Genomic DNA, 57,671 nt, shown 5'->3' with positions numbered 1-57,671 from the left:
AGTAAAGAAGCTCTTTTTTCTAAAACTTCTTCAGTAATTGCTCCGCGAGTCACTATAGCTCTAAGACGAAGTTGACTTCCTTTACCAGTAATCGTCATTAATTCTCTTGCAACCAAACGCCCGATTCTTCCAAATCCATATAATACTACATTCTTAGGAGAAATGGGTTTGAATGTTTTGGCATCTTTCAATTTTTCCTGTACAAAACGATTTACAGAACCAAATTCATCACTTGCCAGATGGTACTCATAAGTTAGTTTACCAATATCTAATTTAGAAGGTGGTAAATCCATCAATTTGATCGCTTGGGCAATCTCTACCGAATCAAAAATAGAAATAGGCTTTTGCACAAACTCTCCAGCATATTCATGTAGATTGATGATTTCGCTTACGTTTTTGTCTATCAATTGGTTTCTAAACAATACCAATTCGATAGAGTTGTCGTACCATAAATCACTCACAGTCTTGATAAACGCTACTGTTGCTCGCCGTCTGTCTGCTTGGAAGGCAAGTTCTTTTTCATAAACTTCGTTAGAACTCATAATTTTGTTGTGTTTTTTACAGTCTTGAAATTTCGTGCAAAAGTATATATTTCAAACGTTTTCGTAAAACCTTTTTTAATAAAAAACTCCCATTACTTTTTGATTGCAATGGGAGCCTTTATTTTATAAGGGTTTTATGTCTGTTTTATTGAAAAACAAACTCTCTTTTTTCTCCATCTCTGTCTATCAAACTGATGGTTAAGTCTTCATCTTCATACTTGCTGTCGATAATTTCTTTAACCTCCATAACATTTTTGACTTTTTTACCATCAATCTCACTGATGATTAAGCCCTTTAGGTTATACCGTTGCATTCTTGCACTTAGTGCTTTTGAGATGACTACACCATGATCAGTGTTAAAGCTTTTAAGATAATCTTTTGGGGGATTAGCAACTTCTACACCTACATCCTGTAAAATATACTGTTGGATAACGTATTTGCTTAACCGAACAGGTTTTATAAGTTCGTTATTATCTCTAACAATTTTTACATTAATCACATCATTCGGGCTCTTACTGCTTACATATCCTGTCAGGTCAGCGAATTTTCTAATACGTAATCCATCAATTTCTTTAATTAAATCTCCTTCTTGTAAACCTGCCTTTGCAGCTCCACTATTTTCTTCGATACCTGCAATGATTACTCCTTGAGATTCGGTAATCTTATATTTCTCTTTGTAATCCTCTGTGAATGGAGCTGCATTTATACCAATAATGGCTTTTTGCACATCTCCGAACTCCAAAATATCTTCTACAATTTTTTTTGCATTGTTAGAAGGCACGGCGAAGGCATATCCTACATAGCTTCCCGTTTGTGAGGTAATCGCAGTGTTGATTCCAATCAATTCTCCACGGGTATTTACCAAAGCACCACCGCTATTACCAGGATTGATAGCTGCATCTGTTTGTATAAATGATTGGAAATTTCGGTCCAACTCGTTTAAATCTCTTGATTTAGCACTGATAATACCAGCGGTTACTGTAGAAGTAAGGTTGAAAGGGTTTCCTACCGCTAATACCCATTCTCCAATTTTGGCGTTATTTGAGTTGCCAAATGGGATATAGGATAATTTTTCTTGTGGATCGATCTTAATTAATGCGATATCGGATTGTGGAGAAGTCCCTACAACTGTAGCTTTGTATGATTTATTATTGTTTAGGGTTACTTCCAAATCTGTAGCTCCATCGATCACGTGATTATTGGTTACAATATATCCATCTTCGGTGATGATGACTCCAGATCCTGCACCTTGAATACGTCTTTCTTCTTCACCGCCGTTTCTGAAAAATTCCATTAAATTTCGTGGAGCTCGTGTAACTCCATATTGTTTAACGTGCACAACAGCATTTACTGTTTTTTCTGCGGCAATGGTAAAATCTGCCCCAACTTCTGCAGCGGCATTTAATTTTGTGTTAGCTACGGTATAAGCCGTGGGGATCGTGCTAGTCTTGGATTCACTTTGAGTGATTACTACTTTGTCTGGTTCTGGTTCTAAAAAGGCTTTGTAAGCACCCAGGGTAAGCACTCCTGCTAGAATTGCCACCGCCAATAAACTCAAAAATCTTTTCATATGCTTAACTTTTTATATTTTACTTTGACTAATTATTACTTGAATAGACTATCAATAACTATTAAAATTACAACTATAGTATACTTTTTTTATGATTTTTAACTCACAATTAACAGCACTATTATGTAATCATTCTTTGTACCTTTGCCTTTTACAAATAAAGAATAATGATCCTTACATTTTATAAATATCAGGGTACGGGAAACGATTTTGTAATTATTGATAATCGTGACGGTATAGTGTCCAAAAATAATACCAAATTGTTTGCGAGACTTTGTGACAGGAAATTTGGAATAGGGGCAGATGGTTTAATGTTATTGGAACAGCCTCAAAATGATGGAGATGACTTTGTTATGGTGTATTTCAATGCCGATGGAAATGAAAGTTCGATGTGTGGTAATGGAGGTAGATGCCTTGTTGCTTTTGCGGCTTTTTTGGGTATTGTGGAAGATAAAGCAACGTTTACCGCAATTGACGGGAAACACTATGCAGAGATTAAGGATGGTCTTGTTCGTTTGCAAATGCAAGATGTACAAGAGATTGAAAAATACAAATCTCACCTTTTTTTAGACACAGGGTCGCCACATCATGTAACCATGGTAGAGCGGCTGGCAGAGTTTGATGTTCAAAATATAGGTAGATCCATTAGGAATGGAGCACCCTATTTTGAATCTGGTAGTAATGTGAACTTCGTCGAAAAAAAGAATGGTAATTTGTTTGCTGTAAGGACTTATGAAAGAGGTGTAGAGGATGAAACACTTTCTTGCGGTACGGGAGTAACAGCAGTAGCACTTTCGATGCATGCTACTCAACAAGTGGATCAGGAAGAAGTGGATATAGATACTCCTGGGGGAGCGTTGAAGGTAACTTTTAAACCTACGCCTGAAGGATACAAGGATATTTTTCTGATCGGCCCTGCCGAACAAGTTTTTAAGGGAGAAATTGAATGTTAACATTAAAAGGAGAACATATTTATTTAAGGGCACTTGAGCCTGAAGATCTTGATTTTGTTTATGTTATTGAAAACGATGAACAAATTTGGGAAATGAGTTCTACACAAACCCCATATTCACGATTTTTAATCAAACAATATCTTGAAAATGCGCATCAAGATATTTACGAAGTCAAGCAGTTGAGATTAGTGATTTGCACCGCAGACGATGCTTCGATAGGACTAATTGATTTATTTGATTATAATCCAACTCATAATAGGGCAGGAGTTGGGATTATTATTGCAGAAAAGGAACATAGAGGGAAAGGATATGGAGCTGAGGCCCTACAATTAATCATACAATACGGTTTTACCCATCTTAGATTACATCAGTTATACGCTAATATTTCTGAGGATAATTTAACCAGTATTAAGTTATTCGAGAGTCGAGGTTTTCAAAAAATTGGAGTAAAAAAGGGTTGGAATCTTATCAATAATACTTACAAAGACGAACTTTTATATCAATTGTTATATGTACATTAAAAAAATATTATTAGCAATAGCTCTTATGGGGTTAATAGGAGGAGGGATTTTTGCTTACAATGTGTATCAGGCGGTTTTTTCTCCAAACACCAACTTTGAGGAAGATTCGGTTATCATACACATCCCAACAGATACTACCTATACAGAGTTAATTGAAATAATTTCACCATCAATTAAGGATATTTACAGTTTTGATAGGATTGCTAGTAGAAAAGGGTATTCAAAAAATATAAAGGCCGGTAGATACATTATTAAAAAAGGACTAAATAATAATGATATCGTCAATATATTGAGAAGTAAAAACGCACCAATTAATATTACTTTCAATAATCAGGAACGATTAGAGAATCTTGCTGGACGTATAGCGCAACAAATAGAAGCTGATAGTACATCTTTAATTACTGCTTTTAAAGATGAAACTTTTATACAGGAGCGTGGTTTCTCCTTAGAGTCTGCTTTGTCGATGTACATTCCTAACAAATATGAATTTTTCTGGAATACTTCTGCAAAACAATTCAGAGATAGGATGTTCAAAGAGTATACCCGTTTTTGGGAGGGTAAGCGTACTGCTAAAGCAAAAAAAATAGGGTTAACACCTACTCAGGTAATTACTGTTGCATCTATAGTACAAAAAGAAACCGCCAAGGTGGATGAACGGCCAAGAGTAGCTGGAGTGTATATGAATCGATATAATAATGGATGGAAACTAGATGCGGACCCAACCGTTATTTATGCGATTAAGAAACACAGAAATGATTGGCAAACAGTTATTAAAAGAGTTTTGTATAAAGATCTTGAATTAGATAGTCCTTACAACACTTATAAGTATGCAGAATTACCTCCAGGGCCTATTACAATGCCAGATATTTCTGCAATCGATGCTGTTCTTAATTATGAGAAGCATGAGTATTACTTTTTTGTTGCTAATGTAGAAAATATGGGTTACCATAAATTTGCGAAAAGTATAGAGCAGCATAATCGCAATAAAAAGCAGTATATCGATTGGATAAATAAGCAAGGAATTAGACGATAATTTCACTTCGCCAAAAAAAGGCTAAACAAGCTTTTCTACTTCATTTTACGGTTTTAAAAACAAAATTTATTCACAAAAAGTCATTTTTTTTGTGAATAAACTCGTGAATTGCGTAATCAATTTTTATCGATGAAGTAACTTCATTTGACGTTTAAGTGTCTTGTTTTGGTGTTTTTGATGCTTTTTTTAAGCTTTTTTTAGGTATTTTTAAAGCTAACTATTTGATTTACAACATTATAATTTATTTAACACTTTGTAATTTGTTTGTAATAAAAAAGCTGTATCTTTGCACGGCAAAAATTTAAGTAGAAGGGGAACACTTTTAGGGTGTCTACTTAGAAATTTTTTATATGATAAAGAAGATAACAGGATTATCTATTTTGCTTACAATTGGGGGTTTATTTCTACTGAGCTTTAGGGCTGAGGAAAAGGTAGATTTAAGTTCATACAGCACTGCAGATTTGGACTTGTTTTATGTGGCTCCAAATTTTAACGAAATAGAAGAAGAGGAGGGAAGTATAGTTGTTTCTCCTAAACTGGGGAAATCTTATATCGGTTTTAAGGAAGCGATCGCTTTTAAAGAATCTAGGGGAGATTACGGTGTAGTGAACCAGTTTGGATACATGGGGAAATATCAATTTGGAAAAGGAACTCTGGCTCTTATTGGGCTTAAAAAGATTAATAGAGAGGAGTTTTTGACAAATCCAGCACTTCAGGAAAAAGCATTTTACGCTAATCTTTCACGAAACAAATGGGTGCTACGAAGAGATATCAAATGGTTTGAAGGAAAAAGGATGAATGGGGTAATGGTCTCCGAATCTGGTATTTTGGCTGCAGCACATTTGGCAGGTCCTAAAGCAGTAAAACGTTACTTGCGTAGTGGTGGTGTCGAAGGCTTTGCGGATGCATTTGGTACTACTATTCGCTATTATATGAAGCGATTTGAAGGCTATGATACTTCGTTTGTAGAAATGAATCGGTATGCAAAGGTAGAAAGAGAGTTGCTTTAGTGGTCTCTTTGTATGATGTAGATAGCAGGTCTTTTGTGTAAATCAACTTCTTCTGGGTTCCATTCTTCAACACGTTTGGTGGCTATATATTCTGTAGTCAGTGTAATATCACAAGCGACGCACAATCGGGTGTTTGGGTGCAGTATTGCTTTAAGATCGGCTAGCATTTTATCATTTCGGTATGGGGTTTCGATAAAAATCTGCGCCTGATTTTTTTCTAATGATATTCTTTCCAGCTGCTTGATGGTTGATTTGCGTTCTGCCTTGTCAATAGGTAAATAACCGTTAAATGTAAAGCTTTGTCCATTCATACCACTACTCATCATTGCCAGTAGTATAGATGATGGTCCTACAAGAGGTGTGACCTGGATTCCCTTTTCGTGTGCAATCTTAATAACTTCGGCTCCAGGATCTGCAATTCCTGGGCATCCGGCATCAGACATAAGTCCGATAGATTCACCATTTAAACAAGGAGTTAAATAGCTTGGGATTTCAGCAGTATCGGTGTATTTATTTACGGTATGAATCACTAACGAACGCTGAGATTTACTTGGGCTTACTTTTTTAATAAATCGCCTGGCAGGTTTCTCGTTCTCTACAATGTAGTGATTGATTTGTTCTAAAACCTTTTTTATAGAGATAGGTAGTACTTCTAAAGGGACATCGTCTCCTAAGCGAGTAGGAATCAAATATAATTTTCCTTTGGGATCTAGGGGTTTAAACTCCATAGGGTTGTTAATGGATTATTTTAGGTTTATTGATTTGTGTTGCAATTTGCAGGGTGTTGGTTGTGTCACATCCTTATTTATAGCTAAATATACGAAAACTTTGGGTCTGGAAAAGTTAATTGGTGCTTTCTAAGTTTGAAGCGATGATGTTGCAAGCTTGGTCTAGCATTTCAAAAACTTCTTCAAATCCTCTTTCGCCTCCATAGTAAGGGTCTGGAACATCTAGGCTCTCGCTGAGTTGTAACTCGTCCAAAATTAGTTTTACCTTCGATTGATCCTCGGTATTACGAGCTAACTTTATAATATTTTGGTAATTAGAATGATCCATTGCATAGATAGTGTGGTATTGATCAAAATGACTGATGTTAAATTGAGCGGCTCTTTGATTAGTTATGTCTATATGGTGTTCTTTTGCAATTTTAATGGATCTTGTATCGGGTTTGCTTCCGATATGATAACTGCTTGTTCCGCAAGAGTCGACCTGATATTTTTCTGGATCTAGTTTGGATTTTAATATACCTTCAGCCAAAGGAGATCTACAGATATTGCCAAGGCATACCATCAAAATCTTAGTTTTCATATTGCTAAAGGTTATGTTATAATGTAAGTTTCTTGCCCAGATCTTCTACGTACTTTCTGAATTGTTTATCGGTAGAGGATAAGTTGTCTACTGTTTTACAAGCGTGAAGCACTGTGGCGTGATCTCTTTTTCCTATTTGTGTACCAATACTCGCCAAAGAAGCTTTGGTTAATTTTTTTGCGAAAAACATAGCTAATTGTCTAGCTTGAACAATATGTCTTTTTCTTGTTTTGGATTGCAGGGTTTCTACATCCATTTGGAAATAATCGCTTACAACTTTCTGTATGTAATCTATAGAGACTTCGCGTTTTGTGTTTTTTACATAATTGTCTACAATCGCTTTGGCTAAATCAATGGTAATATCCTTTTTGTTGAAGGATGAGTGTGCGATCAAGGAAATTATGGCGCCTTCCAGCTCTCTAATGTTAGTTTTGATATTGTTGGCCAAGAACTCAACAATCTCTTCTGGCATTTCTACACCGTCTCGATACAATTTGTTTTTGATAATAGAAACTCTTGTTTCGAAGTCTGGTTGATGTAACTCCGCAGATAATCCCCATTTAAAACGAGAAAGTAATCGCTGCTCGATATCCTGCATATCTACAGGTGCCTTGTCGCTAGTAAGAATTACTTGCTTTCCGTTTTGGTGTAAATGATTGAATATATGGAAAAATACATCTTGAGTTCCTGCCTTACCGGATAATAATTGAATATCATCAACAATAAGAACATCTATGATTTGATAGAAATGAATAAAGTCATTTCTGTTATTCTTTTTTACTGACTCTATATATTGTTGTGTAAACTTTTCTGCAGAAATGTATAAAACCGTTTTTTCTGGATAGTTGTCTTTGATATTTACACCTATAGCATGTGCTAAGTGTGTTTTTCCTAGTCCTACTCCTCCAAAAATCAATAATGGATTAAAAGATGTTCCTCCAGGCTTGTTGGCTACAGCCATACCAGCAGATCGTGCTAATCTGTTAGAATCCCCTTCAAGGAAATTATCAAAATTATAACTCGGATTAAGTTGTGACTCAATTTTTACGTTTCTAATCCCAGGAATTACAAAAGGATTTTTTAATTCTGGATTTTTACTTTTGATAGGAACGTCTACTTCTTGGGTGTTCACCGGAGTGCGATTTGCACTAGGAATCTTTTCGGTAAACGGCTTTTTGTTTCCGTAGGTGTTTTCCATTTTAATTACATAAACCAATTTTGCACTTTCTCCCAATTCACGAGTTAAAGATACTTTTAAAAGGTTAACATAATGTTCTTCTAGCCATTCATAGAAAAATTTACTAGGCACCTGAATACTCAAAGCACTATCTGTAAGTTTTACAGCTTTAATTGGTTCGAACCAAGTTTTAAAAGCTTGAGGTGTAATGTTGTCCTCTATAAAAGACAGACAGTTATCCCAAACAGATTGCGCAGTTACATTCATTCGAGTGGCCGGATTTACTATTTTTATTAGGTTATTAAAAGAAATTGTTGAAAAACTCCTTACTATTTTTGCATGACAAATATGTGAACAAAAAATGTAAAAAAAAAACGATTTAGGGGTTGAATTTTAATTATTTTTTTCGCATAATTTGATAGTGTTTCTATTAAAAATGTTAATAATCATTTCAAAAGATATATGCTAATCACTTCAGAAACAGGGCTCAAAGTACGTTATTCCGAAACAGACCAAATGGGGATTGTCCATCATGGAAATTATGCACAGTACCTAGAGCTGGCACGAATTGACTGGCTATCCCGATTGGGGATTTCTTATAAGTCTATGGAAGAAAATGGTATAATGCTTCCTGTGTTTACTTTAGACTTTAAATTTAAGAAATCTGCTTTCTTTGACGACGAATTGATTGTTAAAACTCATTTAAGGAAAATTCCTACAGTTAAGATTATTTTCGATTACGAAATATATAATCAACATCAAGAATTGTTAACAACAGCTTCTTCTACATTGGTATTTGTTGATGCTTCAACTAGAAAACCGATCCCTTGCCCTTCTTTTTTATTAGAAAAAATAAAAGCGGTTAGTCATCCAGCTTCTTAATTTCTATTTCATACAACGGGGAAAAAACCTCATTTATTTTACGGGTTATTTTTTTTCTTGCCGAAATGTAAATTTTACAACTTAATTCTAACTCTTGCTTGGTTATTTTTAGGTTGTGTTCCTTGATTATGCGCATTACTTTGTTCATGTCTTTATACTCGAAGTTGATGACATAATCAATATTAATCGTTTTTTCAACAATAACTGAATTTTGTAACGCTAACTGTGCACTGGTTTTATAGGCGTTTATCAATCCGCCAACCCCAAGTTTTGTTCCGCCAAAATATCGAACGACCACCACAAGAATATTAGTAACATCAAATGATTGGATTTGTCCGTATATAGGCTGGCCGGCAGAGTTCGATGGTTCTCCATCATCATTGACCCGATGTCTTGTTTTTTCGGTTCCTATTTGCCAGGCATAGCACCAATGTCTGGCACTGTGATGTTGTTTTTTAAGATCGTCAAGTAGATGTTTGGCTTCCTCCTCTGATGCGATAGGGAAAGCATATCCGAAAAACTTACTGTTTCTGTCCTTGAAAAGAGTTTCATCTCCTGGTTTTTCAAGCGTATTATATGTGTCTTTGGTATCCAATTTACGCTATTGAAAGAGCTACTAATATAATACTAATTACCGCCAGGATGATTCCGATCCAGTTTTTGGGGAGTAATTTCTCTTTGAAAAAGAAGATCCCGGCTAATGTTGAAACTAACAAGATAGAAACATTATTGATAGTGAACACCGTAGAGCTATCCATTACATCATGTCGTAGGGCTTTTATCAAAAAGTAAATAGAGAAATAGTTGGGAACACCTAGTCCAATTCCTGCAATGATATTTTTGACAGAGATTTGTAAGGATTGTGTAAACGATTTATAGAGGAGTGTGAGTATGCCTATAGAAGCTGCAAATCCAAAAATTGTAGCCGAAAAGATAGAAACATCGTTTTTCGCAACATAATTGGTTTCCATGTATTTTAGGCTCGTATCTATGATTCCACTACCTATAAATACAAGTAATGGAAAGATAAGATTTCTTTTGGTAAGAGAGGATCCTTCTTCGTTTTTCATCGAAGTCAAATACACCGCAATAAGTGCAATGACAATTCCAATAATTTTGACTACTCCAGTACTTTCTTTATATACAATGATCCCAAAAATAATAGGTATGGCCAAGCTCATTTTTGTGGCCACTGCAGCCACAGAAAGTCCATTTTTTTGAGTGGTTATGGCCATGAGATTAAAAACGGATATAAATACAACTCCCAATATCATCGCTCCATAAAACCAGTCCTGTTTTGTTACATACGTAATGCTAACGGTATTTCCCTGTGCGATAACTCCAGAAATACAAGCAACTACATAATTTACGATTATAGCTTGTAGTGTGTTTACGTTGTATTTGGCAAAAAGCTTGAAGATTACAAAGATCAAGCTTGAGGATAAAATGCTTAAAATAAGGTATATCAAAATAAATCAGATTTTGAGGTAAATAAATCAATAACATCGTCTGCTTTTGGATTGTTATTCCATACGTGAACACCTAATTTCTGAGCAGCATCCGTGTTTTCTTTGGTATCATCCACAAATAGTGTTTCAGAGGGTTGAATTTGGTGCTCTTGGAGCACAAATTCAAAAATGTCAGAGTTTGGTTTTCTATATTGAATCTCGTGTGATAGATAAAATGAATTAAAACAAGATTTAAACTCTTCATAAAAAGAAATGTGTTGCTTGATCCAGTTGATGTGCAATTCGTTGGTGTTACTCAAAAGAATTAATTTGTAGTCTCCTGTAGCAGCAAGATGTTTTACGAAATCTAGTCGGTATTTTGGGAAATCCAAAAGAATTGCATTCCAAGCTTCAATAAGTTGTTGTTCTGTTGCTTGCGGTAAGAGGTTGTGATAGCTTTGAATAAATTCTTTGGTAGTTATTTTGCCTACTTCATACTGGTTGTTAAGATCTTGTATCGAATCGTTGAATTGAAAATCGCCTAGTTGTGATAATTCTCTTAAGGTTGCGGGTTTGTCTAAGTTGATGAATACATCTCCAAAGTCAAAAATTATAGTCTTGATCATTTTGGTATATGCTAAGAGTATCTTTTTCTATTTTTTTTGTCAAAGGTAATCTTTTAGTAAAATCCGGAGCTAAGATTCCCTTTTCAAAGATGAGGTTGCCTTCAAAAACACGAGCTTCATCCCATAGATTTTCATCTATAAAAGATTGAAGCGTGGTGGTTCCCCCTTCAATAATAACGGATTGGATATCGTGTTTGTATAAAATGGCGCATATTTCTTGAGCAATATTTTTTTGGTTACTTACTTCTTCGTAAATCAAAGATTCAGTGCTTTCTTTTAGATGTTGCTTCGATGTGAGGACAATAGTTTTGATCGAATTGTCTGTTACAAAAGAATCTTTAGGTGATTTATTAGATCTGTCGATTACAATTCGAATAGGATTTTGACCATGCCAATCTCTTGCATTTAATCTAGGATTGTCTTTGACAACGGTTTGGTTTCCTACCAATATAGCTTGTTCCTCTGTTCTCCATTGATGAACTAGTTGTCTAGAATAAGGATTAGTGATCCAAACTGGTGTTCTCTGATTCTTAGTATCTGGAGCAATATATCCATTGCTGGTTTGGGCCCATTTTAGAATGATGTAAGGGCGTTTTTTCTTGTGAAATGTAAAAAATCGTTTGTTGAGCTCGTTGCATTCTTTTTCCAATACTCCAACGGTAACGTCGCAACCTGCATTCATTAGCTTTTTTATACCGGCTCCAGAAACCTTTGCAAAAGGGTCTATGGTACCAATCACTACTTTTTTAATGCCTTTGCTGATGATCAAGTCACTGCAAGGAGGTGTTTTGCCAAAGTGACTACAAGGTTCTAGGCTTACATAGATAGTGGAACTTTCTAAGAGAGAGGCGTCTTTTACCGAATTAACAGCATTTACTTCGGCATGAGCTTCTCCGGATTTGTAATGCCATCCTTCACCAATAATTTTTCCATTATGAACAATTACGCAACCCACCAAAGGGTTAGGGTAGGTGGTGCCTAATCCATTTTTAGCGAGTTGGATACAACGTGCTATGTAATTCTCGTGAGTATTCATATTTATTTGGATACCGCAATTTTTTGAGTTTTTTCTATCTCATAGGGGTAAGAAAAATTTCCCAGATGATATCTCAAAACTCCTTTATATTCTATTTGTAAAGAATCTGTTTGAATTACTTTTAATACACTTCCCAATAAACTTTGTTTGTGTTGTTCGTAAATTTTAGAAAGTGAGAAGGTTCCTTGTAACGGAATAGAAAATTCATCCTTGGCAGGAACTTTAAATTCTCTGGCAGAGATGGTTCCCACTGCTATGTTATCAACAAAAACCTGAACATCTTCTATAGATAAGGTTCCGCCTAGGTAGTTAGGATTGTCAAAAACAGCATCTGCATGTAGTGTTATATCCCGAAGACTTACGTTTTTAACCTCTAAATTATCAATATGCTTTAATTGTGGTTTTTTGGAGAATGAGCAGCCAGAAAACAAGGTGATTATTGTTAATAACAATAGAATTTTCGTCATTGATTCCTGTGCGGATTTGGCGTATATTTCAGTATTCATACTCTGTCCTTTTAGAACAACGCAAAAGTAGTATTAAAAAGTAATGGATGCTATAAAAATTAGAACAATTGAAAAGAAAGATAATGAATTCATCGCCAGTATTATAAGAGAGGTATTGGTAGAAATGGGGGTTCCAAAGGTGGGAACCGCTTATGAAGATGAATCTTTGGATAAAATGTTTGAGACGTATAATCAGCCCAAAAGTGTGTATTATGTGGTAGAGGAAAATGGTGTGATTTTGGGCGGCGGCGGTATTGCACCTCTGGAAAATACGGACGAAAATATTTGCGAGCTTCAGAAAATGTATTTCTTACCAAGTCTTAGAGGTAAAGGGATCGGGAAGAAAGTAATTCAACAATGTTTGGATTTTGCAAAAGCCTCAAAATACTCAAAATGTTATTTGGAAACCATGCCGTATATGAAAGCAGCACGGGCACTTTATGAAAAAGTAGGCTTTTCAAATTTGGAACAACCGGTTGGAGATACAGGACATTATAGTTGTCAGGCTTGGATGATAAAGGAACTCTAATGATCATAAAAACATCAATTTGAAGATAAAAGATTTACGTACTCATTTCAAGAATGCGCTGTCAAAAGCATATGATGCCGAAGAAGTGATGTCATTTTTTTATTTGCTTACAGAAAAAAAACTAGGTTTACGTCGGGTAGATATTGCGCTACAATTGGAAAGGGAACTTTCTGAGGATGCACTAGCATTTTTTAAGAAAGCCGAAGGCAGGTTGTTAGACTTTGAGCCTGTACAATATATTATTGGAGATACAGAGTTTTTTGGTTTGTCTTTTTTGGTCGATGAGAATGTATTAATCCCCCGGCCAGAGACCGAAGAATTAGTAGATTGGGTCCTGAAGGATCATTTAAGTGTAGGGGATGAGTTAAGGGTGTTAGATATCGGTACTGGGAGTGGTTGCATAGCCATTACCTTGGCAAAAAATCTTCCTAATGCAAAAGTATATGCGATTGATGTTTCTGAAAAAGCGTTAGCCCTAGCCAAACAAAATGCGGATAGAAATCAGGTGGAAATTGAGTTTATTCAGCTAGATGTTTTGAAAGAAGAGATCGATGAAGCCAACTTTGATATTGTGGTATCGAACCCTCCGTATGTTAGAGAGCTTGAAAAAACAGAAATGAAAACAAATGTGTTGGAGAACGAACCTGCTCTAGCGCTTTTTGTATCGAATGATGACCCTCTTATTTTTTACAGAAGAATTAGCGTGTTGGCTAAACAATTGTTGACAGAGCATGGGAGGTTGTATTTTGAAATCAATCAGTATTTGGGGACAGAAACTAAAGAGCTTATAGACAAGTTACAATTCAATACTGTAACTTTACGTAAAGATATTTATCAAAATGACCGTATGATACGGGCCGATTTAAATTGATTAAAATATGAATGTATTAAATTCGATTTGTATTTTTTGCGGAAGCAGCGAAGGAAATCACGAGGAAGTTATATCACAAGCTATTCTGCTCGGAGAAAAGCTGGCTGAGCAAGAGATTACCTTGGTATACGGAGCAGCCAAAATCGGGATCATGGGACATGTGGCCAAAGGAGCATTAGATCATAATGGTAAAGTGATTGGCGTTATCCCAGAATTCTTAAAACTCAAAGAAGTAGTGCATCAGGGGCTGAGTGAATTGATCACAACAGAAAATATGCACCAAAGAAAAATGAAAATGCATGACCTAAGTGATGGGTTTATCACATTGCCAGGAGGATTTGGTACCTTAGAAGAGTTGTTCGAAATTATTACCTGGTCACAACTGGGTTTACATCAAAAACCGATAGGTCTACTCAATGTGGGAGGGTTTTATGATCATTTATTAGGGTTGTTAGAGAATATGGTGAGGAGGGGATTCCTGAAAATGGAAAACTTCGAATTGTTATTGGTCGATGACAATATTGATGGTTTGTTGGAAAAAATGAGAGCTTTTAAACCAGCTCAGGTTCCAAAATGGTTAAAACCCAGTAGGACATAATAAGGATAAAAAACGCAATTAATAATCAAAGTTTGCAATAGCAAACAAGGTGTTTAATAGAAATGAATACAGAAGAACAAATTAATCAATTAAGGGAAGAACTACGTCAACATAATCACAATTACTACATTTTGGATGCACCTACCATCAGTGATTATGAATTTGATATGAAATTAAAAGAGCTTCAAGCTTTAGAAGATAAACACCCAGAATATTACGATGCTAATTCTCCCACCTTAAGAGTAGGCGGAGGGGTTACCAAGAATTTTGAAACCGTGGTTCATGAAGAGCGGATGTATTCCTTGGATAACTCCTATTCTAAAGAGGATTTGTTGGATTGGGAAAAGCGGATCAAAAAAATCGTTGATGGAGAAGTAAATTATACTTGCGAACTTAAATACGATGGAGCTTCTATTAACCTCACCTACGAAAATGGAGCGCTAGTTAGTGCAGTGACCAGAGGAGATGGTATACAAGGGGATAACGTAACCACCAATGTAAAGACTATAAAATCTGTTCCGCTTAAGTTAAAAGGGGATTATCCGCCAAAATTTAACATCCGTGGAGAGATTGTGTTGCCTTATGATGGTTTTGCAAAGATGAATCAAGAAAGAATTGCGGCTGGAGAAGAGCCTTATGCTAACCCTCGTAATACGGCTTCAGGAAGTTTAAAACTTCAGGATAGTAGTGAGGTGGCAAAACGTCCTTTGGATTGTTTACTGTATAGTATCAAAGGAGATCGATTGGGGATTAAAACGCAATTCGAAAATTTGGACAAAGCAAGACAATGGGGATTTAAAGTTCCTGTAGAGTCAAAGTTGGTAAAAAATATCGATGAGGTACTGGAGTTTGTGAATTACTGGGATGAGCATCGTCATGATTTACCCTATGAGACGGATGGAGTGGTGATCAAAGTAAACGATTTACAGCAACAGGATGAACTTGGATTTACGGCCAAAGCACCCAGGTGGGCAATGGCTTATAAATTTAAGGCAGAGCAGGTTGCTACTGTGTTAAATGAGATTACGTATCAGGTAGGGAGAACTGGGGCTATAACACCAGTAGCAAACCTCGATCCGGTTTTGTTGGCGGGGACTACCGTAAAAAGAGCTTCCTTGCATAATGCAGATCAAATTGAAAAGCTGGATATTCGAGAAGGAGATACTGTTTTTGTAGAGAAAGGAGGAGAAATCATTCCTAAAATTGTTGGGGTAGATTTTCAGAAAAGAAGTCAGGATTCTCAACCCACTCAATATATAACGCATTGCCCCGAGTGTAATACCGAGTTGATTAGAAAAGAAGGAGAAGCACAGCACTACTGTCCTAATGATAAAGGGTGTCCTCCGCAGATTATTGGTCGTATCCAACATTACATCTCTAGAAAAGCCATGGATATTGAAGGTCTGGGTGGAGAAACAGTGGCATTGTTGGTGAATGAAGGACTGATTACCAATTACGCGGATCTTTACGATTTAAGGAAAGAACAGGTTATTCCTTTAGAAAGAATGGCTGAGAAAAGTGCCGAAAACCTGGTAAGTGGGATAGAAAAGTCCAAAGAAATTCCTTTTGAACGGGTATTGTTTGCTTTGGGAATACGATATGTAGGAGAAACCGTGGCAAAAAAGTTGGTTAAGCATTATAAAACCATAGATGCTATTGTGAATGCTACCGAGGAAGAATTGGTGAATGTAGATGAAATTGGTATTAAAATAGCACAAAGTGTTAAAGAGTTTTTTGCTTCAGAAGAGAATAGAATCTTGGTAAAACGCCTTGAAGAATATGGGGTTCAATTAGAGATGTCGGCAGAAAAGCTGGCAAATCAAACGGATACACTTAGTGGACAAACTTTTGTAGTGTCTGGTGTTTTTGAAAAAGTGTCTCGAAATGAGCTTAAAAAATTGATAGAAGATAATGGAGGCAAGGTTTCAAGTTCTATATCTTCCAAAACATCCTATGTTGTTGCGGGAGCTAATATGGGGCCAAGTAAACTCGAAAAAGCAAACAAATTAGAAGTGCCTATAATAAGTGAGGACGATTTTCTTGATATGGTTAAATGAAAATAAGAACGCTGATTAAAATATTGCTTTTAATTGCAGGGGCACTTTGTGTTCTTAGCACAGCGTTTCAGTGGCCAATGATAGAATTGTATGCAAAACCGACAACGGTTCCTCTTTTTTTTATGTTATACTGGTTTCAGGTAAAAAAAGTAGATGGACTTTTTTTGGTGATATTGTTCTTGTGCTTTTTGGGGGATATCTTTCTGCTTATTGATGTGCAGAGCAGTTTTATGTTTGTGCTACTAAGTTATACCATTTGCTATCTCATCTTATTTTACTATTTGTACAAAAACTTTAAACCTATTGACTATGGGGTTACAGATATCATATATTTGATTGTTTTCTTTGTAGCGTGGACATTTATTGTATACGAGATTTATGATGTGACCGAAAAAGAAATGGGAGAAATAAGGCCGTACGGAGTGGGATATATTATTATACTTTATCTACTACTTATCGGTGCTGTTTTTCAATATGCTAATGTGAGATCTTCAAAATCTTTATGGTTTTTGATAGCGGTTTTGAATTTTGTGATTAGCGATTCTTGTTTTGCGCTTAATAAATTTTATATTCCTTCTATAGAATTTGAAATTATAAATTCTATATACCAGTTGTTGGCGGTATTCTTCTTGGTGCAGTTCAAAATATCGAGTCCAACACCATTAAAGTTAAAGGATATCCAGGGCTAAATTTCTGAAAGTCATTTATTTGTTAAATTTTAGTATATTGTTAATTCATTTCTCACAATATATTAATGGGCCGTACTTGTGATATAAAGCTATAAGCTTTGGGTGCAAAAAAAGTTTAATGGATGGCAAAAAAATACTAAAGTTTTTAATTTCTTTTTTGATCATTATACAGGTGTTGACTTTTGTGTTTAAAATTGAACTTTTATACACAATTTCAAAAATCACACTTTCTATATCCATCCCTATTTTTTATTGTATCAGAACGGTAAGAATTAAAATATATCATCTGTCTGTAATAATGTTATTTGCTATGGGAGATTTGATTGTTTTAACAGGTTTCAAAAATACCATACGATACGATATGGTTATTCATATCGTGGGTTATGTGCTATTATTTTACTTCTTGTACTATAACCATAGGTCTTTTGAGTATAACAGTCGAGATGTTTTTACACTAGTACTAGGCAGCTTGTTATATACGGTGATTTTTGTTTTGACATATACTGTGCTTAAAACTCCAATGGGCGATATGAATGTATTGGGCTTTTTGTTGTTGTTATTGTTGTATGCGTTGTTGATTGTGGCTGCAATGCATTATATCAATACAAGATCAGAAAAGTCGCTTTGGTTTTTCCTGGCGATTTTAAACTTTGCGTTTAGTGATTTTATGTTATTGCTTAATACTTTTTATGTGCAATCGTATGAGTTGCAAGTTTTGATGTTGTTGTGTGCTCCAATGGCCTGGGTCTTTTTGGTGAATTATATGGTTACTAAGCCTCTGAAATTAAAAGTAGAAGAATTTGATGCGTATTAAAAAGAATTGATTTTTTGAAAACAGAAAAATTAGCATATCAGTCATTTTACATCACTAGCTTTGCTTTTGTAGTAATTTCTATTTTTGCGCAACATCTGTCCGTTTTCTTTAAGCCTCCGGTAATTCTTACTTTGTGTTTTATTTATCTAATCAAGTCCCAGGATAAGAAGATTTTAGTGCTATTGGCAATGTTGGTCATTTTGATTGCAGAGGTACTCACCATGAAGGATTTTATAGGCTATTTTAGATTGTTGAATGTATTACTCTCGGTATACTATCTACTGAATATCATTTTGCTTTGGGAGAGTCTGAAAAAAATAAAGATCAAACGGAATAAAGTGTTTACAGTACAACTCCTGATCACAATGGGATTGATTACCTATGTGCTATCTTCGGTGGCAGGGTTAATATTGCCAAGTGTGCGAGAAGATCGAGTATTTCTATTCGTTCTTATTTTGTTTTTTGCCTCCTTTGTTGGGATTTGTTACTATATCTATTTAAATAGTAAAACTGTCATTAGTTCTTCGCTAATGGTGGCAGCTTCGTGTTTTTTGATTGTAAATATTATAACCGCCTTGTATAAGCTGTATGTGTTTCTAGAAGTCTTTGTAATTATTGCAAATTTATTGCAGGTGTTTGGACAGTTTTTTCTTATCAAATTCTTTATAGAACAACAGGAATTAACACCAAATGGTGAAGATTTTTTTTAAAAATTAGTATCGATTTAAATGCTCTAAGTATCTTTAGTTACCATTTGAGAGTCTTTGAAAAGTGCTAACATTACATATGCGTTATTTTACATTTCCTTTTTGACAGTTCTTGCAGTTGCTGTTTTTTTGGAAAAGAAATATCTTTTATATGTAAAACCTTTCGCTACAATTTCCTTGATTATACTGTATCTGGATCACGCGAAAACTAAAAATGTTTTTGTGATTATAAGTTTGTTGGTGATTATAGCGACCGACACATTTACCTACATTGATTTTGAAGGATATTTTGAAAGAATAGCATCGTTGATAACAGTTTTTTATTCTTTTTGCGTTTTGGCATTACGAGGGTATCTCTCAGAAGAAGAGGTGAACCCGGCAAAGTTGGTTTCTGTACCTGTGATTATTAGTGCTATTCTGATTTCATATCTCATATATACTATTACCGAGATGGTGTTCCCTAAAATAGAGGATTCGATAGTTTTTGTGGTAATGATTGTGATTAGTTTGGTAACGTTTTTTTTGATCTGCTTTTTTATCTATGTGGCCGATAGATTCGAAAAGTCAATATTTCTTTTTGTAGCAGGATGTTGTACGATGTTTGTCGATGCGCTTTTGGCGGTAAATGAATTGTATTATTATACTACGGTTTTTACGGTGCTGATCAACTTTGCTGAAATACTGGGGCTTTACTTTTTTATACGTTTTTTTATACAAGCAAAGCCCAAAGATATGCAGTCTTTGACTAAAGAATACTTTTGAAGATGCTGATTTACAGGCTTTTTCTTTTTCTTGAGAAAGACTGGATGATTTTAAACTGTAAAATAGCTACATTTGTGGCTTCTTAATCTTTTGGATAAATGATTTTAAAGGGTCTTAAAAGGAATGCAATAAAGAAGAATATTGAATCTCATATCGAGAAAAGAAATTCTTCTTCACCAAGTATTTCCAGTCTTAATACTCTTGCTATTCTTATAGATGCAACAGAACCCGTGAACGTCGTGACTTTGGTTAAACTAGCTAACGAACTTGGGGTGAAATCTGAAAACTTAAAAGTAATTGGCTATAAGGAGGATAAAGATATTATTGATGAAAAAGGAGCGTCATATTATAACGACAAAAGTTTTGGGATGAATGGTTTGATCAAAAACCAAATGTTACAGGACTTTATCCGTAAGGATTTTGATGTTTTGATTAGTTTTTATACCGAAGATAAGATAGAATTACAATACGTGGCTGCTGCTTCCAAGGCAAAACTGAAAGTAGGCTTTGCAGAAGTGGATCACAGAATAAATGATCTGATAATAGGGTCGACTATGAACAATGCAAATCTTTTTATAGTCGAACTAAAAAAGTATTTAAAAATATTACAAGTAATATGAGTAGTTTTCTGAGAGGAACAGGTGTAGCCTTGGCAACACCATTTAATGCAGATGGTACGATAGATTTTGAAGGAGTTACAGCTTTAGTGAATTTTTGTATTGAAGGAGGTATAGATTACTTAGTGGTTTTGGGAACCACTGCAGAATCGGTAACTCTATCCAAAGAAGAGAAGAAAGAGTTGGTAGCGCATATTGTTTCTGTAAATAATAAAAAACTTCCTTTGGTTTTAGGAATAGGAGGGAACAATACAAGAGCTATTTTGGATGAAATAGCACAAACAGATCTATCAAATTTTGCAGCAGTACTCTCTGTAGTGCCTATGTATAATAAACCTACTCAAGAAGGGATATACCAACATTATTTGGCAATCAATAATGCAAGTCCTATTGCTGTATTGTTGTATAATGTTCCTTCTCGTACAGGAACGAATATGACCGCAGAAACTACATTGCGATTAGCGCAATTGGATAAAATAATTGGGATCAAAGAAGCAGTTGGAGATTTTACACAAGTGCTAAGCATATTAAAAGACAGACCAAAAGACTTTTTGGTGATATCGGGAGATGATACTCTGGCTTTACCTTTGGTTGCTGCTGGTGGTGATGGAGTTATTAGTGTTATTGGGCAAGGTTTTCCTGAAGAATTTTCTAAAATGATACGTTTAGGGTTAGAAGGAAGCACAGAACAAGCGTTTCAGATTTTGTATCAATTGTTGCCGGTGATCGATTATGCTTTTGAAGAAGGAAACCCTGCTGGGATCAAAAACATTCTAAAAGTAAAAGGAGTGTGTAAAGATCATGTTCGTTTGCCTTTGGTTGCTGCTTCTTCGGCTTTAGAGGGTAAAATTGAAAATTTTATTGAGAACCTGTAGTGTATAAAGATGGCTAAGAAAATAAAAGATCCTGGAATCGGAAGGTCTTCTAACCAAAATGCAAGGCGTTTCATCAATCCTGATGGTTCTTTTAACATTAAGCACATCAACCGACCGAATTCGGTTTCTGAAAGTTATGATTACCTGATCAATATTACCTGGACCAAGTTCTTTATGTGGGTGTTGTTAGGGTATGCTCTTATCAACATAGTTTTTGCTCTGATCTATACACTTTTAGGGATTTCTAGTATTACCGAGCCTTCAGGTAGTTTTTTTCGTGATTTTTTAAATGCTTTCTTTTTTTCAGCGCAAACGGTTACTACCGTAGGATATGGGGCTATGGCGCCCAAGGGATTACTTTTTGGGATTATTTCTTCTTTTGAAGCTTTAGTCGGTTTATTGAGTTTCTCTTTTGTTACCGGACTATTGTATGGGCGATTTTCTAAACCAAGAGCTAACATTCAGTTTAGTAAAAATATGGTGCTCAGAAAACATAATGGAGAAGATTGCATTATGTTTAGACTAATGAGTCGTAGCGTAAATGTGATGATTAGACCGAGAATAGAAGCTACATTGTCGTTGTCATTAAAAAACAAGGATGGCAAATTTGTCAACAGTTTTTATAACCTGAAATTAGAACGTAATTCAATTACCTATCTTCCTACGACCTGGACCGTAGTGCATCCTATCAAAGATACCAGTCCTTTGTTTGAATTTGATAGTGATAAAATAAAAAAGCTAAATGGAGAGGTTCTGATTCTGGTAAGTTATTATGATGAATCTTTTTCTCAAGAGGTACATCAGGTGCATTCTTATGTGCTTAAAAATTTAAAAATGAGAGAACGATTTGTTCCTGCTTTTTATTATGATGACGATGGGTACACGGTCTTGGATCACGATAAGTTGAACAAGACAATGCCTGCAAACGAGGACTAGTTTTTACAAATTTCTTATTTCCTTATCGTTTTCTGCAACAAAAGAGATAGCGTATAGTTATTAAATTGAGTATGCGTAGTAAGATGATTAGCTATCTGGAAGCTGTTTTTTGATAAGATCTATCAAGCCCAGCAGAGCTAAGGATGCATCGTGATGATTTGATTGTTTAAAGTTTTTGTAATACGGCAGAAATATCTATTTTTGCCAGATGTTTTTTTACCTATGAAAAGATTACTGTATTTATTAATTTTTATTTTATTCTTAGGCTCTTGTAGCGAGTACCAAAAGGTAGTAAGAGAAGATGATGTGGCTGCCAAGTATAAAATGGCAGAGGAGCTTTATAAAGAGGGTAGATACAAAAAGGCATTGCGACTTTTTGAGCAAATCGTTCCTCAATACAGAGGGAAGCCTCAGGCAGAAAGAATAATGTATTATTATGCCGATACTTACTATCAGTTAGAAGATTATTATTTGTCGGGCTATCAATTCGATAGATTTACAAAATCATACCCTAGAAGTGATAAAAAGGAAGAGGCAGCTTTTAAAGGAGCTCGCAGTTATTATTTTTTATCTCCTAGGTCTAGTTTGGATCAGGAAGAAACTACGCAAGCTATAGAAAAGCTTCAAACGTATATTAATGCATATCCGGAGAGCGAAAACTTGAAAGAAGCTAACGCAATGGTGGCAGAGCTTAGAGAGAAGAAGGAGAAGAAAGCATACGAAATTGCAAAACAATACCATCATAGAAGAGACTACAAAGTTGCTATTTCAGCTTTTGATAACTACCTTGTGGATTATCCTGGATCGATTTTTAGAGAAAAGGTATTGTATTATAAATTAGAATCAGAGTATCTTTTGGCGATCGGAAGTTATGAGAGTTTAGTAAAAGAGCGCCTGGAAACGGCTCAAGGTTTTTATAGTAACTACAAAAAATACTATAAAGAAGGAGAGTATACCCAAAAAGCAGAAGAAATTGCTGAAGATATTAAAGTGAGATTAGAACAAATTAACTAGAAAACACGTAGAAGATGGATTTGAAAAAAAGTAATGCGCCGGTAAATACGACTACTATCGATAAAAATTTAGTAGATCAACCTACAAATAATATTTATGAGGCGATTTCTATAATTTCTAAAAGAGCTACACAGATTAATACTGATATTAAAAAAGAGCTGTTAGAAAAGTTAGATGAATTTGCTACCTACAATGATAGTCTAGAAGAAATCTTTGAAAATAAGGAGCAAATTGAAGTGTCTAAATTCTATGAAAGATTACCTAAACCACATGCGTTAGCAGTGCAAGAATGGTTGGAGGGTAGAATCTACCATAGAAACACAAAGACAGACTCAGAATCACTATAAGTCTATGTCAATTTTAAGCGGTAAAAAGGTTTTATTAGGAATTACCGCTGGTATTGCTGCTTACAAAACAGCTTCTTTGGTACGCTTATTTATCAAAGCAGGTGCAGAAGTGCAAGTGGTGATGACACCAGCGGCCAAGGATTTTGTAACTCCGCTTACCTTATCCACATTATCCAAAAATCCAGTTCATTCCTCTTTTTTTGATGAAGAAGATGAGAACGCGGTTTGGAATAATCATGTGGACTTAGGGCTGTGGGCTGATTTCATGATAGTAGCCCCGGCAACGGCTAATACGCTTTCAAAAATGGCTAGTGGGAATAGCGATAATTTGCTATTGGCTACCTATTTGTCGGCAAAATGTCCGGTGTACTTTGCTCCGGCTATGGACTTGGATATGTACAAGCATCCATCTACTCACGAAACTTTTGATAAACTGATATCTTTTGGTAATGTTATGATCCCTGCAGAGGCGGGAGAACTAGCAAGTGGTTTGGTGGGACAAGGTAGAATGGCAGAGCCAGAACATATTATAGATTTCTTAAAAAAAGACCTATTGAGTAAATTACCTTTGAAAGGAGAGAAAGTATTAATTACTGCCGGTCCAACGTACGAAGCCATTGACCCTGTTCGATTTATCGGAAATCATTCTAGCGGTAAAATGGGAATAGAGTTAGCGCTAGCTGCTGCTAATCTTGGAGCCCAGGTGAATTTAGTTTTGGGACCATCTTCCCTAAAAATAGATCATGGCTTGGTCAATGTTATTAATGTGGTAAGTGCAGAAGATATGTATCAGGCTGTCGTGTCATTGTATGATAGTTGTACTATAGCTATAGCTTCGGCAGCAGTTGCAGATTATAGACCCAAACAAGTAGCTTCACAGAAAATCAAAAAGTCAGATTCCGAATTTTCAATAGAACTGGAACGCACCAAAGACATCCTAAAATGGATGGGTGAGCAGAAGAAGCTTCAGTTTTTGGTTGGATTTGCATTGGAGACCGAAAACGAAGAAGAAAACGCGAAAAACAAACTCATCAAGAAAAATCTGGATTTGATTGTTTTGAACTCACTTAATGATAAAGGGGCAGGTTTTAAGGGAGCTACAAATAAAGTAACCTTGATCAATCATAAATTTGAAAGTAAAGCGTTTGAACTAAAAACGAAAGCTGAGGTTGCCAAAGATATTTTTGATGAAATTGATCAAATGAAGCGTGTGGCAGATTTGGCTACCAACGGATAGCGTTGTATAGTTATTCGTTATTTTTTAGGCGAGGGGGCAAATGCACATAAATCGAATACTCAAAAATTTAAACTCGAAAAAATGAACAGAATCTTTCTTATTGTACTTCTTGTATTTGGATGTAATGTTTATGCTCAAGAGTTTAATGCAACGGTTGTGGTAAATGCAGAGCAAACCGGAAACCCTAACTTACAAGTGTTTAAAACCTTGGAGCGGTCGTTAACTGAGTTTATTAATAATACCGTTTGGACCAATATAGATTACCGTACCGAGGAGCGAATTGATTGTAGTTTTTTTATCACCGTAGTTGGGTTTGATAATGATGCGTTTACAGCAACGCTACAAGTACAAGCTTCTAGACCTGTTTATGGTTCTAATTACAGTACAACTATTTTGAATGTAAATGACCGACAGTTCAATTTTAATTATCTAGAGTTTCAGCCTCTAAATTACAATCCCAATAATTTCGAATCGAATCTCATTTCCGTTGTATCCTTTTATTTATATATGATTCTAGGGGTTGATGCAGATAGTTTTGCGCTCAATAGTGGTACCGATTTTTATCAAGAAGCCAAAAATATAGTAGGTAATGCACAAAGTAGTAATGCTTTGGGGTGGAATCCTGCGGATGGACTACAGTCAAGATTTAGGTTTAATGATGATCTATTGTCTGGAACCTTTGATGGATATCGTGAAACGATGTACACCTATCATCGCGAAGGTTTGGATCAAATGCACAATAATGTAAAACAAGGGAAACAAACCATTCTAAAAGCAATGAAATCCCTGGAGAAATTGCATAGTGTCCGTCCAAACTCTTTTATAATGAGGGTATTTTTTGATTCAAAGGCAGGAGAAATTTCTAGCATACTTTCTGGAGGACCTTCTGTAAACATAGCCGAGACAGTAGGGATCTTGAATAAGATAGCACCAACCTATGCAGATAATTGGAAAGATATCAAATTTTAAAAAACTTTGGCTGTTGAAAAGCAGGTGAAAAAGTTTTATTTTTTCATTGATAATCGCACATAATCTTCTGAAATCTATAGTATATTTACAAGCTAGAACGACTAAATATTTTATCCTTTGCTTGGAGCTCTTTCTATAAAAAATTTCGCGTTAATAGAACAATTACAGGTTTCCTTTGATGCTGGTTTGATTACTATTACTGGAGAAACCGGGGCCGGTAAATCTCTCTTGTTGGGAGCCTTGGGGTTGTTGCTGGGTAAAAGAGCAGATTTAAATAGCGTAAAAGACAATTCTCAAAAATGTGTTATTGAGGGAGTTTTTAGGATTGCAAAGTATGATCTGGAAGCATTCTTTGATGAACAGGAACTGGATTATGAAGAAGAGACCATCATTAGAAGAGAAATCCTTCCTTCAGGTAAATCCAGAGCTTTTATTAATGATACTCCGGTTACCTTACAGGCATTATCCGGTTTGGGAGCTAGGTTGATCGATATCCATAGTCAACATCAAACTTTGGAGGTAACCACCAATGATTTTCAGTTCGAGGTACTCGATGCATTGGCACAAGTAGATCGTGAAGTGAAATCCTATCAAAGGGGGTTGAAGTTATTGAAAGAAAAGCAAAAAAAAGTTGATCTCCTGATAGCCAGTAAAGATAGTTTTACCAAAGAATATGAGTATAATTCGTTTCTGTTAAAAGAATTAGATGAGACTAAATTAAAGCCTGGCGAGTTGCAAGAGTTAGAAGAAATGCATGACCGCCTCAATAATATAGAGGAAATTCAGGAGCGACTTTCTGGTGCGATCGCAATTATAACTTCAGAAGAAGTTGGGGTTGGAGATCAGTTGAACACCATAAAAGGAAATCTCTCTAAAATAGCTTCGTATTCTGGTTCTTTGCATGACCTGTCAGAGAGGATCCAGAGTTTGTATATAGAGTTAGATGATGTTCAGGAATCTTTGCTTAACGAATTAGAAAAATTAGAAGCAGATCCAGAACAGCTGGAGAAAGCGAGTCAGCGATTGCAGTTACTTCACAACCTTCAGACAAAACATAATGTAGCCAGTGTTGAAGAATTGGTGATCATACAGGGGGAACTTCAGCAGAAAGTGTCTCAAACAGAATCGCTTTCAGGAGATATTGAAGCACTTCAAAATGAAATTGACACCATAAAAGATCAATTGGACGAAGTTGCAAAAAAGATTCATGAAAAGAGAAATAAAGCTTTACCAGGATTAATTGAAGAGTTGGAAGAAATACTAAACGCTTTAGGAATGCCTAATGCGAGTTTTAAAACATCTTTGACATTACAGGATGCTTACTTCTCTAACGGTAAAGAAAATCTGGAATTTCTATTTTGTGCTAACAAAGGAGGAAGCTATGGAGAGCTCAAAAAAGTAGCTTCAGGAGGAGAATTATCGAGGATAATGCTGGCAATAAAAGCAATTCTTTCTAGGTATGCACAACTACCTACGATCATTTTTGATGAGATAGATACGGGAGTATCCGGAGAGATTGCACACAAAATGGCAGATTTGATGCTGAATATGAGTGAGAATTTGCAAGTATTTAGTATCACGCATTTGCCTCAGATAGCGGCCAATGGACAAAGCCAGTACAAGGTGTTTAAGCAAGATATCAATGATACAACGGTTACGCAACTCAAATTATTAAATCAGGAAGAACGAATTACTGAAATTGCTGAAATGATCGGAGGGAAGAGTATTTCGGAGTCTGCGCTATCGCATGCCAAATCTTTGCTGCTTAATTGAGCTAAAATTACACGGAAATAGTATCAGTTTGGGCTGTTTTGTTATCTTTACAGCTTGTATAACGATCTTTAATTTACAACTAATGTCACACAATTTATTAAAAGGCAAAAGAGGAATTATTTTTGGAGCACTTGATGAGAGTTCAATTGCTTGGAAAACAGCCGAAAAAGTTTTTGAACAAGGAGGGAGTTTTGTGTTAACTAATGCTCCGGTAGCTATGAGAATGGGAGCAATCAATACCCTTGCAGAGAAAACAAATGCTCAGGTAATACCTGCAGATGCTACATCTATTGAAGATCTTGAGAATCTTGTAGAAAAATCGATGGAGATTTTAGGCGGTAAGCTGGATTTTGTATTGCATTCTATAGGAATGTCTGTCAATGTTCGAAAAGGTCGTCATTATACAGATTTGAATTACAGTTTTAGTGAAAAAGGATGGGATGTGTCGGCACTATCTTTCCACAAAACCATGCAGACTTTGTACAAAAAGGATGCAATGAACGAGTGGGGAAGTATTGTGGCGTTAACCTATATGGCTGCGCAACGTGTGTTCCCTGATTATAATGATATGGCGGATAACAAAGCGTATTTAGAATCTATAGGGCGTAGTTTTGGATATTTCTTCGGAAGAGATAAAAAAGTACGTGTGAATACGATTTCACAATCTCCTACACCTACCACAGCAGGAAAAGGAGTAAAAGGTTTTGATGGCTTTATTGAATATGCCGATAAAATGTCTCCTCTTGGAAATGCGACAGCAGACGAGTGTGCGGACTATACGATAACTTTGTTTTCGGATTTAACCAAAAAAGTTACACTACAAAACTTATATCACGATGGTGGATTCTCAAATATGGGAGTTAGTCAAATGGTGATGGATAAGTTTGTAGAAGAACAATAAATACTGATAAATAATGTAATAATAAAATCCCATTACCTGAGAGTAGATGGGATTTTTCTTTGATACATCTCGCTTTATGCAATTTGATTTTTCTTTTATTATACCAGTATATAATCGACCCAATGAGATTGATGAGCTTTTGGAAAGCATGTTGGCCATGCAGTATTCCAAGCCTTATGAAATCGTTATTGTAGAAGATGGTTCTTCGGATACGGCGGAACGGGTAATAGAAGGATATAGTGATAAGTTAAAGATAAGCTATTATCAGAAAGAAAATACAGGTCCTGGTGACTCTCGTAACTACGGAATGCGAAAAGCAAAGGGGAATTACTTTATTATTTTGGATAGCGACGTGTTAATACCACCGGATTATCTGGAAAAAGTAGATGCATTTTTATCAAAGAACTTTGTGCATTGTTTTGGAGGACCAGACGATGCTCATCAAAGCTTTACAGATCTGCAAAAGGCGATAAGTTATAGTATGACCTCTTACCTGACTACAGGAGGAATTCGAGGGCGAAAAAAAGTAGTAGGCAAATTTCAGCCGCGTAGTTTTAATATGGGGTTGTCTAAGGAAGCTTTTGAGGCTTCCAAGGGTTTTGGTAATATTCATCCGGGAGAAGACCCTGATTTAACGATACGACTTTGGAATTTGGGGTATGATACTGCTTTGATACCGGATGCGAAGGTGTTTCATAAACGAAGAATCTCTTGGAAAAAGTTTTACATACAGGTGAATAAATTTGGATTAGTACGCCCAATTCTTAATAAATGGCATCCAGAGACGGCAAAAATCACCTATTGGTTTCCTACCTTATTTCTGTGTTTTATTGCGTTCTCCTTGGTAACTGCATTATTTGGATGGTGGTATTTCCTTGGATTGTTAGGGCTGTATTTTGTGTTTATATTTTTTGGAGCTATCGTTGCTTACAAAAAACTTTCTATTGCATTGAAGGCGATTCTGGCGGTTTTGATACAATTTTATGGGTACGGAAAAGGATTCCTGAAATCTTATTATTATATTCATCTACTCAATAGGGTCCCACAAAAGCAATTTAAGAAGTTGTTTTTTGAAAAGTAATAGCATATGTCAAACCGAAAAAAGAAGACTTTTTTATTCAAAAGAAGTAGTGTAAAAACTTTTCTGTTTTTTTTAGGTTTCACTTCTCTTTTATGGTTATTCATTCAATTTTCTAAAAATTATACAAAGGAAGTAGAGGTAGGTATTCGGTATACCAACTTGCCTGAGGGTAAAATCTTTAATGAAACTAGTGATCAAACCTTAAGAATGACTTTGAATGGTAATGGTTTTCGTTTGATCAATCATAATTGGCAAAAACCTATTCTAGAATTTAATGCCGAAGACGCTGTGTCCAAAAATGAAGATCATTTTTTGTTTTTTGTGGATAAAGAATCTTCAATTTTACAAAGTAAACTAGATTTTAAGGGACGGGTGTTGGCCATACAAAAAGATACACTTACTTTGAGACTGGATATTAACCTTGAGAAAAAGGTTCCCATAGCGATTCTTCAGGATATACAATATGCCAATGGGTATGGGAGCGATAAGGGTTTGGTGATTACTCCGGATTCGGTGATGGTCAGTGGTCCTTCGGCTATGATAGATACCTTGCAACAGGTACAGACAATACCATTAAGTTTAGAAGGGCTTAATGTAGATTACTCCTCAGAATTAGAAATCGACACTCAGGTTTTGCCAACCAATGTCAAGGTATCTCCGGTTCAGTTAAAAGCTGAGATATTGGTAAGTAAATTTACAGAGGGAAGTCAAAGGATCCCTATCGTCCTAAATAATGTGCCTGAAGGAGTAAATATTAAAATCTTCCCCAAAGAAACATCAATTGTGTATCGTGTAGGTCTGGATAAATACAACGAGATTACCGAAAGAGATTTTCGAGTAGTAGCCGATTATGCAAAAGCATCAGAAGAAAGTGTATTTCTAACTTTAGAACTGACGGATATTCCAGAGTCGATTCATGATGTGCGACTTCAGGAAAAACAAGTACAGTTTGTTGTTCTTAAACAAGAAAGTAATTAAGTATGAAAGTTGTTGGTCTTACCGGGGGTATTGGAAGTGGTAAATCTACAATCGCCCGGATGTTTGAGGATTTAGGAGTGGCAGTTTATATAGCAGATATTGAGGCAAAGAAACTGATGAATGAGAATCCCAAAGTAAAAAAGAAAATTACAGATTTATTTGGAGAGGAGGCTTATCAGAATAATACTTTAAATAGGCCCTTTATTGCCAATATTGTTTTTAATGATTCGGCCCAGCTCGAAAAATTAAATGCAATCGTTCATCCTACAGTGGCTAATCATTTTGACAAATGGAAAGGTCGCCAAAAAGGTACTTATGTTATTAAAGAAGCGGCTATCTTATTCGAAAATGGAGGGTATAAACAGTGTGATCATACGATCCTTGTTGTGGCTCCATTAGAATTGAGAATTTCGAGAGTATTGAATCGAGATCAGTCCACTAGAGATGAAATTTTATCCAGAATAAAAAACCAGTGGGATGACGATGAAAAAATTCCTTTGGCCGATTTTGTTATACAGAACATCGATTTGCAAGATACCGAACAACAAGTCAATGAGATACACCAGAAAATATCTCGCTAACTACCTTGTAATCCTTATCCTTCATTTTGTTAACATTTGGTTAAACCCTAAAGTAGCTAAATGTTAAAGTCTTACTTTTGATCTATGAATAAAAGGTTATTCGTATTGCTGATAATCCTGATGAGTTTATCGTTGATTGGGATTATTTTTGTTCAGGGATATTGGATTAACAACACTGTAGAGAATAATGAAGAGCAGTTTTCTTTTAATGCAAAACAAATTCTGATTTCTGTATCCAATGGGATACAATACCGAGAGTTTGAGGAGATGTTTTTTCCTTTGCGGGAGATCATTCACAGCATAGAAGAACCCGATAATAATACAATTCGTCAGCTGTTGAACCTTAGTATAGACAAAAGAACAAAACCTTTTGAATATGCTAATGAAATTTTGGAGGAGGATGCAAAATTATTCTCTTCGTTCATTAATTTCAATATTGATACAGTTCGTTTAAAGAGTATTTTAAATCGAAATGTAGAAAACTCTTTACAAGAAACCCAGAATAGTAATACAGAGCTTAGTGCAACGTCTAAGTTAGAAAGAAGGATAAAAGGGTTAACAGACCTGCAGAGAAAGGACTATGAAATTTTAATAGGAGAAATTGCGAGTTTTATTCCTATTCATAGAAGGGTAAAGAAAAAGGAAATTGAATATTTATTAAAAAAAGAGCTTGAAGAAAGAGATATAAAGGTAGGTTTTGAATATGCGATTTACAGCCGTTCTCTTGCTACCAAAGTACGTTCTGAAGATTTTAATTTGGATCACCCTGCAACTTATGCTATTGCGCTGTTTGCAGATGATCAAGGAGCTAGCGAATATCAGTTATTAGTTAATTTTACTGGTAAAAAACAATATGTACTTTCCACTATTAAAGGAATGGCCATACTTTCTATCATTTTTACGCTGATTATTGTAATTGCTTATTCGAGTGCATTGTCGCAATTGATGCAACAACGACAGATCTCCCAAATTAAAACCGATTTTATTAATAATATGACGCATGAGCTGAAAACTCCAATCGCTACCATCAACCTTGCTCTGGATGCTATCAAGAATCCTAAAATTTCGGGAGATAAAGAAAAGTTGCAACGGTATATGACAATGATAAGAGAAGAAAATAAGCGAATGCATGCCCAGGTCGAAAATGTTTTGAGGATTTCTCAATTAGAGAAAAATGAACTTAATATCAAAAAAGACAGACAGGAACTACATGATATTATTGAAGATGCAGTGACACATGTCTCTTTGATTGTTGAAAATAGACAAGGGTATATCAAAACACATTTAGGAGCTTTAAAAACAACTATTTTGGCAAATGACAGTCATATGACCAACGTAGTTGTGAACGTTCTGGATAATGCAATTAAATATTCGGAAAGTGAACCCAAAATAGATATATATACTGAGAATGTAAAAAATAGTATCGTTCTTAAAATTCGTGACCATGGAATTGGTATGAGCAAAGTGGCGCAGAAAAAGATTTTTGAAAAGTTCTTTAGAGAACATACCGGAGATCTGCATAATGTAAAAGGACACGGATTGGGACTAACATATGTGAAACGAATTATAGACGACCATCATGGTCAGATATGGGTAGAGAGTGAAAGGGGAAAAGGCTCTACATTTATAATTAAATTACCGTTAATATCATAAAATATGGAAACAGAAAACAAAAAGATTTTGCTTGTAGAGGATGATCCGAACTTTGGAACGGTTCTGAAGGATTATCTAGTAATGAATGATTATGATGTTGTGCATGCTAAAAATGGTATGGAAGGCTTCGAAAAGTTCAAAAAGGATGATTATGACATGTGTATCTTGGATGTCATGATGCCTTATAAAGACGGGTTTACGTTGGCAAAAGAAATCCGTGATAAAAATGAAGAAATACCTATTATCTTCTTAACTGCAAAAGCAATGAAAGAAGATGTGCTAAAAGGATATAAAGTAGGTGCAGATGATTACCTAAATAAGCCTTTTGATAGCGAGGTATTATTAATGAAAATACAAGCTATTATGCAACGTAAGAGTACAGAGTCTGTTGCTGATAGTAAACAATTTGAATTCAAAATAGGAGGTTTTCACCTGAATTCAAAACTAAGATTCTTAACTTACAAAGAAGAAGATCCTATAAAATTATCTCCGAAAGAAAATGAATTACTTCGTCTTTTGGCACTGCATCTTAATGACTTAATGCCTAGGGAACTTGCGTTAACTAAGATTTGGAGAGATGATAACTACTTCACCTCGAGAAGTATGGATGTATACATCGCTAAACTAAGAAAGTATCTAAAGAAAGACGAGAATGTTGAAATATTAAACATTCATGGAGAAGGGTTTAGATTAGTCGTAAGAGGCGAAGAAGTATAGAGAGCATATAACGGTACTATTTCATAAGGCATCATAATTATTTTATGGTGCTTTTTTCTTTTATATAAGTCACTACTTCCTTAACATCTCCGGTATATGGGAACCATTTGATTTCTGGGTCCTTTCTAAACCAGGTGAGTTGTCTTTTAGCGAAACGGCGGGTGTTCTTTTTGATTTCTGAAATGGCAAAATCTAATTCCCATTCCCCATCAAAATGGGTAAACAATTCTTTGTATCCTACGGTATTAAGGGCATTTAAATTTTTGTGTGGGAGTAAGGATTTAACTTCGTCAATTAATCCTTGCTCAACCATAAGGTCGACACGTTGATTGATACGATCATAAATAACTTCTCTATCTGCTGTAATTCCTATTTTTATAGTGGAAAAAGGTCTGTTTTTTTTGGTAGCCGTAGTAAAAGAAGAATAAGGCTGACCACTACTAATACAGATCTCTAATGCTCTCATGACTCTATGAGTATTGTGTGTATCTACTTTAGCATAATACTCAGGATCCAAAGCTTTTAGCTGAGCTTGAAGGTGTTCTATGCCTTTGGTTTCATAAGTGATTTGTAATTCTTCCCGAATTTTAGGATCAACTTCCGGGAATGTGTCTAGTCCTTTGGTAATCGCATCAACATACAGTCCTGATCCTCCGACAAGAATGACAAAATCATTTTTTTGAAATAACACATCTATTGCTTCTAGGGCTTCTTTTTCAAAATCTCCTACACTGTAAGGTTCTGTAATGCTTTTGTGTTGTATAAAATGATGAGGTGCCTGGGCCAATTCTTCTTTTGATGGAACTGCAGTGCCAATATACATTTCCTTAAAAAACTGTCTGCTATCTGCAGAAACAATTTCGCAACCAAAATGATTGGCTAGCGCGATGCTAAGACTGGTTTTTCCAATCGCGGTAGGTCCTATAACAACAATCAGATTTTTATTCATTTCAGTAGATGTTCACCACATTTATGACAAAATTCGGCATCATCTCTATGATCACTCTCGTTGCAGTTGCCACAAGATTGTGTATTGAGATGAGTGTGGGTAGTTTTAATCTGGTGGGTGTATTCTGCACTTACAATACCTGTAGGTACAGCAATGATTCCATAACCCATAATCATTATAATGGCCGCCAAAAACTGCCCTAAAGGGGTGACTGGAGCAATATCTCCGTATCCTACAGTGGTAAGGGTAACAATACACCAGTAGACACTTATAGGAATACTTTTAAAACCGCTTTCTTCACCCTCTACGATATACATAACGGTTCCCATAATAATGCACAGTACCAGAACCGCAAATAAAAACACTAATATTTTGGCACGACTATCCTTAATCGCTTTTACTAATTTGTTAGATTCTCCAATATATCTGGAGATTTTTAAAACTCTAAATATTCGTAGTAATCGCAATGCACGAACCGTAAGTAAAGCGCTTGACCCAGCAAAGAAAAAAGATAAATATAGTGGGATGGTTGATAAAAAATCTATAATACCATAAAAACTAAAAATATACGAGGTAGGTTTTTTGATCGAAACGACCCTGGCAATATATTCAAAGGTAAAAAATATAGTAATGACCCATTCTGCATAATATAAGAACTCATAAATATCGATAGGAAGTCCTTTCACGCTTTCCAGCATGACAAATATAATGCTCAACACAATTAGGATAAGCAAGATGACATCAAAGACTTTTCCCATTGGAGTATCAGCCTCATAGATGACTTCATGCAATTTGTTTTTCCAGGTTTTATGTGGCGTGTCTTTTGTCAAACTAAAATGTTTTGCTTAAAAATACTAAAACTAGTTTATTTTTTTTATTGATATGACAGTATCTCTTTCAATGTCTACAATCAAGTTGAAAATTTCTTTCAAACTTGGATAATATTCTATAGGGTAATAAGGTGCATTAAAGCTTATTCTGTGGTTAATTAGTAATTTTTTACCATTATTTTGATAATTAATTGTTACCGTAGCTAACTTATTAGGAAGAGCATATCCTTGATTTTTTGGGAGATCTACAAATTTATAATCTTCCCCGATATTAATGGAAACCAAATATGTATATGAATCTTTAAAACCAAAATCTACCGGAAAAGTTCTTTCATTTAATGTAAATGGGTTTTTACTAAAAAAAGCTTCAGAAAAAGGTTTGACATAGATGATATTTTCAATTTGTTCTGTTGGAGCATTAAAATAAAACTCTTCAAGATATGATTTTTCGGTGTTTTCTTGGTTTTTGATAGTAACGTTGGTAATGATGCGATCAGGATATTGTTGTTGGATAGTTTCTCCTAAATTTTGAGAGGTATTAGCATACATTTTTTTTCTTTTAAAGTATGCGGGATATCCTTGGAAAGCATGAGTTACTTTACCAGTTATCATTAAATCATCATTCAGTGTAATGTCTTCTTTGTAAAAATGAGAAGAACGAAGTTTTGGTTCAATATCGATCCAACTGCTGCCATTTTTAAAATCCAGTAATCTCCCATATTGATTTAAGCATCTGAATGGGACTTCACCAAAATTGAGTGTTTTTTCTGTAGCATCCAAAAGGTAAGAGTTGTTTTCTGAAGATAAATGCACAATCAGGTAATTAAAGTCGGTAATTACCGGATATAATTTTGTAACATAGCCATTATCTCTGGTAGACATTAATATAGGTAACACATCAAACCCTTGTTGTTTGAGCACATTGTGAAGCAATATGTTGATACTCGAAACATTTCCAACTTTAGTGGCGATTACTTTTTTAATATCGCCATCAGTAAAAATTCTGTTTTTCTTATTCCACGTATAGTGTTTTGCGATGTAACGATATATAGCTTTCGCTTTGTCAATGTTGTTGGGTAGTGATTGGATTTCAAGAGGTAGTAGGTTCTTAACTAAATTTACTTTTTTGAGTTGAATACCAATACTAACTTCCTTTTTAATTTTGTTATCTACATCTTCCCATGTTTCGCTAAACTTTTTATTGACCCCATCAAATCCTTGATATTCCCTCAACTCAAAGTCTATTCTTGAAAAATAATTTTCTTTTGCGGTCATGTATTCTTCCTCAATGAACGCAGGAATGTCTTTCATAATATATACATTATGTGAGCAGTTAGAATAGCCGCCATTAGCAACTTCTAGACATTGTTTGATCAGGCTTTCATCCTTTGAATGAAGTTTTAGAGGTCCTACTAATTTGATGTTGTATAAATAGTTGCCAGGTAAATCAGTGATGTATTCACTATAAATTTTTGGAATATCATCTTGAAAATCCCATCCATTGAATTTAAATATAAATGGAGATTCTTGCTGGTACTTATAAGTTAATACAGAGCCAGGTTTAACATCAGGAAAAGTAAATTTGATGATAGAGTAATGCTCGTCGTATTTTTCTTCATAAACGTTCTCTTTTTCCAGTTTGGTTTTTATTACTTTCCCGTTTTCTAAGTTGTAGGTATATGCAACCAAATCTCGGTATGTTTCTCGTCTTCCTTTGTTATTGTAGAGAAAAATTTTGATGGTAGCCTTATCAAATCCTTGAGGGTTCAATATTTTGATTTTGGCCTCATAGTCAGTTAATAGATTATAGTTGTTACCATTTTCTATTCTACTATATCCTTTTTCATAGATATACAAAGCGTTAGCAGTACTGTCTTTAGGATAACTGTTATTTTCTAAATCAGCCTGGCTTACAACAAGATTAGTGCTGTTATAGGTGTTTTGTGCGCTAAGAAATAAGGTAAATAAGTTGAGAGTTATTAGAAGAAAACGTTTAATCATTCCTGTTTAATTTGACAATCTTTAATTTTTTATGCTGGCGAATGTAACTCTGAATAATATGTTGAGCATCTCGATTATGCTGCATAGGGGTAATGATCGTACGTAGTATTTCAATATTGTTGATTTGATGATTCAGATTGAAGTATCCAAACCCTTTAAATTTACCATCTTCAACCAAAATAACTCCTTGTTCATCAACATCTCGACCCCGATCAATGATAATCATATTCTGAGCTTCAAACGAGTTTTTATGAATTAATTTCTTTACTCGTTCATTATACTCATCCTTACTCTCGCTTCCAATACAAGCTCCTTCGCATTGTTTTATCGTATAATTAAAACAATTCCCTTTCCCATTAACCAGTCCCATTAATCGTTGGCAGAGATTAAATTCTTCTGTCCAACGATGCATATAGCTTTTTGCCTGTTGTCGATTAGTAAAAGTGGTAATGCTCTTTTCGCGACCATTGGCTTTGCCTACTTTTAGATTGATGTATCCATCATCGTCGACGAATTGATATAATGCCTGGTCAAATTTTGTTTTTCGTAAAGCTCGGTTGTACTTTGGCTTGTTTACTTTTATCTCTTCACTTTCTTTTAGCAAGGCAAGTAATTCGCTACCTGTAATTTCATACGATACCGATACTACTTCTTCTTGTATGCGTCTGGACTTTCTATTGTCATTGGTAAAGTGCTGATTGAGGCGTTTTCTAATATTCTTGCTTTTGCCAATGTAAATGATATCTCCATTGTCATTATGCATATAATACACTCCCGTAGCGATGGGAGCTTGCTCAATCAATCGGAGTAATTTATCATCGATCTGACGCTTGGGATCAGCTCTTACAGTATCGGTGATTATACTCTTTTCAGAATCTTTGGTGAGAAGTAACTTAAAAAGCTTTACCGTTGCAAGGGCGTCACCATTTGCACGATGCCTATCTGATAAGGGAATACCTAGTCCTCTTACCAATTTCCCTAGGCTGTATGATTTTTGATCAGGGATCAATTTTTTTGAAAGCTCTACAGTACATAAAGAATGTCTTTCAAAATCAAACCCTAATCTTGAGAATTCGGTTCTTAGTATTCGGTAATCAAAACTGGCGTTATGAGCAACAACTACACAATCCTCTGTAATTTCTACGATTCTTTTGGCAACCTCATAAAACTTAGGCGCATTGCGAAGCATGTCATTGTTAATACCAGTAAGGTTAGCTACAAAGGGTTGTATAGGACGTTCTGGATTAACTAAACTTATAAACTGATCAACAACCTGTAAACCATCAAATTTGTAAATAGCAATTTCAGTAATACCTTCTTCATTATATTTTCCTCCTGTTGTTTCTATATCTAAAATTGCATACATAGTTTACTGTATAGGCATTTGTTTTACTGTTAAGATGTTTTTGTGCTTTGAGTTTTCCTTTGTACCACTACTTAAAATGTAGTTTTTAAAATACTAAATTAACCCTTTTATTGATAGATCAAAATTAAAAGGGTGTATTGCTATTATACCTTTTGATATTAATGGTAATTTCTGGCACCAAAAATTGAACTTCCAATTCTTACCATGGTACTACCAGAAGCAATAGCGATTGCGTGATCTGCACTCATCCCAATAGATAGTGTTGTCAAGTTTGGATATTCTGGTCGTAATTGGTCAAAAAGACGTTTGATACCTCCAAATTCTGATTTTATTTGCTGTTCGTTATTGGTAAAAGTTGCCATTCCCATCAATCCTTTAATTTGTACATGAGTTAAGGAATTTACTTCTTCAGAGGCTAACAAAGTAATGGCTTCTTCTTCACTAAGACCAAATTTACTGTCTTCTTCTGCAATTTTGATTTGGATAAGGCATGAGATTATTCTATCATGTTTTTTTGCCTGTTTGTCAATTTCCTTGAGTAATTTCAAGCTGTCTACGGCATGAATCAAGTTCACAAACTCAGCCATATACTTTACCTTATTTGTTTGTACGTGACCGATCATATGCCATTGAATATCTTTTGGCATTTGTTCCCATTTTTCGGTCATTTCCTGAATTTTGTTTTCTCCAAAAACACGTTGCCCTGCCTTATAGGCCTGCATTAATTCTTCAACGGGTTTGGTTTTTGAAACCGCAACAAGGGTAACTTTTTCCGGAATTTCTGTTCGAATTCGTTCGAGATTATGTTGGATATCGCTCATAGGCTGCAAATATATCTAAAATCGACGAGGTAAAAGGTGCTATCCTTGCACTTAGAAGTGTGTTGGATATCAAAATTCGTAGATGGTAATACCGCTTCTCAATTTGGGTTCGATATAGGTGCTTTTTGGAGGCATTTTTAGCCCTTCATCCGCTATTTTTTTCATCTGCGAAACCGAGGCAGGGAATAAAACAAAACCTACTTGAAATTCTTGATTATCAATTCTACTTTTTACAGGAATAATATCGTTTTTACCGTGAGAATATTCAATTCTAGTATCAGTACGTAAATCTTCGATCCCAAGAATCGGTTTCAAAACGGTTTTATACAAAATTTGTGCATCTAATTCTTCTAGTGCATTGTCGAATTGATAAGTTGTTTTCCTGAGGTAAAGCGAATAGAATTCTCCATCCAGATACATGCTAAAATGATGAGGTTTAGAAGGTTTGTAAGCTTCTATTCCTCTGTTCTCTATACGAAACCATTCGTCTAACTTGATCAAAAACTCTTCTTTGGTCAATCCATTAAGATCTTTGATCAACCGATTGAACTCGTATATCCTCAGGTCGGACTCCGGAATCAAGTAACTCATAAAAAAGTTATAAGGCTCTTCTCCAGAATGATCGGGATTGTTGACTTTGAGGTCTTGAGCAAGCAGGTGAGAAGATGCAGAACGATGATGACCGTCTGCAATGTAAATAGTATCAATAGAAGCAAAAGCATCTTTTAGAGCTTCTATGGATTTGGAATCTTCGACCTTCCAGAGATAGTGTGTGTCTCTGTAGGTGGTCGTAAATTCGAATTCTGCTCTTTCCTTAATTTTTTTTGAAATCACATCTGATATGATATCATTGTCAGGATAGGTAAGGAGTACAGGTTCTGCATTAAATCCTACTGTTTTTAGATACTCTTTAAACGTGTTTTCTCTGTGTTGAAGCGTATCTTCATGTATTTTAATCACATTATTTTCGTAATCATCAGTACTGGCAGCTGCTACAATACCAGAAAAAGATTCTTGTTCTCGATTTACAATTTTATAAACATAGTAACATGGTGTCTCATCCTGAACAAAAATTTCATCTTCTTTGAATTCCAGATAGCGATTGCGAACCAGTTTGTAGCGTTCTTCTCCAGAGATTTCTTTTTGGTACTTATATCCCGGGTTAACAATATGCAGAAAAGAGTAGGGGTTGTAATCCATTCTTGAATCACGCTCAAAAGCCGTATAACTTTCATAAGATCTTGAGGCTACCAGACTTACTTTGTCTCTGGTTGGGCGAATTGCTTTAAACGGGTGGATTTTTGCCATAAATTAATTTACTATTTAAATAATTCAGTTAGCTTGTTTTTAAGCTCCTGTCCTCTAAGATTTTCGGCGATAATGACTCCTTCTTCATCAATCAAGAAATTATAAGGTATTACATAAATCGAATAAGCTAATGCCGGGAATGTATTGAATTCTTTTAAATCACTAACCTGTGTCCATGGTAATTCATCAGTTTGGATAGCTTTTATCCATGGTTTTTTTTTGGAATCTAACGATACACCTAAGATTTCAAACCCTTTGTCTTTAAATTGAACGTAAGTCTCTACTAAAAATGGGTTTTCTTTTCTACAAGGGCTACACCAAGATGCCCAAAACTCAACTAAAACATATTTTCCTTTGATATTAGAAAGCTTTATCAAATTTCCACCAATATCTGGTAATTCGAAATCGATATAATGATCTCCAATTTTGGGTTTTTCTGGTATTGCAAGATACTCTTTAACAGATAGACCATAGCTGGAGTTTTTCATTTTGTCTGAAAGTCCTTCGTACAATTTTGATACTTCTTGTTTATCCCAAGAAGTCTTGATATCACTCAATTTTTGTACACTAACATAGGAGTCTGGATAATCTTTTATAAAATTCTTTTCAATAGATCCCAGTTCATCCAATATTTCTTTACTTCGGTGACTTAGAGAGTCAAGATATTTTTTAGTGCCGTTGTTCTTCTGAAGCGGTTTTATAACTTCCATATATTCTTTTTCAAGAACTTTCTTTTTTTCTGAAAGTATATCAAATTCTTCTTGAGATTTGCCACCTACAACTTTAGCTGTATAGAGATTACTGTTCTCTACAGAGACCGTTATATTTTGATTTTCAAGCCATAGATAAGTAATACCTTGATTAAAATCTTTGGTGTGAATAAAAATCCTTTCTGGCTCTTCGACTTCACCATCAAACTCAAAGCTTTCATTTATAACCATTATAGAATCTTTATTTTTATTAGTACCATAAAATATCAAGGTGCTATCAGGAGTGTTTTTCATAGTGACTTCTACCTTATATCCAGAGGAGCTGGAAGTAGATTTGGTGTTTTGTTGTTTTTTATTTTCCTGTTTGCAAGAAAAAATGGAAAATACAAGTATAAAAATTAGAAATGATGTGTATGCTTTAGCAGCCATAGTTCATTTTATTAAATAATTGTTGCTAACAAAAAAGTTGGAGAATCATCTCCAACTTGTAAATATATAATTTCTGTATTCTGAAAGCTAGTCTTTATGCAAATTGCTTGGCAACTTTTTCTGCTTTTCTACTTTCCGAATAATCGTAAAATCCTTCTCCGCTTTTTACACCTAATTTACCAGCCATTACCATGTTAACCAATAGTGGGCAAGGCGCATACTTTGGGTTTTTGAAGCCTTCGTACATTACATTAAGGATAGAAAGGCATACATCAAGACCAATAAAATCAGCTAATTGTAATGGACCCATTGGGTGCGCCATTCCTAATTTCATCACAGTATCTATTTCGGTTACTCCGGCAACTCCATTATATAACGTTTCGATAGATTCGTTGATCATTGGCATCAGGATTCTATTGGCTACAAATCCAGGGTAGTCGTTTACCTCTACTGGGATTTTGCCTAACTGCTTAGATACTTCCATGATGGTTTGTGTCACCTCGTCAGAAGTGTTATATCCTCTAATGATTTCTACCAATTTCATGATAGGCACAGGATTCATAAAATGCATCCCAATCACCATTTCTGGACGATTAGTAACCGCTGCGATTTGTGTAATCGAGATAGAAGAAGTGTTTGTTGCCAAAATCGTGTCATCAGGACAAGCGTCGCTCAAATCTTTGAAAATCTTAAGTTTCAAGTCTACGTTTTCAGTAGCGGCCTCTACTACCAATCCTGCGTATTCTACACCTTCTTTTATACTAGTGTAAGTAGAGATGTTTGCCAAAGTAGCTTCTTTATCAGCTTCAGTAATTTTTTCTTTGGCAATCATACGATCCAAATTTTTGGTGATCGTTCCTAAACCTCTATCCAAAGCTTGTTGTGAGATATCAATAAGTTGTACTTTAAAACCTTTTTGCGCAAAAGTATGTGCAATACCGTTGCCCATAGTTCCTGCACCAATTACTGCTATGTTTTTCATGTGTATATTCTATTTTTTATGATCATAGAACTTGCCAAATTTCATTTTCGATGGTTGGTCAAAAACTTTGTTATGGCTTGTTTCATATGAGTTATTTGAGTGTATTGAAAGTTTAATTGTTTAGTGTTTGAAGCAATCGATAATTTTTAGAGCTACTTCCAAAGCTTTTTTACCTTGCTCTAGCGATACGATAGGAGTAGTGTCGTTTTTGATAGCATCTGCAAAAGTATCTAGCTCATCAAGGATTGCATTGTTTGACGGTATCGATGGATTATCAAAATAAATTTGCTTTCGCACTCCTTCGGCATTCTGCAAAATCATAGCAAAATCATCAGGTTGCTCGGGTGCGTCTTTCATTTTTACGACCTCACATTTCTTTTCAAAGAAATCAACAGAGATGTAGGCGTCCTTTTGGAAGAACCTTGATTTACGCATGTTTTTTAATGAAATACGGCTGGCAGTCAGATTAGCAACACAACCATTTTCAAACTCGATTCTGGCGTTAGCAATATCAGGAGTCTCACTGATCACAGATACTCCGCTTGCACTGATCTGTTTAACTTCAGAATGTACCACGCTCAAAATAGCATCGATATCATGAATCATCAAGTCCAGTACAACAGGTACATCAGTTCCTCTTGGATTGAACTCAGCCAATCGATGCGCTTCAATAAACATGGGGTTATCGATCTTTTTAGCTACAGCAGTGTATGCAGGATTAAATCGTTCTACATGTCCTACTTGTCCTTTTACGTTGTTTTGATTGGCCAGTCGTATCAATTCTTCTGCTTCTGCAACGGTATTGGTAATAGGCTTTTCAATAAAAACATGTTTGCCAGCCTCGATGGCTTGTTTGGCAACGTCAAAATGAGCAAAAGTAGGAGTAACTATATCCACCACATCAACGGCTTCAATTAATTCCTCGATAGAATTAAAAAGATGATATCCGAATTCTTTTGCAATTGCATTGGCTTGTGAAGAACTGGTATCGTAAAAACCAGCAAGTTCATAATTCTCGGATTGTTCAAGAAGACGTAAATGGATTTTACCAAGGTGTCCCGCACCGAGTACTCCGGCTTTGAGCATATTTCAATATTTTACACAAAAATAGTATTATTTATAAATTTTAAACCTTAAAAATATCTAAAAAGCAAAATTTAAGAATGGATTAGAAAACTGTGTAAGAACTGCTCTGTTTTTGATAAAAAGGTAATTGCTAGAATACTGCGTTTTTTTTTAATAGTTTTTTGAAATAAAATATATTCCAACGAAATGTTTGTGTAATTTTATCGGGCTAAATAACCCCTAGATAATAGTGAAAGATACCCTTAGACATGCAGGAAAAAGAAAACAACTTGTTGATGTTTTGATTCGCAAAGGCATCAAGAACAAGGCTGTTTTGGCTGCTATTAATAGAATACCCCGACATCTCTTTATGGATTCTGGCTTCGAAGATCATGCCTATCAGGATAAAGCCTTCCCGATTGCCGCAGATCAAACTATTTCGCAGCCTTACACTGTAGCTTTTCAATCCGAATTATTGGAGGTTGGGAGTGGAGATAGGGTACTAGAGATAGGAACAGGGTCGGGTTATCAAACCGCAGTGCTTTGCGAATTGGGAGCAAAGGTATATAGTATCGAACGTCAAAAGGAATTGTTTAAAAAGACCAAGCTCTTTTTGTCTAAATTAGGATATCGCCCAAAGCACTTGTCCTTTGGAGATGGATATAAAGGACTAGAAGAGTATGCTCCGTACAAAGGAATTATCGTAACGGCAGGAGCTCCTTATGTACCCAAACCCTTGTTAAGTCAATTGGCTATCAATGGTCGATTGGTAATACCGGTTGGAGAAGATGTTCAGATTATGACTCTTTTTATTCGTAAGACTGAAACTCAATTCGAAAAACACGAATTTGGGGAGTTCAGATTTGTGCCTTTACTAGAGGATAAGAATTGACTATTTGTAATTCTTTTTAATTCGATCTAGGGCTCTTTTGTTATCTCGATCTTTGATCGTTTCTCTTTTGTCGTACATTTTCTTACCTCTGGCTAAAACAATGTCGAGTTTAGCCAATCCTCTATCGTTAATGAACAGACGGGTAGGGATAATCGTTAATCCAGTATTTCTTACTTCTTTTTCAAGCTTTCGTAGTTCCTTTTTGTTGAGTAATAGTTTACGTTCGCTCTTAGGGTTATGATTGAAGTAAGTAGCGTGAGAGTATTCATCAATATGCATATTGATGACAAATAGTTCTCCATTATTGAATTCGCAAAAACTCTCTGCAATACCTGCTTTTCCTTCTCGAATTGCTTTTATTTCGGTACCTGCAAGTTTGATACCCGCAGTATACTTATCGAGAAATTCATACTCGAACTTTGCTTTTCGATTTAATATGTTGATTTTATTCTGATTCATTGTTTCAAATACAGGCCTACAAAAGTACAAAGCTTTCTGAAAAGAAAGCTTTGTTCATCAAAAAATGAATATTTAAAATTTTTTAAGGTTCTTGAAATTGGATGGTAGCTATTTTGTTATCCGTACTTAACTGAAGCTCCATGACCAAACTCATTTTTTCGAATTCTGCTTTATAACTATTAATGCCTTCTGCGGTCTCTATAAATGTTAGTTTTTTTAAAGAACCGAATTGCTCATAACAACCGTTGACAAAACGTGAGACTCCTTCTTTGGTCATTGCCTCCTGCATTTCAGAGGTGTATAAATTAAAAATGTTATCTACGTTTTGAGTATTAAAATTTTCCTGAAAGCTTTTGGTGACTTCTTGATAATTCGTATTATCCTGAGCCAAAAGAGTAGATGAGCAAAGGAATACTAAAAGTAGTAAAGCGTATTTCATAGCGATGATATTTGGGTTTAATGCATATGCAAAATAAATATCTTTTTTAAAAGAAGGAAACATACGTTCAAAAAAACTTGGATTTTGGATGGAGCGCAGTTTAACAAAAATGTCACAGTTATTGGTTTTTTAAAGTTTAATTTAGCCGTCCAAAATGCTATAGAAATGAAAAAATATTTGATTGTTGTATTGGTAGTAACGCTTTCTTCTTTTACAATTTATAATCAGTTACAGGTTCAGGAAATTGTGGATAAAGCAATAGAAAATGCAGGAGGATCGAGATATGATCATGCGGTTATCCATTTTACTTTCCGAGGAAAACAATATAGCAGTAAACGAGATGGGGGAACATATCAACTGGAACGCTTCGTAGAAGGCCCAAAGGGTGTGGTCCATGATATAGTAAGTAATAGCGGATTAGAAAGAACTATTGAAAATTGTAAAGTAAAGGTTGCAGATTCGTTGATTACCAAAATAAGCGATGGGGTAAACTCTGTTCATTATTTTGCAGGACTTCCTTATGGATTAAATGCGGGTGCAGTGAATAAAGAACTGGTTGGAGAATCAACAGTTCTCGGAAAACCGTACTATAAAATAAAAGTGACTTTTGATCAAGAAGGCGGAGGAACAGATTTTGAAGATGAATTTCTGTATTGGATTCATAAAGAAAACTATACTGTGGATTATTTGGCATACAAATATGCGGTGAATGAAGGCGGCATTCGATTCAGAGAGGCGTACAATCCAAGAGTTGTAAACGGTATTCGTTTTGTGGATTACAACAATTACAAAACGGACGATTTAAAAACTCCTTTATCAGATTTGGATCAATTGTTTGAGAACAAAAAGCTGAAATTACTTTCTAAAATAGCTTTAGAAGATATTTATGTGTATATCGATAAGGTTGCTGCTAATTGATAATTAGCATGTGATCGACAATCTCACCGTTTTTTAACGTTACTATAAATAGCTTTCCGTATACTTTTTCGTCTATTTTATCGTACTTTTTTGTACCCAGAATGGTATTAACAAAGGTAGGAGTAGAGTTGCTGTGCCCTACAATAACACTGGTTTTTCCTTTTGTTTTTTCCTGAAACTCTGGTTCGTTTAGTTTTTTGTGATCATAAATCAATAAAGGAGCATTTTGCGCTTTTACGATAGGTTCGGCAGTATGTCTTGTCCTTATAAAGTCTGAAGAAAATACGAAATCAATTTTTATATCAGCTAGCACTTTTGCCCAATTTTGAGCACGTTCTTCACCTTCTTTTGTAAGTTCTGGGTCTCTGTTATTTGGATCGCTAAGCTCTTTTTCGGCATGACGAATAAAATAATAGGTAGTAGTTTCTGCAGTGTCAGATTTTTGTGCAATAGCAGAAAAAGACAATAGAAACACTAATAGACTTAGAGTAAATCTCATGGCTAGCTTGTTTTTTTGATAAATATAAATAATTAATCCAACATCCCCATTTTCCAGATAACAACGATCATAGAAAGAATAGCAATGATGAAGAATCCTATATATATGTAGTAACTTCTCTTTTTGTGAGAAGAGCCAAGATCTCCGGATGATTTCATATGGCCAGGCTTTAGGTGGTTGTATGTGCTTATAAGACTGCCAAAAACCATAAGTGTTACACTTTTTGTGGTTTTAACTGTAAAATTCTTTCTTCAAAATTCTTTACCGATAATGGCATTACCACATTTTGAAATAATTCGGACAGTTCAGGTTGGTGATTCCATCTTTTTTGTTTCAATAGGTTGAAGTGTACAAAGGTGCTCCACATCACAGCCTTAAGTTCTGTTTTTTCATTATTCCACATTCTGATTTCTACATGAAGCTGGTTCTCTGTAAAATGTATTAATTGAGAATCAATAACGACTTCTTCCATCACAAGAGCAGGTTTCAGATATGCAATTTGATTACTGCCCACTACCCAGCTTATCCCTTGATTTTTGGCAAGCTTAAAGATGTCAAGGTTGTAGTGTTTTTCGATTTGATCTTCTCGGGCATTGATCATGTAGTTGATATAAGCCGCATTGTTAAGATGGTTAAAAGGATCGCAATCTTGAAATCTGATTTTTGCTTTACTTTCTAATACTTTTAGTAATTCCATAGTCTTGTTTATTATAATATACCAATCGGTATATTTTCGGTTAAAAAAATTATTTTTTTAGTTCAATTCGGATCATATTATCAATTTGATCCATAGTGTCTAGCATATATTCATTATCATCCATCGTATGGGTCATAAAAATAGCTCCGGTAATCATGCTGTATAGTCGTTTGGAATATCGCATGGCGTTTACCGTCTCTTTTATTTCACCTGCTTCTTTTCCTTTTTCTATGAGCTTTGCCAGGTTGTTTTGAATTTTATTAATTGAAAATCGAGCAGATTCAAAAAGGATATCATTTTGATATTTTGAATCTATAGACATGTTAATCACCGGGCATCCTCCAATCTCTTGAGTATAATTGTAATAATTTCTATAAAAATCTGTAACCAGGTATAATTGTTCCAAAGGAGATTCGCTAAGGGATTGATGCTCAGCGATTCGTTTTAGCATCTTTTTTTCAGTCATTCTAAAAGCAGCAATAGCCAGCTCTTCCTTGTTTTTGAAGTTACCATAAATGGCCCCCTTGGTCAAGCCAGTAGCTTTGGTAATATCACTCAAACTTGTTGCAGCATACCCATTTTTATTAAATATGGGGGCCACAGTTTCAATGATAAATTCTGCTGTTTGTTCGGCTTTGGTTAACATTAGGATTTAGAATTATTAATTCAAAGATATAAAAAATATACCAATTGGTATATTTTGAAGTGTTTTTTATTCTTAATTTAGAGTTTTAAGATTTAATTGATTCCTGCGCTACTATAAATAAGGTTGTGAATTTCGCTGTCTTTGATGCTTCTTGGTAGATCGCAAGCATCAGCTACATGTTGTTCTTGATATCCTACAAGAATGTCAAATTTTTCCAGTGCTTCTTGTGCTTGTTCGCAGCCAATGTTTTTGTTCCGAACATGTTGCGTCTTTCTTTGTGGAGAATTACTGCGATTTTCGAAATCTTTAAACTGGCATTTGATCACCTCTCGATCTTTAAAATAGAAACGTTCTTCCAGCGTTAACGTCACGTTTACTAGTTTGCGTTTGCCGCTTTTTGTTTTTTCGTAGTCCTTATACCAAATGTTATGTATAGCATATTGAAAAAACAGTTGGTTATCCCACACATAAAATTCATCTCTAAACTGAACATGTCCTTCTTTATAGATGTGGACGATGTGTTTCAATTCGGTGCCATTATAGTAAAAGGTTAATGTGCCTTCTTCAGCAGTTTCTTCACAAGAATAATTGGTATGATGTTGTCGTAAAGCATTAGAGTCTACCAATTCACGAATTAACTGATACTTATTTCGGATATCAGATAGCGGACCCTTTCGGCTTTGACCAAAACAGATACTAGAGGTGAGAAGAAGTAACAAAAAAGTTGGTTTCATTGCAGTTGCAATGTAGCTAAAAGCATCTTTTTTTCAAGATTTAGTTATCAACCGTGTAGGAATAAATTTGTTAATATCTACGGTAAAACCGTAATTTAGTGAGGTTTGTAAGAATATTCAACCTGTTTATTTTTTTTAAAATGAGAAAATAAAACAGTCTATAACTTATTATTATAGACTGTTTTATGGTGTTTTTAACAGTTTTTTATGTTAACTAACCAGGTTTTCTTGGTTCCTAAAAACCAGATTATCGTCAAATTCATCCAGTAAAATGATACTATCTGTTGAAACTTTACCGGCTAAAATTTCTTTAGATAACTTATTCAGTACCTCTTTTTGAATGGTTCTTTTGATAGGTCTTGCTCCAAATTCTGGTTGAAATCCTCTTTCTGAAAGATATACGATAGCTTCTTCGGTAGCATCCAAAGTGATACTTTGTTGTTTCAACATTTCAGAGACATTTACAAGCTGAAGTTTTACAATCTCTTCGATATTGGATTTGGTCAATGGTGAAAACATTACTATATCATCTATTCTATTCAGAAACTCCGGGCGAACCGTTTGTTTTAATAGACCTAAAACTTCCACCTTGGCGGCTTCCATCGCGGTATCCATATCTTTGATTCCTTCTAGCTTATCCTGAATAATATGACTACCCATATTACTAGTCATGATGATAATCGTATTTCTAAAATCAGCCGTTCTACCTTTATTATCCGTAAGTCTACCTTCGTCAAGGACTTGCAACAGAATATTAAAGGTATCTGGATGCGCTTTTTCTATCTCATCGAGTAGAACCACAGAATACGGTTTTCTTCTCACTGCTTCTGTAAGCTGCCCACCTTCATCATATCCCACATATCCAGGAGGCGCTCCTACCAATCTGCTCACCGAATGACGTTCTTGATACTCACTCATATCTATTCTGGTCATGGCACTTTCGTCGTTAAATAAAAACTCAGCAAGCGCTTTGGCTAATTCGGTTTTACCAACTCCGGTAGTACCCAAAAACAGGAAGGAACCAATCGGTTTTTTCTGATCTTGCAATCCAGCTCTACTTCTTCGTACAGCATCACTTACAGCTTGTATCGCTTCTTCTTGCCCTACAACACGTTTTTGAAGCTCTTCTTCAAGAACAAGTAGCTTTTCTCTTTCACTTTGTAGCATTCTCGTAACAGGAATGCCTGTCCATTTGGCCACCACTTCGGCAATGTCATCATTGGTTACCTCTTCCTTGATTAAAGAAGTACTGCTTTGTTGTTGTTCTAATTGTTTTTGAAGTTGCTCAAGCTCTTGTTGCGCTTCCTTAATTTTTCCGTATCGTATTTCGGCTACTTTACCATAATCTCCATTTCGTTCTGCACGTTCTGCTTCCAGTTTATACTCTTCGATATCTTTTTTGGTATTCTGAATGCTATCTACAACTTCTTTCTCACTTTGCCACTTCGCAAAGATTTCATTTCGCTCTTCTTTTAGATTTGCCAAATCACTGTTTAAAGCACCTAATTTGGCTGCATCATTTTCTCTTTTGATGGCTTCAATCTCTATTTCTAATTGCATCACCTTACGGTCTAGTACATCCAGTTCTTCAGGTTTAGAATTGATTTCCATTCTAAGCTTAGAAGCAGCTTCATCCATCAAATCAATAGCCTTGTCTGGTAAAAATCTATTGGTAATATAACGCTGAGAAAGCTCTACCGCAGCAATGATTGCTTCATCTTTGATTCGAACTTTATGATGCGTTTCATATTTTTCTTTGATTCCTCTTAAAATTGAGATCGCACTTTCGGTATCGGGCTCGTCTACGGTTACTTTTTGAAATCTTCTTTCCAGAGCTTTGTCTTTTTCAAAATACTTTTGATATTCATCAAGAGTAGTGGCCCCGATAGCTCTCAGTTCTCCTCTAGCTAGTGCAGGTTTCAGGATGTTAGCTGCATCCATAGCTCCCTGCCCACCTCCGGCACCTACCAAGGTGTGGATTTCATCTATAAATAATACGATATCTCCATCGCTAGAGGTTACCTCTTTTACTACCGCTTTTAATCGCTCTTCAAATTCTCCTTTAAACTTTGCTCCGGCGATAAGGGCTCCCATATCCAACGAGAAAATCCTTTTGTCTTTCAAGTTTTCTGGAATATCTCCTGCGATGATTCGATGTGCTAGTCCTTCGGCGATTGCCGTTTTACCCACCCCAGGCTCTCCAATCAACATAGGGTTATTTTTGGTTCTTCTGGAGAGGATTTGGAGTATTCTTCGGATTTCTTCATCTCGACCAATTACAGGATCCAGTTTTCCGCTTTCTGCCAGTTCATTTAGGTTTTTGGCGTACTTGTTTAGGGATTGATAAGTGTCTTCCGCACTTTGCGAGGTTACGCGTTCTCCTTGTCTGATCTCATTGATTGCTTCGTTCAAATCTTTTTGAGTTACTCCCTGATCTTTGAGAATCTGAGCAATTTTACTCTTCGATTTAAAAATGGCAATTACCAAATGTTCTATAGAAACATATTCATCATTCATTTTTTTGGCAACGATGCTAGCTTCATTTAGCGATGTGCCTGCTTCTCGAGATAGTTGTATATCTCCTCCTGTTACTTTAGGAAAACTTTCTAATGTGCTATCCAATACTTTTTGAAGTAAAGTAATATTTACATTCAATTTCTTAAGCAAGAATGGAAGTACATTTTCATCTACCGTAAGAATAGCTTTGAAAATGTGTTCATTCTCAATTTGCTGATGCCCGAAACTTTGAGCAAGCTGTTGCGCTTGCTGTATCGCTTCTTGTGATTTTATAGTGAAATTATTAAAATTCATTGTTGTTTATTTTGAGTTCGTTTCCATAGAATCAAATTGTATTCCTATTTAGTTTTAATGTCAAAATGTCTTGCAAACTGTTGGTTTTGCTGACTTTTTGACGTTTTGTAATATTTTGTATTGTGTAGCGACCAAAAGGAATACCCTATTTAAAGATAGGAATCATTTGCGTAAGTTTGTAACAAATTAAAACAAAGAAATGGGATTATTCGGAAAACTATTTGGATCTGGAGAAAAAGAAGGTAAGGAAGAAAAAGAAGCGTTGCCATGGCAACAGATCACCAGACTAGATCAATTGGATGTTATTGCCAAAAGATCAAAAACGAAAACTCAGGTGATATTCAAACATTCTACACGATGTGGAATTAGTAGAATGGTAATTCGAAATTTTGAGAGTAGTTTTGATTTGTCTGCGGATCAAATTGATCTGTATTATTTGGACTTATTGAACTTTAGAGATATTTCTGCCGAGATAGCAGCAAAGTTTCAGGTATTTCACGAATCACCTCAAATGATCGTGATAAGAAATGGAGTTGCAGTGCATCATTCTTCTCATAGTATGATTACACCGCACGTGATACATCAATTTGTATAGTATAAAAAAAGGGAGGTTCAATAACCTCCCTTTTTTATTTTGATTTATTGAAATCTATAACTCGTAATAATATTTTTCAATTTATTTTTCAGATCCTCACCAGAATCATAAACCATTTGTTCATTCGATGGGAATCTTACGGCTTGTAATCCTAAGAATCTGACCAAATCATCATCCAAGGCTCTTTTATCACCATTGTAATTGGCATAGATATGTTCAAAAACATATTCGCTTGCCAGTGGGAACGCTTCCAGAAGCTGTCTTGTTCTTAGGTTCTTGTATTGCACATTACCGGTAACTCTGGCAGATTTGAATTGAGTAAACTCATAGTATTCACAAAATACTTTTACCATCTTATCTACCTTAACCTTGTTTCCTTCTTCATCTTTAACCACTTCGCCATTTTCATCCAAGAGGTATTCCCAACCATCTTTGATCAACTTTTCTTTTTGTAATTGTCGTTCTCTAACCTGCTCTGGAGAAATTTGAATATCTCTGAAAGTTACTTCCATTGCATAATCATAATTTACCTTGTTTTGAGGTTGACTATGATATACGGTCCATAGATCATTTAGTCCGTAGGTTCCAAAATTAAGTAGGTCCTCTTCTAATCTTTTTGGGATGATTACATTGGTACTATTTTTCATATTCACTTTTACAAAATCAATACCCTTATAATGCGCTTCCTCGATTAGATTCAGCGTATTCTTATAATTAGGATTAATTTTGTCTAGATATACCAAATCGTCATAAACCGCACGGTAGTCCGCTTTTTGTCTTGCATTAGACAGTAGGTTTTTTGCATTGTTATATAGGTAATCAGATAGTTTTTCTTTGGTAGATATGATTTTTTGATCATAATTTTCCATTAAGAAGTTGGCATTACGACCTTGTTCTATAACATAAAGTGGTAATAAAGGCTTTATCCTTTCCTGTCTTTTTCTCATGGACTCCAGGGAAGTATAAATTCGTTCCAGATTTGCTGGATTCCCTTCTTTTTCCATGTAGCTCACAGCATTCTTATCCCGATCCACGACCTTTGCATAGGCCTGTTCTAACATTAAGATATAAGGCTGCTTACCTTTCTTTTCTTTATTTGTTCGAAGCTTGTTTAAAGCAATATTAATTGCCTGGTCATAGTTTCCGGTATTCAGTGCCTTTTCTGTTTCTTTGACACTACTACAAGAAGATACTATAACGAGCAAAGAGAATAAAAGTAGTAGTTTTTTCATGTCGTTTGTTTTTTAGATTTGGGATACAAAATCAATTTTGATGCCACAAAATAACAAAAAACCTCGAAACCTTTGTTTTCGAGGTTTAAAAGATGTTTTTTGAGTTCTTATTTTTTGAAGATAGGCAGTAGTTTAGTGGATACTTCTCCAAATCCAATACGAACTCCCGAGTTCTCACAATACCCTCGCATGATAACGGTGTCATTATCTTCGATAAACTTTCGACTTCCACCGCTTTTAAGCTGTACGGGTTTTTCTCCTCGCCAACTTAATTCCAGCATCGATCCATAAGAATCTGGTGTTGGTCCAGATAATGTACCACTTCCCATCATGTCTCCAGAGTTCACGGGACATCCATTAATGGTATGGTGTGCTAGCTGTTGAGACATATTCCAGTACATATACTTGAAATTACTCTCGCATACGATAGTTTCTTCTTCGTTTTCTGGTTGGATCGCCACTTCCAGGTTGATATCAAAACTTTTCTTTCCTGTAGATTGAAGATAGGGTAGAGGTTCTTTTAACAGCTTAGGCCCATCAGTTCTATAAGGTTCTAATGCATCCAAAGTTACAATCCATGGCGAAATGGAAGAGGCAAAGTTTTTACCTAAGAAAGGACCTAGCGGCACATATTCCCATTTTTGAATATCTCTAGCACTCCAGTCGTTAAATAATACCAAACCAAAAATATAATCTTCAGCTTCTTCAATAGGGATAGGTTCTCCAAGCGCATTGGCATCTGTGGTGATAAATGCCATTTCAAGTTCAAAGTCCACTAAACGAGATGGCCCAAAAATAGGCTCTGTAGCTCCATTGGTTAGCTTTTGTCCTTGTGGTCGATGGATCGGAATTCCTGAAGGAATAATAGAACTACTACGACCATGATATCCTACCGGAAGATGCAACCAGTTTGGCATTAATGCATTTTCCTTTCCTCTAAACATAGTACCTACGTTGGTAGCGTGTTCTATACTACTGTAAAAATCGGTATAATCTCCTACACTAACCGGCAATTGCATTTCAATTTCATCCAAGGAAAAAAGAACCGCTTTTTTATGATCTTCATTATTTTTTAACGCATCATTTTTTGCGTCAAAGATTTCTGCAATTCTATTTCTTACCAGTCTCCATGTTTTTTTACCATCAGAAATAAAATCATTTAGTGAATCCTGAAGAAAAATATCATCGGTTAGGGGGATTCCATCAAAGTATCCCAATTGATGTAGAGCACCAAGATCTATTGCTGTATCACCAATTCTTGTTCCTATAGTAATAATATCATCTCTTGTAAGAAACACTCCAAACGGTATGTTTTGTATAGGAAAGTCAGTATTTACTGTAGTTTCAATCCAGGTCTTTCTATCTGGATTATTTGCAGTTATTGGCATCGTTGTTTTTTTATGTTATTGCTAATTCGAATAATCAAATATATAATTTTAGAACGGTTCTTGGTTTTTAATTCTGTGAAAAATAATTAAAAGATTCTTAAGGAATGATAACCCTCAATATTATGATGTTTTTTTGATAAATGTTCTATGATTATATCCCCAAAAATTGTGTTTTAAAACGGATAATTTCTGGAAGAACATAGAACTCTCAAACTGTGAACAAATTGTTCATATTTATTAAGGATTGTTTAGGTAATTGTAAAGAAAGGATTCCCTATTTTTGCTTTTTTATTAACAAACTAGGAATACATGCAACGCGACGAACAAATTTTTGATTTGATTCAAGACGAAAAAGAACGTCAGATCAACGGATTAGAGCTTATAGCTTCTGAGAACTTTGTGAGTGAACAAGTAATGGAGGCAGCCGGATCAGTATTAACCAATAAGTACGCCGAAGGATACCCCGGTAAAAGATATTACGGAGGGTGTGCTGTGGTGGATGTTGTCGAACAAATTGCTATCGATCGTGCCAAAGAATTATTCGGTGCGGCCTATGCTAATGTTCAACCTCATTCTGGATCTCAAGCCAATACAGCGGTATATCATGCTTGTTTGAAACCTGGAGATAAAATACTAGGTTTTGATCTTTCTCATGGTGGACATTTAACCCATGGTTCTCCCGTGAATTTTTCAGGAAAATTATACAATCCTGTTTTTTATGGAGTGGAGAAAGAAACCGGACGTTTAAATTATGACAAGATCCAAGAGATCGCCGAAGCAGAGCAACCACAATTAATCATTGCAGGAGCTTCTGCGTATTCCAGAGAAATAGATTACAAAAGATTCAGAGAAATAGCAGATAGCGTAGGTGCCATTCTTATGGCGGATATTGCACACCCTGCAGGTTTGATCGCTAAAGGAGTAATATCAGACCCTGTTCCTTATTGTCATGTAGTTACTACAACTACTCATAAAACACTTCGTGGACCAAGAGGAGGATTGATCCTAATGGGAGAAGATTTTGAAAACCCTTTTGGAATTACTTTAAAAAGTGGTAAAAAGCGAATGATGTCTTCGATGTTTGATAGTGCTGTTTTTCCTGGTAACCAGGGAGGCCCACTAGAACATATCATTGCAGCAAAAGCAATCGCATTTGGAGAAGCATTGACCGATGAGTTCTTACACTATATTGTACAGGTGAAGAAAAATGCCGCTGTGATGGCAGAAGCGTTCGTGAAAAAAGGATATGAGGTGATTTCTGGAGGTACAGATAATCATATGATGTTGATTGACCTAAGAAATAAAAACGTGACCGGAAAGCAAGCTGAAGAAGCTTTGGGTGTTGCGGAAATTACGGTGAACAAAAACATGGTTCCGTTTGATGATAAATCACCATTTGTTACTTCAGGGATTCGTATAGGAGTCTCTGCAGTTACTACCAGAGGTCTAAAAGAAGACGATATGCTTAAGATTGTAGAATTAATCGATAAAGTAATCGTTAATGTAGAAAATGAAGAAGAATTACACAAGATAGCTGATGAGGTGAATGCGATGATGGCCGATAAGCCATTGTTTGTAAGCTAATCAGTAAGATTACAAATTTTGAGAACCAGTATCGAAGTATCGGTACTGGTTTTTTTATTTTAAAAAATTACACAAAACAATTTTAAGAATGTTCCCAGTTATCTGGATCAGCGCTGTCATTAGGGGATAAGCCAATGATATCACCTTCAGTGTTTACGCCAAGACCTACCACTGTTCGGTTTACATAATTAAAATAGCTAACCACTTGGTTGATTTCCAGAATCTCCCCATCCGTCAAATTTTGATCTCGTAGCGCATGAATATCTGATTCGGTAATAGTGTGATGCGCTAGCGTAAGTTTTTTGGCATATGCTAATCCAGCAAGGAATTGATATTTAAAATGTGCTTTTACATCATCATTGAGAAGACAAGTTTTAATCTCCAGAAATTTATGGTCGTCTTGTAATAATCGTTTCAAACCTTCGGCATGATGATCCACACAATAACTACATTGATTCAACGAACTTACATATACACCTAGCGTTTCCAAATACCATTTGGGCAGTGTGTTGTTAGAATTATGAAGTACATTTTTGTACAACCCCATATGACCTATTAAAGAGTGAGGTCTTAAGCTATGTATGGATAACACATTATCGATATTGTTATTCGGACCTTTTACACGATCGTAGATCTTTTTTAATTGCCCGATGGCTTGATCGTACGGAATTTCTTTTATCCAACTCATGCTTTTTACTTTTTAAATAAGATTTCGTCTTTGTTTATCAAAACACTGAACAATACCAGAATAGAACCAACCATAATCGAAACATCGGCAAGATTGAAAATCTCGGTTTTGATAAGCCCGAGATCCAGAATTAGGAAATCGGTAACAGAGTTATGTACAATACGGTCAAATAGATTCCCAATACCACCACCTATAATAAAGGCAAAACCTACAACAGTTTCTTTTTTGTATTTTGTTTGTATCAGTATATGGCGAAGTAAAAAGACCAACACCAAAGTCGGAATGATTTGTAAGAAAATGACTTTCAATA

General features: G+C 35.4%; 62 protein-coding genes (2 of these 62 cut by a window edge). 31 read left to right on the top strand and 31 right to left on the bottom strand.

The window, feature by feature from the left end:
* Both ACXAGJ_RS12485 and ACXAGJ_RS12480 read right to left on the bottom strand, forming a co-directional pair.
* Window positions 1–542, bottom strand: partial view of a glyceraldehyde-3-phosphate dehydrogenase gene (locus tag ACXAGJ_RS12485; protein WP_073316238.1) — the beginning only. The gene continues 907 nt to the left of window position 1, outside the view; the window shows 542 of its 1,449 coding nt (coding positions 1–542); the start codon lies at window positions 540–542; the stop codon falls past the left edge of the window.
* Between the two features lie 145 nt (window positions 543–687).
* Window positions 688–2,112, bottom strand: coding sequence for a S1C family serine protease (locus ACXAGJ_RS12480; RefSeq protein WP_474840317.1), 1,425 nt, complete (start codon window positions 2,110–2,112; stop codon window positions 688–690).
* Window positions 2,113–2,279: 167 nt separating this feature from the next.
* Between ACXAGJ_RS12480 and dapF the strand changes: the two genes are divergently transcribed.
* The 4 genes from dapF (at window position 2,280) to ACXAGJ_RS12460 (ending at window position 5,629) form a co-directional block, all read left to right on the top strand.
* Window positions 2,280–3,065 carry a diaminopimelate epimerase gene (gene dapF / locus ACXAGJ_RS12475; RefSeq protein ID WP_474840315.1) on the top strand — a complete coding sequence of 262 codons (786 nt, stop codon included), beginning with the start codon at window positions 2,280–2,282 and terminating at the stop codon, window positions 3,063–3,065.
* Entirely contained in the window at window positions 3,059–3,586 is a 528-nt protein-coding gene (locus ACXAGJ_RS12470; protein ID WP_474840313.1) for a GNAT family N-acetyltransferase, read from the top strand. The genes dapF and ACXAGJ_RS12470 overlap by 7 nt, the downstream gene beginning before the upstream one ends.
* The gene (mltG, locus tag ACXAGJ_RS12465) at window positions 3,576–4,619 is read left to right on the top strand and encodes an endolytic transglycosylase MltG (RefSeq protein ID WP_474840311.1); all 1,044 of its coding nucleotides are present in this window, start codon (window positions 3,576–3,578) and stop codon (window positions 4,617–4,619) included. Before ACXAGJ_RS12470 ends, mltG begins: the two co-directional genes overlap by 11 nt.
* Window positions 4,620–4,969: 350 nt before the next feature.
* Window positions 4,970–5,629 (top strand): peptidoglycan-binding protein LysM, encoded by a 660-nt coding sequence (locus tag ACXAGJ_RS12460; protein WP_474840309.1) that lies wholly within the window; start codon window positions 4,970–4,972, stop codon window positions 5,627–5,629.
* Here the strand turns inward: ACXAGJ_RS12460 and ACXAGJ_RS12455 are convergent.
* The 3 genes from ACXAGJ_RS12455 to dnaA form a co-directional block, all read right to left on the bottom strand.
* Entirely contained in the window at window positions 5,626–6,357 is a 732-nt protein-coding gene (locus ACXAGJ_RS12455) for an SAM-dependent methyltransferase (RefSeq protein WP_474840307.1), read from the bottom strand. The two genes, ACXAGJ_RS12460 and ACXAGJ_RS12455, sit on opposite strands and share 4 nt — an antisense overlap.
* 115 nt (window positions 6,358–6,472) lie before the next feature.
* Window positions 6,473–6,937, bottom strand: coding sequence for a low molecular weight protein-tyrosine-phosphatase (locus ACXAGJ_RS12450; protein WP_474840305.1), 465 nt, complete (start codon window positions 6,935–6,937; stop codon window positions 6,473–6,475).
* Window positions 6,938–6,953: 16 nt separating this feature from the next.
* The gene (gene dnaA, locus ACXAGJ_RS12445) at window positions 6,954–8,381 is read right to left on the bottom strand and encodes a chromosomal replication initiator protein DnaA (RefSeq protein WP_073316246.1); all 1,428 of its coding nucleotides are present in this window, start codon (window positions 8,379–8,381) and stop codon (window positions 6,954–6,956) included.
* Between the two features lie 195 nt (window positions 8,382–8,576).
* Here dnaA and ACXAGJ_RS12440 point away from each other — a divergent pair, with 195 nt between their 5' ends.
* Complete coding sequence (locus ACXAGJ_RS12440; RefSeq protein WP_474840303.1) at window positions 8,577–8,996, top strand: acyl-CoA thioesterase; 420 nt, start codon at window positions 8,577–8,579, stop codon at window positions 8,994–8,996.
* Here ACXAGJ_RS12440 and ACXAGJ_RS12435 read toward each other — a convergent pair.
* From ACXAGJ_RS12435 to ACXAGJ_RS12415, 5 genes are read right to left on the bottom strand one after another with little or no spacing between them, the layout of a single operon-like run.
* Entirely contained in the window at window positions 8,977–9,591 is a 615-nt protein-coding gene (locus ACXAGJ_RS12435; protein WP_474840301.1) for an IMPACT family protein, read from the bottom strand. The genes ACXAGJ_RS12440 and ACXAGJ_RS12435 overlap by 20 nt on opposite strands.
* 1 nt (window position 9,592) lies before the next feature.
* The gene (locus ACXAGJ_RS12430) at window positions 9,593–10,465 is read right to left on the bottom strand and encodes an EamA family transporter (RefSeq protein WP_474840299.1); all 873 of its coding nucleotides are present in this window, start codon (window positions 10,463–10,465) and stop codon (window positions 9,593–9,595) included.
* Entirely contained in the window at window positions 10,462–11,070 is a 609-nt protein-coding gene (locus ACXAGJ_RS12425; protein ID WP_474840297.1) for an HAD family hydrolase, read from the bottom strand. Before ACXAGJ_RS12425 ends, ACXAGJ_RS12430 begins: the two co-directional genes overlap by 4 nt.
* The gene (gene ribD / locus ACXAGJ_RS12420; RefSeq protein ID WP_474840295.1) at window positions 11,048–12,106 is read right to left on the bottom strand and encodes a bifunctional diaminohydroxyphosphoribosylaminopyrimidine deaminase/5-amino-6-(5-phosphoribosylamino)uracil reductase RibD; all 1,059 of its coding nucleotides are present in this window, start codon (window positions 12,104–12,106) and stop codon (window positions 11,048–11,050) included. The genes ACXAGJ_RS12425 and ribD overlap by 23 nt, the downstream gene beginning before the upstream one ends.
* Window positions 12,107–12,108: 2 nt before the next feature.
* Window positions 12,109–12,612: a hypothetical protein gene (locus tag ACXAGJ_RS12415; RefSeq protein ID WP_474840293.1), complete on the bottom strand. Its 504-nt coding sequence runs from the start codon at window positions 12,610–12,612 to the stop codon at window positions 12,109–12,111.
* Between the two features lie 43 nt (window positions 12,613–12,655).
* On the opposite strand from ACXAGJ_RS12415, the gene ACXAGJ_RS12410 reads away from it, so the two are divergent.
* From ACXAGJ_RS12410 to ACXAGJ_RS12305, 22 genes are all read left to right on the top strand, one after another.
* Window positions 12,656–13,141, top strand: coding sequence for a GNAT family N-acetyltransferase (locus ACXAGJ_RS12410; RefSeq protein WP_073316253.1), 486 nt, complete (start codon window positions 12,656–12,658; stop codon window positions 13,139–13,141).
* Between the two features lie 19 nt (window positions 13,142–13,160).
* Window positions 13,161–14,012: a peptide chain release factor N(5)-glutamine methyltransferase gene (prmC, locus tag ACXAGJ_RS12405; protein ID WP_474840290.1), complete on the top strand. Its 852-nt coding sequence runs from the start codon at window positions 13,161–13,163 to the stop codon at window positions 14,010–14,012.
* A 7-nt stretch (window positions 14,013–14,019) separates the two neighbouring features.
* Window positions 14,020–14,610 carry an LOG family protein gene (locus tag ACXAGJ_RS12400; protein WP_474840288.1) on the top strand — a complete coding sequence of 197 codons (591 nt, stop codon included), beginning with the start codon at window positions 14,020–14,022 and terminating at the stop codon, window positions 14,608–14,610.
* A 62-nt stretch (window positions 14,611–14,672) separates the two neighbouring features.
* On the top strand, window positions 14,673–16,667 hold the full coding sequence (gene ligA, locus ACXAGJ_RS12395) for an NAD-dependent DNA ligase LigA (protein WP_474840286.1): 1,995 nt from the start codon (window positions 14,673–14,675) through the stop codon (window positions 16,665–16,667).
* On the top strand, window positions 16,664–17,356 hold the full coding sequence (locus ACXAGJ_RS12390; RefSeq protein WP_474840284.1) for a lysoplasmalogenase family protein: 693 nt from the start codon (window positions 16,664–16,666) through the stop codon (window positions 17,354–17,356). The genes ligA and ACXAGJ_RS12390 overlap by 4 nt, the downstream gene beginning before the upstream one ends.
* A 310-nt stretch (window positions 17,357–17,666) precedes the next feature.
* Window positions 17,667–18,170 (top strand): hypothetical protein, encoded by a 504-nt coding sequence (locus ACXAGJ_RS12385; protein WP_474840282.1) that lies wholly within the window; start codon window positions 17,667–17,669, stop codon window positions 18,168–18,170.
* Between the two features lie 14 nt (window positions 18,171–18,184).
* A complete protein-coding gene (locus ACXAGJ_RS12380) occupies window positions 18,185–18,880 on the top strand; it encodes a hypothetical protein (RefSeq protein WP_474840280.1) in 696 nt (231 codons plus the stop codon).
* 219 nt (window positions 18,881–19,099) lie between these two features.
* Entirely contained in the window at window positions 19,100–19,639 is a 540-nt protein-coding gene (locus tag ACXAGJ_RS12375; RefSeq protein WP_474840278.1) for a hypothetical protein, read from the top strand.
* Window positions 19,640–19,737: 98 nt separating this feature from the next.
* A complete protein-coding gene (locus ACXAGJ_RS12370; protein WP_474840276.1) occupies window positions 19,738–20,259 on the top strand; it encodes a DUF6913 domain-containing protein in 522 nt (173 codons plus the stop codon).
* Window positions 20,256–21,131, top strand: coding sequence for a 4-hydroxy-tetrahydrodipicolinate synthase (gene dapA / locus ACXAGJ_RS12365; RefSeq protein ID WP_474840274.1), 876 nt, complete (start codon window positions 20,256–20,258; stop codon window positions 21,129–21,131). The genes ACXAGJ_RS12370 and dapA overlap by 4 nt, the downstream gene beginning before the upstream one ends.
* 9 nt (window positions 21,132–21,140) lie before the next feature.
* A complete protein-coding gene (locus ACXAGJ_RS12360; RefSeq protein ID WP_474840272.1) occupies window positions 21,141–22,067 on the top strand; it encodes an ion channel in 927 nt (308 codons plus the stop codon).
* A gap of 222 nt (window positions 22,068–22,289) precedes the next feature.
* Complete coding sequence (locus ACXAGJ_RS12355; RefSeq protein ID WP_474840270.1) at window positions 22,290–23,081, top strand: outer membrane protein assembly factor BamD; 792 nt, start codon at window positions 22,290–22,292, stop codon at window positions 23,079–23,081.
* Between the two features lie 14 nt (window positions 23,082–23,095).
* The gene (locus ACXAGJ_RS12350; RefSeq protein WP_073316263.1) at window positions 23,096–23,428 is read left to right on the top strand and encodes a DNA-directed RNA polymerase subunit omega; all 333 of its coding nucleotides are present in this window, start codon (window positions 23,096–23,098) and stop codon (window positions 23,426–23,428) included.
* A gap of 4 nt (window positions 23,429–23,432) precedes the next feature.
* Entirely contained in the window at window positions 23,433–24,665 is a 1,233-nt protein-coding gene (coaBC, locus tag ACXAGJ_RS12345; RefSeq protein ID WP_474840268.1) for a bifunctional phosphopantothenoylcysteine decarboxylase/phosphopantothenate--cysteine ligase CoaBC, read from the top strand.
* A gap of 81 nt (window positions 24,666–24,746) precedes the next feature.
* The gene (gene porD, locus ACXAGJ_RS12340) at window positions 24,747–25,634 is read left to right on the top strand and encodes a type IX secretion system protein PorD (protein ID WP_073316265.1); all 888 of its coding nucleotides are present in this window, start codon (window positions 24,747–24,749) and stop codon (window positions 25,632–25,634) included.
* A gap of 117 nt (window positions 25,635–25,751) precedes the next feature.
* On the top strand, window positions 25,752–27,407 hold the full coding sequence (gene recN / locus ACXAGJ_RS12335) for a DNA repair protein RecN (protein WP_474840265.1): 1,656 nt from the start codon (window positions 25,752–25,754) through the stop codon (window positions 27,405–27,407).
* 82 nt (window positions 27,408–27,489) lie between these two features.
* Window positions 27,490–28,308, top strand: a complete 819-nt coding sequence (locus ACXAGJ_RS12330; protein ID WP_473281157.1) for an SDR family oxidoreductase — start codon at window positions 27,490–27,492, stop codon at window positions 28,306–28,308.
* Window positions 28,309–28,384: 76 nt separating this feature from the next.
* On the top strand, window positions 28,385–29,389 hold the full coding sequence (locus ACXAGJ_RS12325) for a glycosyltransferase family 2 protein (RefSeq protein WP_474840262.1): 1,005 nt from the start codon (window positions 28,385–28,387) through the stop codon (window positions 29,387–29,389).
* 6 nt (window positions 29,390–29,395) lie between these two features.
* Window positions 29,396–30,367, top strand: coding sequence for a CdaR family protein (locus ACXAGJ_RS12320; RefSeq protein ID WP_474840260.1), 972 nt, complete (start codon window positions 29,396–29,398; stop codon window positions 30,365–30,367).
* A gap of 2 nt (window positions 30,368–30,369) precedes the next feature.
* Complete coding sequence (gene coaE / locus ACXAGJ_RS12315) at window positions 30,370–30,948, top strand: dephospho-CoA kinase (protein WP_474840258.1); 579 nt, start codon at window positions 30,370–30,372, stop codon at window positions 30,946–30,948.
* An 84-nt stretch (window positions 30,949–31,032) separates the two neighbouring features.
* A complete protein-coding gene (locus tag ACXAGJ_RS12310) occupies window positions 31,033–32,601 on the top strand; it encodes a sensor histidine kinase (RefSeq protein ID WP_474840256.1) in 1,569 nt (522 codons plus the stop codon).
* 3 nt (window positions 32,602–32,604) lie between these two features.
* Window positions 32,605–33,318 (top strand): response regulator transcription factor, encoded by a 714-nt coding sequence (locus ACXAGJ_RS12305; protein WP_073316271.1) that lies wholly within the window; start codon window positions 32,605–32,607, stop codon window positions 33,316–33,318.
* Between the two features lie 37 nt (window positions 33,319–33,355).
* Here the strand turns inward: ACXAGJ_RS12305 and miaA are convergent, their stop codons facing one another.
* From miaA to ACXAGJ_RS12260, 9 genes are all read right to left on the bottom strand, one after another.
* Window positions 33,356–34,267: a tRNA (adenosine(37)-N6)-dimethylallyltransferase MiaA gene (gene miaA / locus ACXAGJ_RS12300; RefSeq protein WP_474840254.1), complete on the bottom strand. Its 912-nt coding sequence runs from the start codon at window positions 34,265–34,267 to the stop codon at window positions 33,356–33,358.
* Window positions 34,264–35,097 carry an ion transporter gene (locus ACXAGJ_RS12295; protein WP_474840252.1) on the bottom strand — a complete coding sequence of 278 codons (834 nt, stop codon included), beginning with the start codon at window positions 35,095–35,097 and terminating at the stop codon, window positions 34,264–34,266. The genes miaA and ACXAGJ_RS12295 overlap by 4 nt, the downstream gene beginning before the upstream one ends.
* A gap of 30 nt (window positions 35,098–35,127) precedes the next feature.
* The gene (locus ACXAGJ_RS12290; RefSeq protein WP_474840250.1) at window positions 35,128–37,098 is read right to left on the bottom strand and encodes a DUF3857 domain-containing protein; all 1,971 of its coding nucleotides are present in this window, start codon (window positions 37,096–37,098) and stop codon (window positions 35,128–35,130) included.
* Window positions 37,091–38,464: an exonuclease domain-containing protein gene (locus tag ACXAGJ_RS12285; RefSeq protein WP_474840248.1), complete on the bottom strand. Its 1,374-nt coding sequence runs from the start codon at window positions 38,462–38,464 to the stop codon at window positions 37,091–37,093. Before ACXAGJ_RS12285 ends, ACXAGJ_RS12290 begins: the two co-directional genes overlap by 8 nt.
* Before the next feature lie 158 nt (window positions 38,465–38,622).
* Window positions 38,623–39,285 carry a YggS family pyridoxal phosphate-dependent enzyme gene (locus ACXAGJ_RS12280; RefSeq protein WP_474840246.1) on the bottom strand — a complete coding sequence of 221 codons (663 nt, stop codon included), beginning with the start codon at window positions 39,283–39,285 and terminating at the stop codon, window positions 38,623–38,625.
* 69 nt (window positions 39,286–39,354) lie between these two features.
* The gene (locus ACXAGJ_RS12275; RefSeq protein WP_474840244.1) at window positions 39,355–40,593 is read right to left on the bottom strand and encodes a DUF1015 domain-containing protein; all 1,239 of its coding nucleotides are present in this window, start codon (window positions 40,591–40,593) and stop codon (window positions 39,355–39,357) included.
* An 11-nt stretch (window positions 40,594–40,604) separates the two neighbouring features.
* Window positions 40,605–41,732 (bottom strand): redoxin domain-containing protein, encoded by a 1,128-nt coding sequence (locus ACXAGJ_RS12270; protein ID WP_474840242.1) that lies wholly within the window; start codon window positions 41,730–41,732, stop codon window positions 40,605–40,607.
* 94 nt (window positions 41,733–41,826) lie between these two features.
* Window positions 41,827–42,714 (bottom strand): 3-hydroxybutyryl-CoA dehydrogenase, encoded by an 888-nt coding sequence (locus tag ACXAGJ_RS12265; protein WP_474840240.1) that lies wholly within the window; start codon window positions 42,712–42,714, stop codon window positions 41,827–41,829.
* A 120-nt stretch (window positions 42,715–42,834) separates the two neighbouring features.
* Entirely contained in the window at window positions 42,835–43,800 is a 966-nt protein-coding gene (locus ACXAGJ_RS12260) for a Gfo/Idh/MocA family protein (protein ID WP_474840238.1), read from the bottom strand.
* Window positions 43,801–44,029: 229 nt separating this feature from the next.
* On the opposite strand from ACXAGJ_RS12260, the gene ACXAGJ_RS12255 reads away from it, so the two are divergent.
* Window positions 44,030–44,671, top strand: a complete 642-nt coding sequence (locus ACXAGJ_RS12255; RefSeq protein ID WP_474840237.1) for a protein-L-isoaspartate(D-aspartate) O-methyltransferase — start codon at window positions 44,030–44,032, stop codon at window positions 44,669–44,671.
* Here the strand turns inward: ACXAGJ_RS12255 and smpB are convergent, their stop codons facing one another.
* The gene (gene smpB, locus ACXAGJ_RS12250; RefSeq protein WP_073316281.1) at window positions 44,672–45,130 is read right to left on the bottom strand and encodes an SsrA-binding protein SmpB; all 459 of its coding nucleotides are present in this window, start codon (window positions 45,128–45,130) and stop codon (window positions 44,672–44,674) included.
* A gap of 82 nt (window positions 45,131–45,212) precedes the next feature.
* Complete coding sequence (locus ACXAGJ_RS12245; RefSeq protein WP_474840234.1) at window positions 45,213–45,569, bottom strand: DUF3887 domain-containing protein; 357 nt, start codon at window positions 45,567–45,569, stop codon at window positions 45,213–45,215.
* Between the two features lie 165 nt (window positions 45,570–45,734).
* Between ACXAGJ_RS12245 and ACXAGJ_RS12240 the strand changes: the two genes are divergently transcribed.
* Entirely contained in the window at window positions 45,735–46,487 is a 753-nt protein-coding gene (locus tag ACXAGJ_RS12240; RefSeq protein ID WP_474840232.1) for a DUF6503 family protein, read from the top strand.
* Here ACXAGJ_RS12240 and ACXAGJ_RS12235 read toward each other — a convergent pair.
* The 6 genes from ACXAGJ_RS12235 to clpB form a co-directional block, all read right to left on the bottom strand.
* Complete coding sequence (locus tag ACXAGJ_RS12235) at window positions 46,480–46,986, bottom strand: phosphoglycerate mutase family protein (RefSeq protein ID WP_474840230.1); 507 nt, start codon at window positions 46,984–46,986, stop codon at window positions 46,480–46,482. The two genes, ACXAGJ_RS12240 and ACXAGJ_RS12235, sit on opposite strands and share 8 nt — an antisense overlap.
* A gap of 32 nt (window positions 46,987–47,018) precedes the next feature.
* Window positions 47,019–47,144, bottom strand: coding sequence for a hypothetical protein (locus ACXAGJ_RS12230; protein WP_280174027.1), 126 nt, complete (start codon window positions 47,142–47,144; stop codon window positions 47,019–47,021).
* A gap of 56 nt (window positions 47,145–47,200) precedes the next feature.
* Window positions 47,201–47,683 (bottom strand): acyl-CoA thioesterase, encoded by a 483-nt coding sequence (locus tag ACXAGJ_RS12225; RefSeq protein ID WP_474840227.1) that lies wholly within the window; start codon window positions 47,681–47,683, stop codon window positions 47,201–47,203.
* 49 nt (window positions 47,684–47,732) lie between these two features.
* Window positions 47,733–48,329 carry a TetR/AcrR family transcriptional regulator gene (locus tag ACXAGJ_RS12220; RefSeq protein ID WP_474840225.1) on the bottom strand — a complete coding sequence of 199 codons (597 nt, stop codon included), beginning with the start codon at window positions 48,327–48,329 and terminating at the stop codon, window positions 47,733–47,735.
* A gap of 92 nt (window positions 48,330–48,421) precedes the next feature.
* A complete protein-coding gene (locus ACXAGJ_RS12215) occupies window positions 48,422–49,063 on the bottom strand; it encodes a hypothetical protein (RefSeq protein WP_474840223.1) in 642 nt (213 codons plus the stop codon).
* A gap of 210 nt (window positions 49,064–49,273) precedes the next feature.
* Complete coding sequence (gene clpB, locus ACXAGJ_RS12210; RefSeq protein ID WP_474840221.1) at window positions 49,274–51,874, bottom strand: ATP-dependent chaperone ClpB; 2,601 nt, start codon at window positions 51,872–51,874, stop codon at window positions 49,274–49,276.
* A 199-nt stretch (window positions 51,875–52,073) separates the two neighbouring features.
* Between clpB and ytxJ the strand changes: the two genes are divergently transcribed.
* Complete coding sequence (ytxJ, locus tag ACXAGJ_RS12205) at window positions 52,074–52,469, top strand: bacillithiol system redox-active protein YtxJ (protein ID WP_474840219.1); 396 nt, start codon at window positions 52,074–52,076, stop codon at window positions 52,467–52,469.
* A 44-nt stretch (window positions 52,470–52,513) separates the two neighbouring features.
* Here the strand turns inward: ytxJ and ACXAGJ_RS12200 are convergent, their stop codons facing one another.
* Window positions 52,514–53,701, bottom strand: a complete 1,188-nt coding sequence (locus ACXAGJ_RS12200; RefSeq protein ID WP_474840217.1) for a hypothetical protein — start codon at window positions 53,699–53,701, stop codon at window positions 52,514–52,516.
* A gap of 107 nt (window positions 53,702–53,808) precedes the next feature.
* Window positions 53,809–55,089: a fumarylacetoacetase gene (gene fahA, locus ACXAGJ_RS12195; protein WP_474840215.1), complete on the bottom strand. Its 1,281-nt coding sequence runs from the start codon at window positions 55,087–55,089 to the stop codon at window positions 53,809–53,811.
* 309 nt (window positions 55,090–55,398) lie between these two features.
* On the opposite strand from fahA, the gene glyA reads away from it, so the two are divergent.
* Window positions 55,399–56,673, top strand: a complete 1,275-nt coding sequence (gene glyA / locus ACXAGJ_RS12190; protein ID WP_474840213.1) for a serine hydroxymethyltransferase — start codon at window positions 55,399–55,401, stop codon at window positions 56,671–56,673.
* An 82-nt stretch (window positions 56,674–56,755) separates the two neighbouring features.
* On the opposite strand, the gene ACXAGJ_RS12185 is transcribed toward glyA, so the two are convergent.
* Both ACXAGJ_RS12185 and lspA read right to left on the bottom strand, forming a co-directional pair.
* Complete coding sequence (locus ACXAGJ_RS12185) at window positions 56,756–57,361, bottom strand: carboxymuconolactone decarboxylase family protein (RefSeq protein WP_474840211.1); 606 nt, start codon at window positions 57,359–57,361, stop codon at window positions 56,756–56,758.
* Between the two features lie 5 nt (window positions 57,362–57,366).
* Window positions 57,367–57,671: the 3' portion of a signal peptidase II gene (gene lspA, locus ACXAGJ_RS12180; protein WP_474840209.1), read on the bottom strand. Its footprint extends 208 nt past the window's final position; the window shows 305 of its 513 coding nt (coding positions 209–513); its start codon lies beyond the right edge, outside the window; the stop codon is at window positions 57,367–57,369.

The organism is Aquimarina sp. AWH4_224, assembly GCF_056160245.1.
This window is presented reverse-complemented; position numbering and strand designations above follow the sequence as displayed.

Bases quoted from the DNA above. Each gene is read 5' to 3' on its own strand.
- ACXAGJ_RS12480 (WP_474840317.1), bottom strand. From the start codon at position 2,112: ATGAAAAGATTTTTGAGTTTATTGGCGGTGGCAATTCTAGCAGGAGTG.
- dapF (WP_474840315.1), top strand. From the start codon at position 2,280: ATGATCCTTACATTTTATAAATATCAGGGTACGGGAAACGATTTTGTA.
- ACXAGJ_RS12470 (WP_474840313.1), top strand. From the start codon at position 3,059: ATGTTAACATTAAAAGGAGAACATATTTATTTAAGGGCACTTGAGCCT.
- mltG (WP_474840311.1), top strand. From the start codon at position 3,576: ATGTACATTAAAAAAATATTATTAGCAATAGCTCTTATGGGGTTAATA.
- ACXAGJ_RS12460 (WP_474840309.1), top strand. From the start codon at position 4,970: ATGATAAAGAAGATAACAGGATTATCTATTTTGCTTACAATTGGGGGT.
- ACXAGJ_RS12455 (WP_474840307.1), bottom strand. From the start codon at position 6,357: ATGGAGTTTAAACCCCTAGATCCCAAAGGAAAATTATATTTGATTCCT.
- ACXAGJ_RS12450 (WP_474840305.1), bottom strand. From the start codon at position 6,937: ATGAAAACTAAGATTTTGATGGTATGCCTTGGCAATATCTGTAGATCT.
- dnaA (WP_073316246.1), bottom strand. From the start codon at position 8,381: ATGAATGTAACTGCGCAATCTGTTTGGGATAACTGTCTGTCTTTTATA.
- ACXAGJ_RS12440 (WP_474840303.1), top strand. From the start codon at position 8,577: ATGCTAATCACTTCAGAAACAGGGCTCAAAGTACGTTATTCCGAAACA.
- ACXAGJ_RS12425 (WP_474840297.1), bottom strand. From the start codon at position 11,070: ATGATCAAGACTATAATTTTTGACTTTGGAGATGTATTCATCAACTTA.
- ribD (WP_474840295.1), bottom strand. From the start codon at position 12,106: ATGAATACTCACGAGAATTACATAGCACGTTGTATCCAACTCGCTAAA.
- ACXAGJ_RS12415 (WP_474840293.1), bottom strand. From the start codon at position 12,612: ATGAATACTGAAATATACGCCAAATCCGCACAGGAATCAATGACGAAA.
- ACXAGJ_RS12410 (WP_073316253.1), top strand. From the start codon at position 12,656: ATGGATGCTATAAAAATTAGAACAATTGAAAAGAAAGATAATGAATTC.
- ACXAGJ_RS12400 (WP_474840288.1), top strand. From the start codon at position 14,020: ATGAATGTATTAAATTCGATTTGTATTTTTTGCGGAAGCAGCGAAGGA.
- ligA (WP_474840286.1), top strand. From the start codon at position 14,673: ATGAATACAGAAGAACAAATTAATCAATTAAGGGAAGAACTACGTCAA.
- ACXAGJ_RS12390 (WP_474840284.1), top strand. From the start codon at position 16,664: ATGAAAATAAGAACGCTGATTAAAATATTGCTTTTAATTGCAGGGGCA.
- ACXAGJ_RS12385 (WP_474840282.1), top strand. From the start codon at position 17,667: ATGGGAGATTTGATTGTTTTAACAGGTTTCAAAAATACCATACGATAC.
- ACXAGJ_RS12370 (WP_474840276.1), top strand. From the start codon at position 19,738: ATGATTTTAAAGGGTCTTAAAAGGAATGCAATAAAGAAGAATATTGAA.
- dapA (WP_474840274.1), top strand. From the start codon at position 20,256: ATGAGTAGTTTTCTGAGAGGAACAGGTGTAGCCTTGGCAACACCATTT.
- ACXAGJ_RS12360 (WP_474840272.1), top strand. From the start codon at position 21,141: ATGGCTAAGAAAATAAAAGATCCTGGAATCGGAAGGTCTTCTAACCAA.
- ACXAGJ_RS12355 (WP_474840270.1), top strand. From the start codon at position 22,290: ATGAAAAGATTACTGTATTTATTAATTTTTATTTTATTCTTAGGCTCT.
- ACXAGJ_RS12350 (WP_073316263.1), top strand. From the start codon at position 23,096: ATGGATTTGAAAAAAAGTAATGCGCCGGTAAATACGACTACTATCGAT.
- coaBC (WP_474840268.1), top strand. From the start codon at position 23,433: ATGTCAATTTTAAGCGGTAAAAAGGTTTTATTAGGAATTACCGCTGGT.
- porD (WP_073316265.1), top strand. From the start codon at position 24,747: ATGAACAGAATCTTTCTTATTGTACTTCTTGTATTTGGATGTAATGTT.
- ACXAGJ_RS12330 (WP_473281157.1), top strand. From the start codon at position 27,490: ATGTCACACAATTTATTAAAAGGCAAAAGAGGAATTATTTTTGGAGCA.
- ACXAGJ_RS12325 (WP_474840262.1), top strand. From the start codon at position 28,385: ATGCAATTTGATTTTTCTTTTATTATACCAGTATATAATCGACCCAAT.
- ACXAGJ_RS12320 (WP_474840260.1), top strand. From the start codon at position 29,396: ATGTCAAACCGAAAAAAGAAGACTTTTTTATTCAAAAGAAGTAGTGTA.
- coaE (WP_474840258.1), top strand. From the start codon at position 30,370: ATGAAAGTTGTTGGTCTTACCGGGGGTATTGGAAGTGGTAAATCTACA.
- ACXAGJ_RS12310 (WP_474840256.1), top strand. From the start codon at position 31,033: ATGAATAAAAGGTTATTCGTATTGCTGATAATCCTGATGAGTTTATCG.
- ACXAGJ_RS12305 (WP_073316271.1), top strand. From the start codon at position 32,605: ATGGAAACAGAAAACAAAAAGATTTTGCTTGTAGAGGATGATCCGAAC.
- miaA (WP_474840254.1), bottom strand. From the start codon at position 34,267: ATGAATAAAAATCTGATTGTTGTTATAGGACCTACCGCGATTGGAAAA.
- ACXAGJ_RS12290 (WP_474840250.1), bottom strand. From the start codon at position 37,098: ATGATTAAACGTTTTCTTCTAATAACTCTCAACTTATTTACCTTATTT.
- ACXAGJ_RS12285 (WP_474840248.1), bottom strand. From the start codon at position 38,464: ATGTATGCAATTTTAGATATAGAAACAACAGGAGGAAAATATAATGAA.
- ACXAGJ_RS12280 (WP_474840246.1), bottom strand. From the start codon at position 39,285: ATGAGCGATATCCAACATAATCTCGAACGAATTCGAACAGAAATTCCG.
- ACXAGJ_RS12275 (WP_474840244.1), bottom strand. From the start codon at position 40,593: ATGGCAAAAATCCACCCGTTTAAAGCAATTCGCCCAACCAGAGACAAA.
- ACXAGJ_RS12270 (WP_474840242.1), bottom strand. From the start codon at position 41,732: ATGGCTGCTAAAGCATACACATCATTTCTAATTTTTATACTTGTATTT.
- ACXAGJ_RS12265 (WP_474840240.1), bottom strand. From the start codon at position 42,714: ATGAAAAACATAGCAGTAATTGGTGCAGGAACTATGGGCAACGGTATT.
- ACXAGJ_RS12260 (WP_474840238.1), bottom strand. From the start codon at position 43,800: ATGCTCAAAGCCGGAGTACTCGGTGCGGGACACCTTGGTAAAATCCAT.
- smpB (WP_073316281.1), bottom strand. From the start codon at position 45,130: ATGAATCAGAATAAAATCAACATATTAAATCGAAAAGCAAAGTTCGAG.
- ACXAGJ_RS12245 (WP_474840234.1), bottom strand. From the start codon at position 45,569: ATGAAATACGCTTTACTACTTTTAGTATTCCTTTGCTCATCTACTCTT.
- ACXAGJ_RS12240 (WP_474840232.1), top strand. From the start codon at position 45,735: ATGAAAAAATATTTGATTGTTGTATTGGTAGTAACGCTTTCTTCTTTT.
- ACXAGJ_RS12235 (WP_474840230.1), bottom strand. From the start codon at position 46,986: ATGAGATTTACTCTAAGTCTATTAGTGTTTCTATTGTCTTTTTCTGCT.
- ACXAGJ_RS12230 (WP_280174027.1), bottom strand. From the start codon at position 47,144: ATGAAATCATCCGGAGATCTTGGCTCTTCTCACAAAAAGAGAAGTTAC.
- ACXAGJ_RS12225 (WP_474840227.1), bottom strand. From the start codon at position 47,683: ATGGAATTACTAAAAGTATTAGAAAGTAAAGCAAAAATCAGATTTCAA.
- ACXAGJ_RS12220 (WP_474840225.1), bottom strand. From the start codon at position 48,329: ATGTTAACCAAAGCCGAACAAACAGCAGAATTTATCATTGAAACTGTG.
- ACXAGJ_RS12215 (WP_474840223.1), bottom strand. From the start codon at position 49,063: ATGAAACCAACTTTTTTGTTACTTCTTCTCACCTCTAGTATCTGTTTT.
- clpB (WP_474840221.1), bottom strand. From the start codon at position 51,874: ATGAATTTTAATAATTTCACTATAAAATCACAAGAAGCGATACAGCAA.
- ytxJ (WP_474840219.1), top strand. From the start codon at position 52,074: ATGGGATTATTCGGAAAACTATTTGGATCTGGAGAAAAAGAAGGTAAG.
- ACXAGJ_RS12200 (WP_474840217.1), bottom strand. From the start codon at position 53,701: ATGAAAAAACTACTACTTTTATTCTCTTTGCTCGTTATAGTATCTTCT.
- fahA (WP_474840215.1), bottom strand. From the start codon at position 55,089: ATGCCAATAACTGCAAATAATCCAGATAGAAAGACCTGGATTGAAACT.
- glyA (WP_474840213.1), top strand. From the start codon at position 55,399: ATGCAACGCGACGAACAAATTTTTGATTTGATTCAAGACGAAAAAGAA.
- ACXAGJ_RS12185 (WP_474840211.1), bottom strand. From the start codon at position 57,361: ATGAGTTGGATAAAAGAAATTCCGTACGATCAAGCCATCGGGCAATTA.